Annotated in this window: 57 protein-coding genes (2 of these 57 running past the window's edge); 44 read left to right on the plus strand and 13 right to left on the minus strand. The window is 64.8% G+C overall.

The window, feature by feature from the left end:
- The 8 genes from O4220_RS11035 to O4220_RS11070 all read left to right on the plus strand — a co-directional run.
- A protein-coding gene (locus O4220_RS11035; protein WP_269604583.1) for an FAD-binding and (Fe-S)-binding domain-containing protein crosses the window boundary here: on the plus strand, nt 1–428 show its final stretch. Its footprint begins 2,446 nt before the window's first position; 428 of the gene's 2,874 nt are visible here — the last part of the coding sequence; the start codon falls outside the window, past its left edge; its stop codon occupies nt 426–428.
- Nucleotides 425–1,888, plus strand: coding sequence for an NAD-dependent succinate-semialdehyde dehydrogenase (locus O4220_RS11040; RefSeq protein WP_269604073.1), 1,464 nt, complete (start codon nt 425–427; stop codon nt 1,886–1,888). The genes O4220_RS11035 and O4220_RS11040 overlap by 4 nt, the downstream gene beginning before the upstream one ends.
- 13 nt (nt 1,889–1,901) lie before the next feature.
- Entirely contained in the window at nt 1,902–2,615 is a 714-nt protein-coding gene (locus O4220_RS11045; protein ID WP_269604075.1) for a GntR family transcriptional regulator, read from the plus strand.
- Nucleotides 2,616–2,839: 224 nt separating this feature from the next.
- Complete coding sequence (locus tag O4220_RS11050) at nt 2,840–4,018, plus strand: M24 family metallopeptidase (protein ID WP_420030378.1); 1,179 nt, start codon at nt 2,840–2,842, stop codon at nt 4,016–4,018.
- On the plus strand, nt 4,015–5,346 hold the full coding sequence (locus tag O4220_RS11055; RefSeq protein WP_420030372.1) for a PLP-dependent aminotransferase family protein: 1,332 nt from the start codon (nt 4,015–4,017) through the stop codon (nt 5,344–5,346). Before O4220_RS11050 ends, O4220_RS11055 begins: the two co-directional genes overlap by 4 nt.
- Nucleotides 5,343–6,572: a M20 family metallopeptidase gene (locus tag O4220_RS11060; RefSeq protein WP_269604079.1), complete on the plus strand. Its 1,230-nt coding sequence runs from the start codon at nt 5,343–5,345 to the stop codon at nt 6,570–6,572. Before O4220_RS11055 ends, O4220_RS11060 begins: the two co-directional genes overlap by 4 nt.
- Nucleotides 6,573–6,686: 114 nt before the next feature.
- The gene (locus O4220_RS11065) at nt 6,687–8,114 is read left to right on the plus strand and encodes an MFS transporter (RefSeq protein ID WP_230592416.1); all 1,428 of its coding nucleotides are present in this window, start codon (nt 6,687–6,689) and stop codon (nt 8,112–8,114) included.
- Between the two features lie 2 nt (nt 8,115–8,116).
- Nucleotides 8,117–9,073: a D-2-hydroxyacid dehydrogenase gene (locus O4220_RS11070; protein WP_269604083.1), complete on the plus strand. Its 957-nt coding sequence runs from the start codon at nt 8,117–8,119 to the stop codon at nt 9,071–9,073.
- Between the two features lie 4 nt (nt 9,074–9,077).
- On the opposite strand, the gene O4220_RS11075 is transcribed toward O4220_RS11070, so the two are convergent.
- Nucleotides 9,078–10,196: an NADH:flavin oxidoreductase/NADH oxidase gene (locus tag O4220_RS11075; RefSeq protein WP_269604085.1), complete on the minus strand. Its 1,119-nt coding sequence runs from the start codon at nt 10,194–10,196 to the stop codon at nt 9,078–9,080.
- 113 nt (nt 10,197–10,309) lie between these two features.
- Here O4220_RS11075 and O4220_RS11080 point away from each other — a divergent pair, with 113 nt between their 5' ends.
- The 11 genes from O4220_RS11080 to holA all read left to right on the plus strand — a co-directional run bounded on the left by O4220_RS11080 (nt 10,310) and on the right by holA (nt 21,026).
- Nucleotides 10,310–11,590 (plus strand): glutamate-5-semialdehyde dehydrogenase, encoded by a 1,281-nt coding sequence (locus O4220_RS11080; protein WP_269604088.1) that lies wholly within the window; start codon nt 10,310–10,312, stop codon nt 11,588–11,590.
- A 44-nt stretch (nt 11,591–11,634) separates the two neighbouring features.
- Nucleotides 11,635–12,516, plus strand: coding sequence for an AAA family ATPase (locus tag O4220_RS11085; RefSeq protein WP_269604090.1), 882 nt, complete (start codon nt 11,635–11,637; stop codon nt 12,514–12,516).
- A 1-nt stretch (nt 12,517) separates the two neighbouring features.
- A complete protein-coding gene (locus tag O4220_RS11090) occupies nt 12,518–13,933 on the plus strand; it encodes a vWA domain-containing protein (RefSeq protein WP_269604093.1) in 1,416 nt (471 codons plus the stop codon).
- 107 nt (nt 13,934–14,040) lie between these two features.
- A complete protein-coding gene (gene nadD / locus O4220_RS11095) occupies nt 14,041–14,754 on the plus strand; it encodes a nicotinate-nucleotide adenylyltransferase (protein ID WP_420030379.1) in 714 nt (237 codons plus the stop codon).
- Nucleotides 14,751–15,140 (plus strand): ribosome silencing factor, encoded by a 390-nt coding sequence (gene rsfS / locus O4220_RS11100; protein ID WP_032379193.1) that lies wholly within the window; start codon nt 14,751–14,753, stop codon nt 15,138–15,140. Before nadD ends, rsfS begins: the two co-directional genes overlap by 4 nt.
- Entirely contained in the window at nt 15,137–15,790 is a 654-nt protein-coding gene (locus O4220_RS11105; RefSeq protein ID WP_269604097.1) for a histidine phosphatase family protein, read from the plus strand. Before rsfS ends, O4220_RS11105 begins: the two co-directional genes overlap by 4 nt.
- Nucleotides 15,777–16,547: a diglucosylglycerate octanoyltransferase gene (octT, locus tag O4220_RS11110; protein WP_269604099.1), complete on the plus strand. Its 771-nt coding sequence runs from the start codon at nt 15,777–15,779 to the stop codon at nt 16,545–16,547. The genes O4220_RS11105 and octT overlap by 14 nt, the downstream gene beginning before the upstream one ends.
- Nucleotides 16,544–17,392 carry a DegV family protein gene (locus O4220_RS11115; protein ID WP_269604101.1) on the plus strand — a complete coding sequence of 283 codons (849 nt, stop codon included), beginning with the start codon at nt 16,544–16,546 and terminating at the stop codon, nt 17,390–17,392. The genes octT and O4220_RS11115 overlap by 4 nt, the downstream gene beginning before the upstream one ends.
- Nucleotides 17,393–17,501: 109 nt before the next feature.
- Complete coding sequence (locus O4220_RS11120; RefSeq protein ID WP_269604104.1) at nt 17,502–18,395, plus strand: ComEA family DNA-binding protein; 894 nt, start codon at nt 17,502–17,504, stop codon at nt 18,393–18,395.
- Nucleotides 18,392–19,984 (plus strand): ComEC/Rec2 family competence protein, encoded by a 1,593-nt coding sequence (locus O4220_RS11125; RefSeq protein WP_269604106.1) that lies wholly within the window; start codon nt 18,392–18,394, stop codon nt 19,982–19,984. The genes O4220_RS11120 and O4220_RS11125 overlap by 4 nt, the downstream gene beginning before the upstream one ends.
- Nucleotides 19,985–20,018: 34 nt before the next feature.
- Nucleotides 20,019–21,026: a DNA polymerase III subunit delta gene (gene holA, locus O4220_RS11130; protein WP_420030373.1), complete on the plus strand. Its 1,008-nt coding sequence runs from the start codon at nt 20,019–20,021 to the stop codon at nt 21,024–21,026.
- A 96-nt stretch (nt 21,027–21,122) separates the two neighbouring features.
- Here the strand turns inward: holA and rpsT are convergent, their stop codons facing one another.
- Nucleotides 21,123–21,383 carry a 30S ribosomal protein S20 gene (gene rpsT / locus O4220_RS11135; RefSeq protein ID WP_027497522.1) on the minus strand — a complete coding sequence of 87 codons (261 nt, stop codon included), beginning with the start codon at nt 21,381–21,383 and terminating at the stop codon, nt 21,123–21,125.
- Nucleotides 21,384–21,739: 356 nt separating this feature from the next.
- On the opposite strand from rpsT, the gene O4220_RS11140 reads away from it, so the two are divergent.
- The 3 genes from O4220_RS11140 to O4220_RS11150 are packed head-to-tail and all read left to right on the plus strand — an operon-like array spanning nt 21,740 to nt 25,116.
- The gene (locus tag O4220_RS11140) at nt 21,740–23,302 is read left to right on the plus strand and encodes a circularly permuted type 2 ATP-grasp protein (protein WP_269604589.1); all 1,563 of its coding nucleotides are present in this window, start codon (nt 21,740–21,742) and stop codon (nt 23,300–23,302) included.
- Nucleotides 23,303–24,277, plus strand: a complete 975-nt coding sequence (locus O4220_RS11145) for an alpha-E domain-containing protein (protein ID WP_269604109.1) — start codon at nt 23,303–23,305, stop codon at nt 24,275–24,277.
- 8 nt (nt 24,278–24,285) lie between these two features.
- The gene (locus O4220_RS11150; RefSeq protein WP_032379187.1) at nt 24,286–25,116 is read left to right on the plus strand and encodes a transglutaminase family protein; all 831 of its coding nucleotides are present in this window, start codon (nt 24,286–24,288) and stop codon (nt 25,114–25,116) included.
- Nucleotides 25,117–25,165: 49 nt separating this feature from the next.
- Here the strand turns inward: O4220_RS11150 and O4220_RS11155 are convergent, their stop codons facing one another.
- Nucleotides 25,166–25,735 (minus strand): type II toxin-antitoxin system PemK/MazF family toxin, encoded by a 570-nt coding sequence (locus O4220_RS11155; RefSeq protein WP_032379186.1) that lies wholly within the window; start codon nt 25,733–25,735, stop codon nt 25,166–25,168.
- A gap of 150 nt (nt 25,736–25,885) precedes the next feature.
- Between O4220_RS11155 and lepA the strand changes: the two genes are divergently transcribed.
- Nucleotides 25,886–27,733 carry a translation elongation factor 4 gene (gene lepA, locus O4220_RS11160; RefSeq protein ID WP_371829190.1) on the plus strand — a complete coding sequence of 616 codons (1,848 nt, stop codon included), beginning with the start codon at nt 25,886–25,888 and terminating at the stop codon, nt 27,731–27,733.
- A gap of 136 nt (nt 27,734–27,869) precedes the next feature.
- Nucleotides 27,870–28,877, plus strand: a complete 1,008-nt coding sequence (locus tag O4220_RS11165) for a nitronate monooxygenase (RefSeq protein ID WP_269604112.1) — start codon at nt 27,870–27,872, stop codon at nt 28,875–28,877.
- Between the two features lie 10 nt (nt 28,878–28,887).
- Here O4220_RS11165 and O4220_RS11170 read toward each other — a convergent pair whose 3' ends face one another.
- Nucleotides 28,888–30,933, minus strand: coding sequence for a glycoside hydrolase family 15 protein (locus O4220_RS11170; RefSeq protein WP_269604114.1), 2,046 nt, complete (start codon nt 30,931–30,933; stop codon nt 28,888–28,890).
- 93 nt (nt 30,934–31,026) lie between these two features.
- Here O4220_RS11170 and O4220_RS11175 point away from each other — a divergent pair, with 93 nt between their 5' ends.
- From O4220_RS11175 to O4220_RS11195, 6 genes are all read left to right on the plus strand, one after another.
- Nucleotides 31,027–31,260 carry a hypothetical protein gene (locus tag O4220_RS11175; protein WP_032379182.1) on the plus strand — a complete coding sequence of 78 codons (234 nt, stop codon included), beginning with the start codon at nt 31,027–31,029 and terminating at the stop codon, nt 31,258–31,260.
- 176 nt (nt 31,261–31,436) lie between these two features.
- Nucleotides 31,437–31,526, plus strand: coding sequence for an Ms4533A family Cys-rich leader peptide (locus O4220_RS27830; protein ID WP_310180897.1), 90 nt, complete (start codon nt 31,437–31,439; stop codon nt 31,524–31,526).
- A gap of 187 nt (nt 31,527–31,713) precedes the next feature.
- Nucleotides 31,714–32,736, plus strand: coding sequence for a sulfate ABC transporter substrate-binding protein (locus O4220_RS11180; RefSeq protein ID WP_094704663.1), 1,023 nt, complete (start codon nt 31,714–31,716; stop codon nt 32,734–32,736).
- Nucleotides 32,737–32,742: 6 nt separating this feature from the next.
- Nucleotides 32,743–33,636 (plus strand): sulfate ABC transporter permease subunit CysT, encoded by an 894-nt coding sequence (gene cysT / locus O4220_RS11185; protein WP_080739266.1) that lies wholly within the window; start codon nt 32,743–32,745, stop codon nt 33,634–33,636.
- Nucleotides 33,633–34,433: a sulfate ABC transporter permease subunit CysW gene (cysW, locus tag O4220_RS11190; RefSeq protein WP_032379180.1), complete on the plus strand. Its 801-nt coding sequence runs from the start codon at nt 33,633–33,635 to the stop codon at nt 34,431–34,433. Before cysT ends, cysW begins: the two co-directional genes overlap by 4 nt.
- Complete coding sequence (locus O4220_RS11195) at nt 34,433–35,482, plus strand: sulfate/molybdate ABC transporter ATP-binding protein (RefSeq protein WP_269604120.1); 1,050 nt, start codon at nt 34,433–34,435, stop codon at nt 35,480–35,482. The genes cysW and O4220_RS11195 overlap by 1 nt, the downstream gene beginning before the upstream one ends.
- On the opposite strand, the gene O4220_RS11200 is transcribed toward O4220_RS11195, so the two are convergent.
- Genes O4220_RS11200 through O4220_RS11220 form a run of 5 tightly spaced genes read right to left on the minus strand, consistent with a single transcriptional unit; the run spans nt 35,410 to nt 40,850 of the window.
- Complete coding sequence (locus O4220_RS11200) at nt 35,410–36,183, minus strand: sirohydrochlorin chelatase (protein WP_269604122.1); 774 nt, start codon at nt 36,181–36,183, stop codon at nt 35,410–35,412. The genes O4220_RS11195 and O4220_RS11200 overlap by 73 nt on opposite strands.
- A complete protein-coding gene (locus O4220_RS11205) occupies nt 36,180–37,484 on the minus strand; it encodes a sulfate adenylyltransferase subunit 1 (protein ID WP_269604124.1) in 1,305 nt (434 codons plus the stop codon). The genes O4220_RS11200 and O4220_RS11205 overlap by 4 nt, the downstream gene beginning before the upstream one ends.
- On the minus strand, nt 37,484–38,428 hold the full coding sequence (gene cysD / locus O4220_RS11210; protein WP_269604126.1) for a sulfate adenylyltransferase subunit CysD: 945 nt from the start codon (nt 38,426–38,428) through the stop codon (nt 37,484–37,486). The genes O4220_RS11205 and cysD overlap by 1 nt, the downstream gene beginning before the upstream one ends.
- Nucleotides 38,425–39,135: a phosphoadenylyl-sulfate reductase gene (locus tag O4220_RS11215; protein ID WP_269604128.1), complete on the minus strand. Its 711-nt coding sequence runs from the start codon at nt 39,133–39,135 to the stop codon at nt 38,425–38,427. Before O4220_RS11215 ends, cysD begins: the two co-directional genes overlap by 4 nt.
- Nucleotides 39,132–40,850, minus strand: coding sequence for a nitrite/sulfite reductase (locus O4220_RS11220; RefSeq protein ID WP_269604130.1), 1,719 nt, complete (start codon nt 40,848–40,850; stop codon nt 39,132–39,134). The genes O4220_RS11215 and O4220_RS11220 overlap by 4 nt, the downstream gene beginning before the upstream one ends.
- A gap of 358 nt (nt 40,851–41,208) precedes the next feature.
- Here O4220_RS11220 and hemW point away from each other — a divergent pair, with 358 nt between their 5' ends.
- Entirely contained in the window at nt 41,209–42,420 is a 1,212-nt protein-coding gene (gene hemW / locus O4220_RS11225) for a radical SAM family heme chaperone HemW (RefSeq protein WP_269604132.1), read from the plus strand.
- Between the two features lie 45 nt (nt 42,421–42,465).
- Here the strand turns inward: hemW and O4220_RS11230 are convergent, their stop codons facing one another.
- On the minus strand, nt 42,466–42,771 hold the full coding sequence (locus O4220_RS11230; protein ID WP_008715485.1) for a type II toxin-antitoxin system VapB family antitoxin: 306 nt from the start codon (nt 42,769–42,771) through the stop codon (nt 42,466–42,468).
- Nucleotides 42,772–42,904: 133 nt separating this feature from the next.
- Between O4220_RS11230 and hrcA the strand changes: the two genes are divergently transcribed.
- From hrcA to era, 8 genes are all read left to right on the plus strand, one after another.
- A complete protein-coding gene (hrcA, locus tag O4220_RS11235; protein ID WP_032379171.1) occupies nt 42,905–43,948 on the plus strand; it encodes a heat-inducible transcriptional repressor HrcA in 1,044 nt (347 codons plus the stop codon).
- A 99-nt stretch (nt 43,949–44,047) separates the two neighbouring features.
- Nucleotides 44,048–45,205: a molecular chaperone DnaJ gene (gene dnaJ, locus O4220_RS11240; protein ID WP_269604136.1), complete on the plus strand. Its 1,158-nt coding sequence runs from the start codon at nt 44,048–44,050 to the stop codon at nt 45,203–45,205.
- 3 nt (nt 45,206–45,208) lie between these two features.
- Complete coding sequence (locus O4220_RS11245) at nt 45,209–45,982, plus strand: 16S rRNA (uracil(1498)-N(3))-methyltransferase (protein ID WP_269604139.1); 774 nt, start codon at nt 45,209–45,211, stop codon at nt 45,980–45,982.
- Nucleotides 45,979–46,734, plus strand: coding sequence for an alpha/beta hydrolase family protein (locus O4220_RS11250; RefSeq protein WP_269604141.1), 756 nt, complete (start codon nt 45,979–45,981; stop codon nt 46,732–46,734). The genes O4220_RS11245 and O4220_RS11250 overlap by 4 nt, the downstream gene beginning before the upstream one ends.
- 94 nt (nt 46,735–46,828) lie before the next feature.
- Nucleotides 46,829–47,872, plus strand: coding sequence for a PhoH family protein (locus O4220_RS11255; protein ID WP_269604143.1), 1,044 nt, complete (start codon nt 46,829–46,831; stop codon nt 47,870–47,872).
- Nucleotides 47,873–47,909: 37 nt separating this feature from the next.
- Complete coding sequence (gene ybeY / locus O4220_RS11260; protein WP_057479916.1) at nt 47,910–48,452, plus strand: rRNA maturation RNase YbeY; 543 nt, start codon at nt 47,910–47,912, stop codon at nt 48,450–48,452.
- Between the two features lie 40 nt (nt 48,453–48,492).
- A complete protein-coding gene (locus tag O4220_RS11265; RefSeq protein ID WP_032379165.1) occupies nt 48,493–49,815 on the plus strand; it encodes a hemolysin family protein in 1,323 nt (440 codons plus the stop codon).
- Between the two features lie 17 nt (nt 49,816–49,832).
- The gene (gene era / locus O4220_RS11270) at nt 49,833–50,747 is read left to right on the plus strand and encodes a GTPase Era (protein WP_032379164.1); all 915 of its coding nucleotides are present in this window, start codon (nt 49,833–49,835) and stop codon (nt 50,745–50,747) included.
- 18 nt (nt 50,748–50,765) lie between these two features.
- Here the strand turns inward: era and O4220_RS11275 are convergent, their stop codons facing one another.
- Complete coding sequence (locus O4220_RS11275; protein ID WP_269604144.1) at nt 50,766–52,187, minus strand: amidase; 1,422 nt, start codon at nt 52,185–52,187, stop codon at nt 50,766–50,768.
- Nucleotides 52,188–52,260: 73 nt separating this feature from the next.
- On the opposite strand from O4220_RS11275, the gene recO reads away from it, so the two are divergent.
- From recO to O4220_RS11295, 4 genes are read left to right on the plus strand one after another with little or no spacing between them, the layout of a single operon-like run.
- Entirely contained in the window at nt 52,261–53,094 is an 834-nt protein-coding gene (gene recO, locus O4220_RS11280) for a DNA repair protein RecO (protein WP_008715506.1), read from the plus strand.
- Nucleotides 53,051–53,869, plus strand: a complete 819-nt coding sequence (locus O4220_RS11285) for an isoprenyl transferase (RefSeq protein WP_269604145.1) — start codon at nt 53,051–53,053, stop codon at nt 53,867–53,869. The genes recO and O4220_RS11285 overlap by 44 nt, the downstream gene beginning before the upstream one ends.
- Nucleotides 53,862–54,284, plus strand: a complete 423-nt coding sequence (locus O4220_RS11290; RefSeq protein ID WP_269604147.1) for a hypothetical protein — start codon at nt 53,862–53,864, stop codon at nt 54,282–54,284. The genes O4220_RS11285 and O4220_RS11290 overlap by 8 nt, the downstream gene beginning before the upstream one ends.
- Before the next feature lie 49 nt (nt 54,285–54,333).
- On the plus strand, nt 54,334–55,326 hold the full coding sequence (locus O4220_RS11295) for an iron-siderophore ABC transporter substrate-binding protein (RefSeq protein WP_269604149.1): 993 nt from the start codon (nt 54,334–54,336) through the stop codon (nt 55,324–55,326).
- A gap of 7 nt (nt 55,327–55,333) precedes the next feature.
- Here O4220_RS11295 and O4220_RS11300 read toward each other — a convergent pair whose 3' ends face one another.
- On the minus strand, nt 55,334–55,774 hold the full coding sequence (locus tag O4220_RS11300; RefSeq protein ID WP_269604151.1) for a Fur family transcriptional regulator: 441 nt from the start codon (nt 55,772–55,774) through the stop codon (nt 55,334–55,336).
- Entirely contained in the window at nt 55,771–56,109 is a 339-nt protein-coding gene (locus tag O4220_RS11305) for an ArsR/SmtB family transcription factor (RefSeq protein WP_269604592.1), read from the minus strand. Before O4220_RS11305 ends, O4220_RS11300 begins: the two co-directional genes overlap by 4 nt.
- A gap of 342 nt (nt 56,110–56,451) precedes the next feature.
- Between O4220_RS11305 and O4220_RS11310 the strand changes: the two genes are divergently transcribed.
- A protein-coding gene (locus O4220_RS11310; protein WP_269604153.1) for a glycine--tRNA ligase crosses the window boundary here: on the plus strand, nt 56,452–57,671 show its 5' portion. It continues 166 nt past the right edge of the window; only the first 1,220 of its 1,386 coding nucleotides appear in the window; its start codon is at nt 56,452–56,454; its stop codon lies beyond the right edge, outside the window.

The following is a 57,671-nucleotide window of genomic DNA, read 5'->3' on the forward strand; positions in this document are numbered from 1 at the left end:
CGGCGCGGGTACAGAGCTTCGCGGGAGCGGTGATCGATCAGGCCGCGGCGGGCTGGGTGCCCTCGGCGCAGGTTCCCGCGTCGGTAACGGTCCAGACCCACTGCCACGAATACGCCGTGTTCGGCAACGCGACCCAACGCAACGCTTTGGCCTCCATCGGTGTCGAGGCCGTGCGGGAAGCCACCGGATGCTGCGGAGTGGCAGGTAATTTCGGCTTCGAGAGGAGTCACTACGAGCTCAGCATGAAAGTCGCCGAACAGGCTCTTGCACCGGCTGTTCGTGCCACCGAGCCCGACACTCCGATTCTGACGGACGGATTCAGCTGCCACATGCAGGTGCGACAACTCACCGGTGAGCTGACCAGTGATGCATCCGTGCACCTGGCTCAGATACTCGATCCACGTTCGACGAAAGGACCGCGGCAATGACGACCAGCCTCACTCGACCTTCCATCTCGACGCCCACCGAACTGTTCATCGGAGGTGTCTGGACAGCCGCAGCCTCGGCTGCCCGGTTCGATGTGATCGATCCCGCCAGCGGTGACGTGATTGCCACGGTGGCCGACGGTGGCATCACCGATGCCGAGAATGCGATGGCTTCGGCAGTCGATGCTGCTGCCGAGTGGGCCGCGACTGCGCCCCGTGCCCGCAGTGAAATCCTCCGTAAGGCTTACGAATTGATCATGGCGCGGTCGGAGGAACTCGCCGCGATCATCACCGCCGAAATGGGGAAACCACTGGCCGACGCGCGAGGTGAGGTGGCGTACGGCGCGGAGTTCTTTCGGTGGTTCTCCGAGGAAGCAGTGCGTATCTCGGGTGATCACACCCTCACCGGAGACGGGAAGAACCGCATCGTGGTCACCCGTGCGCCCGTGGGACCGTGCATTCTCGTCACTCCGTGGAACTTCCCGTTGGCCATGGGAACTCGCAAGATCGGCCCGGCGCTGGCCGCAGGCTGCACCGTGGTGTTCAAGCCGGCCGAGCAAACGCCGCTGACAGCACTGGCTCTGGCGGGGATCCTGCACGATGCGGGTGTTCCGGCGGGAGTGGTCAATGTCGTGACCACCACCGATGCGGCGGGTGTTGTGGGCTCGTGGATGAGCAGCGGTGCTGCGCGCAAGATCAGTTTCACCGGATCGACTGCGGTGGGCAAGATTCTGCTCGAGCAAGCTGCATCGACCGTGATGCGCACCTCGATGGAGCTCGGTGGCAACGCGCCCTTCGTCGTCATGGACGACGCGGACCTCGGCCGCGCCGTGGACGGAGCGATGGTTGCGAAGATGCGGAACATGGGCGAGGCTTGTACCGCAGCCAATCGATTCTTCGTACACCGCAGTGTCGCAACGCAGTTCGCACAACAACTCGCCGATCGCATGGGTGCGTTGACGGTGGGGGCAGGTAGTGCGCGCGGCACGGAGGTGGGGCCGCTGATCGACGATGCAGGTCGCGCGAAGGTGCAGAGACTCGTGGACGACGCACTCGGTCGAGGTGCGCACGCGATCGTCGGGGGAGCGGCACCGGACGGACCCGGCTACTTCTACCCGCCGACGGTGCTCACGGACGTCGACTCGAACTCGGATCTGATGTCGCAGGAAATTTTCGGGCCGGTGGCGGCGATCGTGCCGTTCGACACCGAGGACGAGGTGATCGCCCTCGCGAACGATACCGAATGGGGACTCGTCGGATACGTCTTCACTCAGGACATCGATCGGGCGCTACGGATGGGGGAGCGGCTCGAGGTGGGCATGGTCGGTCTCAACACCGGCCTCGTCTCCAACCCCGCGGCACCGTTCGGTGGCGTCAAACAGTCCGGGCTGGGCCGCGAGGGCGGCAAAGTCGGAATCGACGAGTTCCTGGAGTACAAGTACTTTGCCATTCCCCGAGGCTGAGAGGCTTTCGATCATGCCCAGTTCGAGAAGACTGACGCCCATCGACGCACGCAATACGTCGATGGTGATTGCCGACCAGATTCGCGATCGCATCATCGACGGCTCCTATGCCCCGGGGGAGCAGATCAACGAAGCCAACGTTGCGGCCGAACTCAAAATTTCACGGGGGCCGGTGCGGGAGGCACTGCAGCGCCTCAATCAAGAGGGTCTGCTGGTCAGCTACCGCAACCGGGGCGTGTTCGTCGTCGAGCTCAGCAGCGACGACGTCACCGAGATCTACGAGTCCCGCGCGGCGATCGAGGTCGGTGCTGCGTGGACATTGGTACACGGTGATCGCGACCGGCTTGTCACTGCTGCCGACGAGCTCTCGGCCATCGTGATGCAGATGCAGCCGTTCATCGATCGGGCGGATTGGCGTGGTCTGGCCGAACGAGACCTCGCATTTCACACTGCTCTCGTTGCAGCGACGCGCAACAGCCGGATGTCACGGATGTACGCCACCCTCGCCGCGGAAGCGCGTATCTGCATGGCCAACCTCGAAACCGCCTACTACCGGCCGGAGGCGTTGGTGGAGGAACATCAACTGATCGTCGATCTTCTGCTCGGATCCGATTGGGACGCACTGGAAAAGGGTGTACACGAGCACATGGACACCGCCATCCACGACTTGACCCGGGCGATGGTCGAGGAGCACGCCGAACACTCGGTTCTGGCCACTCCGGGATAGATCGTTCGGCGTGCAACACAGCATTTACATCTGAAGTCTTGCGTAGCTCTGGCGTAAGCGCCTAGCCTGATTGTCAACAATCTACTAAATCTCCACGATCGAAGGGGGTGCCCGTGAACGACTCATCAGACTCCGCATACGTCACCGCAATCGGACCCGAAGACACCGAAGGACCGGCCGCTCCCGGTCTGGCGCGGTACCCCGATGTACCGAACAGCACGCCGATCACGTTCACCGACGAGGAGTACGCCGCCCGGCTCGCTGCCGTCCGAGAGCGGATGGCAGCGCAGAACCTCACGGCGCTCATCGTCACCGATCCCGCGAACCTCTACTACCTGCTCGGCTACAACGCGCTCTCCTTCTACACCCCGCAGATGCTGTACGTCCCGCTCTCGGGCGACATGTATTTCTTCGCCCGTGAAATGGACGCCAACGGCGCGTTTCGAACGTCGTGGCTGCCGCAGGATCGGACGTTCGGCTACCCGGAAACGTTCGTGCAGCGCAAAGACACTCACCCCTTCGTCTGGGTCGCCGCGAAGCTGCGCGAACTGGGGCTGGTGAACAACTTCGAGCACGGCCAGGTAGGTCTCGAGATGGACTCGTACTACTTCAGCCCGAAAGCCTTCGAGGCGCTGGTGAAGTCGCTGCCCGAATACCGATTCACCGACTCCTACGAGCTCATCAACTGGGTGCGAGTGGTCAAGTCACCCGCGGAGATTGCCCTGATGCGCGGTGCTGCACAGGTCTGTGAATCGGCGATGTCGGCTGCCTACCAGGCTATCTCGGTGGGTGAGCGGCAGTGCGACGCGGCCGCGGCCATCATGAACGCGCAGGTGCGAGGCACTGCGGACTTCGGCGGGGATCATCCGGCGATCGTGCCGATGTTGCCCACCGGTGCCGGAGCGGACACCCCGCACCTGACCTGGTCGCATCAACCCTTCGTGCGGGGCGAGACCACGGTCGTCGAACTGGCCGGAGTGTTTCGGCGCTACCACGTCCCGATGGCACGCACGATCGTGCTCGGAAAGCCGAGTCCGCGATTGGATTACCTCGCCAAGTCCACCGGGGAAGCACTGAACGACGTGCTCGCAACCGTGCGGGCAGGCGTCACCGCCACCGAGCTGGCGCAGGTGTGGAACACCAGCCTGGCCAAGCACGGACTGCACAAACCGTCGCGCATCGGTTACTCGATCGGCATCGCATATGCACCCGACTGGGGTGAGCGCACCGTGAGCCTGCGCACCGACGACGAGACGGTGCTTGCCGAGAACATGACGTTCCACATCATCGGCGGAATGTGGATGGACGACTACGGATACGAGGTGTCCGAGGCCGTTCGCGTCACCGAGACCGGCCTCGAGACCTTCACCGCATACCCCCGAGAACTACTGACGAAGGAGTGAGCATGACCGCATCCACGAAAGGTCATTCCGCAGGCTCCACTCCTGCCACCCAAGGTCGTTCCGCAGGCTCCACTCCTGCCACACAAGGTCGTTCCGCAGGCTCCACTCCCAGCATTCCCTGGGCCCTGCGAACCGACAAGCTGGTGGGATCGGTGATCGATTCGTCGACATCGCTTCTCGCTGCGCAGAAGCACGACATCGTGCGCTTCGCGATGGGATCTCCTGCTGCCGAGACGGTTCCGGCCGCCGCATTCACCGAGATCGCCGGCAGCGTGCTCACCGCGGACGCATTCGACTACGGTGCCACCGAGGGTGACCCGGGCCTGCTCGACGCGTTGCTCGCATACCTCGAGTCGGTCGGCGAGCCCACGTCCGAAGAGCGAGTGGTGATCACCTCGGGCGGGATGCAAGGCCTCGACATCGCGTGCAAGTTGTTCGTCGATCCGGGCGACCTGGTGATCGTAGAAAGCCCCACGTATACCAACGGAACCGCCACCGTACTCAGTTACGGGGGCGACATCCTCGAGGCCCCGATGGACAGCAACGGTCTCATCGTCGAGGCATTGCCCGAGCTCGTCGAACGCGCGGGACGGTTGCCGAAGATGATCTACGTGATCCCCAACTTTCAGAACCCGTCCGGGGTGACCCTGTCGCTCGAGCGCCGTCGGTTGCTCATCGAATTGGCACACCGCTGGGGATCGGTGATTCTCGACGACGATCCCTACGGTCTGCTCCGTTTCTCGGGTGAGTCGATCCCCAGTTTCGGCGCACTCAGTCCCGACGACCCGTTGATCTTCTCCGTGCGCACGTTCTCGAAGATGATCGCGCCCGGCCTACGGGTGGGATGGGTGGACGCCGCCCCCGAGGCGCGTCAGCTGATCGTCAATGCCAAGCAGGCAATGGACACGTGCACCAACCTGCCTGCCCAGCGGATGGTGGCCGAGTACATCCGGCGCGGACTGCTCGACGAGCACCTTCGGTCGTTGGCGTCGGTGTATCTGCCACGCAAGATCGCGATGCAGAACAGCATCGACAGACACTTCGGCGACTCGATGTCGACGACCGATCCCGAGGGTGGGTTCTTTCTCTGGGCGACGCTGCGCGGCAACGACGTCGACTTCTCTACTCAGGACCTGTTCGAGACGGCGCTGGCCGAAGGAGTGGCCTACATACCGGGACCGGCACTGTCGGTGGGCGGAAAATTTCACGATTCGCTGCGCCTGTGCTTCGCCTCGTCGACTCCCGAACGCATCGACGAGGGAATCAGAAGACTGGCGGTGGCAGTGGAGAAGTCCAAGCACCTGCTCGCCTCCGACCCCACTCGATGACGGTCACGAGTTCCGAACGTGCCCTCCTCGATTCGATCGACGAGAAAGAAATCGTTGGTCTGACAACCGCTTTGATCGATGCGGGCGGTGAGAATCCCGGGGACACCGAGGAGAAGACCGCGAAAGTCCTTGCCGAACACTGTCGCGCACTGGGTTTCGATGTTCGGACCGTCGAGGTCGCTCCCGGTCGGCCGAATGTCTTCGTGTCCATCGGATCCGACGAGCAGCCAGGGGTGCTGTTCGTGGGCCACTCCGATGTGGTCCCCGCTGGTACGGGCTGGACCACCGACCCCTTTTCCGCTGTGGTTCGGGACGGCCGCATCGCCGGCCGCGGGTCCTGCGACATGAAAGGTGGCCTGGCCGCGGTGGTGGCGGCTATGACCGCCGTGCTGCGTTCCGGCCTCGCGGACGAGCACCCCATGACGTTGGCGTGCCTGGTCGACGAGGAGGACACCGGACTCGGTATCCGAGCTTTCGTCGCAGAGCCGCAGCACCGCACGTACAGCTGTTGCGTGGTGGCGGAGCCTACGGATCTGGTCACCATCTACGGCTGCAGAGGAGCGGCGAACCTGGAGATCGAGGTTCGGGGCCGTTCCGCGCATGCGGGGCAGCCGCGCAACGGAGCCAATGCTATTTCTGCTGCAGCACGCATCATCGGAATCATCGAGGGCTCTCAGGCCGAACTGGATGCGAACCCCGACCCCGAACTGGGGCCGGCCACCTGGAACGTGGGGACTATCGCGGGCGGAACGGGCACCTCGATGGTCGCCGACCGGTGTGTCGTCACCGTCGACCGCCGTTTGTTACCCGGCGAGAGCGCCGCCGGAGTCGTCGGCGATCTGCGATCACGCATCGAATCAGCGGGACTCACCGGGTCCGGTATCGATGTCGAGATCGGTATCGCGATGGAAATGCCGGGCTTTCTGACCAGCGTGAACAACGGATTGGTCACTACCGCAGTGCAATCGGTTATCGACAACGGATGTATGCCTTCCGGTGATTCCGCCGGCTCCACTTTTGCCGAATCCACTGACATCTGGACCGCATCGTGCGATGGTGGTTTTGTGGCACAGCAGATGGGAATACCCACCGTCGTGCTCGGTCCGGGGGAGATCGAAAAGCAAGCGCATCGGCCGGACGAGTCCGTTGCCGTGCGGCAATTGACCGACAGCGCAAGGGCGTACGCATTGATCGCCACCAGAATTGCTGCACTACCAGGACTTTAGCGCCGCACGAGGGGGTTGGCCGAAACATATGTTCTGCGTCGCCGTAATGTCGAACGCTGCGAAGTACCACACCGACGCTCCACTTTGTCCACAAAAGCGAGAGGTATTTCGACCGTGACCGAAAATTCAGGGTCGGCAGCATCGCCGACCGGATATCCCCCCAGTACCGACACCCTGAGCCCGGACGAGACCAAGATTCTCCACCGCGCCATCGGCGGATCGGCACTCGGCAACGCAGTCGAGTGGTTCGACTACGCGGTGTACGGCTATCTCGCCGTCTACATCGCCGCTAATTTCTTCCCGTCCGAGGACGGGGGAGCGAGCCTGCTCTCCACCTTCGCCGTGCTGGCCGCGTCGTTCATCATTCGTCCCATCGGTGGCATCGTGCTCGGCCCACTCGGCGACCGGATCGGCCGTCAGAAGGTCCTCGTACTGACCGTCTCGATGATGACGTTGGCCACGGCGGCGATCGGTGTGCTGCCGACATTCGACACCATCGGCATCGCCGCGCCGTTGCTGCTGCTCGTCTGCCGTTTGGTGCAAGGTTTCTCCACCGGTGGTGAGTACGGCGGCGCAGCTGTGTTCATGGCCGAGTACGCGCCCGACAAGCGTCGCGGATTCTTCGGATCGTTCCTCGAATTCGGAACCCTCGCAGGCACGGTGGGCGGTGCCACCCTGTGCACCCTCCTCAACGTCGGGCTCGGCGACGAGACCATGGAGGCCTGGGGCTGGCGAATCCCGTTCCTGGTGACGCTCCCGTTGGGCATCGTTGCACTGTGGCTGCGGACCCGGCTCGAGGATTCTCCGGTGTTCGCCGAAGCGAAGGAAGACGGCGGAACGGTCGAAGAGGGTGCAGGCGGAGCCGTCACCTCACTCAAGGCCACCATGACGTACTGGCAACGGATCCTGATTCTGATGGGATTCGTGCTGCTACTCAACATTGCTTACTACACGGTGCTGACGTTCTTGCCCTCGTACCTGAGCGATACGTTGGGGCACAGCACGACTCAGTCCAACTTCACCCTCGTCGCGATCATGATCATCATGATGGCGATCATCAACCCGATCGGCGCTCTGTCCGACCGGGTGGGCCGAAAGCCGTTGCTGCTGGCGGCCTGCGTCGGGTATTTCGTGTTCAGCGTTCCGCTGTTCCTGCTGATCATCAATACCGGATTGATCGGCCAGAGCATCGGCCTGCTCGGTCTCGGAGTGTTGCTGGTCATCATGTGCTCCTGCGTGTCGTCGACACTGCCCGCACTGTTCCCCACTCAGGTGCGCTACGGAGCATTCGCCATCGGATACAACGTCTCGACGGCGCTCTTCGGTGGTACTGCACCGCTGATTCTGACGTTCCTGATCGACCGAACGGGTTCCAACCTGATTCCGGGTTGGTACATGATGATCGCTGCTGCCATCGCGTTCGTTCCGATTCTGTTGATGCCCGAGACGGCAGGGCGATCACTGCGCGGAACCCAGTGCCCCGGTGACAACGACGACGAGGTCGCTGCGTCCGGCGTCGAGCTCGTCGGCTACAAGAAGTAGAAGTGGCACCGGTTCTCGTCGTTCTGCACGCCGGCGACCTTCCCGACGGACTCGAGTCCGTTGCGGAGGTCGCCGACGTCAGGTACGCCACCGCCGACACCCTGGCGGATGCAGTCGACGGTGCCGACGCGTTGCTGCTGTGGGATTTCTTCTCGCCTGCAGTCGAATCTGCGTGGCCGCGCTGCGGGTCTCTGAAGTGGATCCATATCGCCGCTGCCGGCGTGGACTCGTTGATGTTCGACGAGCTGGTGGAATCCGATGTGGTCGTGACGAATTCGCGTGGTGTCTTCGATCGACCGATCGCGGAGTTCGTGCTGGCTCAGATCCTCGCGTTCGCCAAGGACTCCGAACGTTCACGCGCACTGCAGCAATCGAAGATCTGGCAGCACCGTGAGACCGAACGCATCGACGGTGCACACGCGATGATCGTGGGCACCGGAGCGATCGGTCGTGCCATTGCAACTCTGCTGAGTGCGGTGGGAATGTCGATCTCGGGGGTGGGTCGAACAGCGCGAGAAGGCGACGGAGACTTCGGCACCGTGTACGCCAGTGATGATCTGGTGGACGAAGTAGCGCGGGCCGACTACCTGGTTCTGGTTGCCCCGTTGACCGAACAGACGAGGGGTTTGGTCGACGATTCCGTGTTGGCCGCGATGAAGCCCGGCGCGCGGGTGATCAACGTGGGCCGCGGTGAGCTGCTCGATACCGAGGCACTGTCGAAGCATCTCGGCAGCGGTCACATCACCGGTGCCGCGCTGGACGTGTTCGAGACCGAGCCGCTCCCGGCCGACCATCCGTTGTGGACGGCCGAGAACGTTGTTCTCACTCCGCACATGAGCGGCGACGCGTCGGGCTGGAAGCAGCGACTCGCGGAGGTGTTCGCCGACAACGCACGTCGATACTTCCGGGGCGAACCCCTGCTCAATGTCGTGAACAAGAGACTCGGCTTCGTGGTGTGAGACCTCAGTAGGCCCGCTCGTACTGCGGTGCCACGGCCGGAGTCATCTCCACACCGAGTTCGCGGGCAGCGCGCCGTGGCCAGTACGGATCACGCAGTAGCTCGCGCGCCAGCAGCACGGCGGTCGCCTCGCCCAGCGAGACGATGTCCTCTGCCTGCTTGGGTTCGGTGATCATGCCGACCGCGGCGGCGGGCATCGTGGTTTCGTTCTGGATTCGCCGTGCGAAGGGAACCTGGTAGCCGGGGCCGACCGGAATCTTGGCGTGCACGTTTCCGCCGGTGGAGGTATCGACCAGATCCACCCCGTGTTCGGTGAGGATCTGCGACAACGCGACGGTCTGATCGGAGGTCCAGCTCGGGGCCTCCACGTCGGCTGCACTCTCGCGGTTCTCTGGCTCGTCGAGCCAGTCCGTCGCCGACAGCCGGACGAACACCGGAAGCTCTGCCGGCCACACTTCACGGACCGCGTCGACCACCTCGATCAGTAGCCGCGTACGGCCGGCGAAGTCTCCGCCGTAGGCGTCGGTGCGGGTGTTGCTCGCCGGCGACAGGAACTGGTGCAACAAGTATCCGTGCGCGCCGTGAACTTCGGCCACCTCGAACCCGGCCTTCAGTGCGCGCTGCGCCGCCGAGCGAAAGTCGTCGACGATCTTCGCGATGTCGTCGTCGGTAGCCGCGCGGGGCGTCGCGTAATCACCGAAGGCGACCGCGCTCGGACCGACGGTCTCCCAGCGTCGAGGATCCTCCGCGGGCAGCGACTTGCCGCCGAGCCAGGGAGCAGCTGTGGAACCCTTCCGGCCTGCGTGCGCCAGCTGGATGCCAGGAACGCTTCCGAAGGACGAGATCTCGGCGACGATCTTCGCCAGGGCATCTGTCTGGGTGTCGTTCCAGATACCCAGGTCAGACGGGCTGATGCGACCTTCCGGGCTGACTGCGGTGGCTTCGGTGATGATCAAACCTGCCCCGCCGACCGCGCGGCTCACCAGATGGGTGCGGTGCCAGTCACCCGCAACGCCGACGTACGGGCCCGAGTCGTCGGCCGAGTACTGGCACATCGGTGCCATCCATACCCGGTTGGGAAAGGTGACCTCGCGCAGGGTCAGAGGCTCGAACAAGGCACTCACAGGTGGTTCCTCCGGTCTGTCGGTATCGACGTCTGTGACGTCGGTGATCTCCACGTCGTGCTGCAACGACGCGGCGACACCGCTTCATTCCCGGCCCCATTAGTGTGTAGTTCATGACTGCTTCCGTCTCGGCCGAATCGGTGCCCACCACGCTCGACGAGCGTGAGAACGTGCATGCGGCCGCTCGTCGGGCGCGGATCGCCTCGCGTGCGCTGGCGTTGCTGACGACCACGGAGAAGGACTCGTTGCTGCATACCGCCGCCGATGCCGTGGTTGCTGCTGCGGATTCGGTCCTGGCCGCGAACGCGGCCGACATCGAGATCGCGCGGGCAGCGGGTACCGACGAGGGGCTGCTGGATCGACTGCGTTTGACCGCATCGCGCATCGACGGCACCGCGGCAGGCCTGCGACAGGTCGCCGCGCTGCCGGATCCGATCGGTGGGGTCATCCGCGGTTCCACGCTTCCCAACGGACTGGAGATTCGGCAGGTGCGGGTCCCGCTCGGGGTGGTGGGCATGGTCTACGAGGCGCGCCCCAACGTCACCGTCGACGCGTTCGGTCTCGCGTTCAAGTCCGGCAACGCGGTGCTGCTGCGCGGTTCGTCCTCGGCGGCACAGTCCAACGCAGCATTGGTCGACGCCCTGCAAGGGGCGTTACGTGAACAGGGTCTTCCCGAGGCCGCGGTACAACTGCTGGGCAGTGCGGACCGTGCCACGGTCACCCACCTGATTCAGGCGCGTGGTCTGGTGGACGTGGTCATCCCACGCGGGGGCGCGGGACTGATCACTGCCGTCGTTCGCGATGCCACGGTCCCGACCATCGAGACCGGAGTCGGAAACTGCCACGTGTACGTCCACTCCTCGGCCGATCCTGACATCGCCGAGAAGATCGTGCTCAACGCCAAGACCCGCCGAGTCAGTGTCTGTAACGCAGCCGAGACCGTGCTGGTCGACGCTGCGATCGCCGACACCATGGTGCCGCGGCTGCTGCAGGCGTTCCAGATGCACAGCGTCACGGTGCACGGCGACCTGCCCGGGCTGGTACCCGCTCACGACGAGGACTGGTCGCAGGAGTACCTCTCGCTCGACATCGCGCTGAAGGTCGTGGGCGGCATCGACGAGGCGATCGAGCACATCGATCGATACGGAACCGGACACACCGAGGCGATCGTCGCGTCCGATATCGGTGTGGCGCGTGAGTTCACCCAACGTGTCGACGCGGCTGCCGTGATGGTCAATGCTTCCACCGCATTCACCGACGGCGAGCAATTCGGCTTCGGTGCCGAGATCGGTATCTCCACCCAGAAGCTGCACGCCCGAGGGCCCATGGGATTGCCCGAACTGACCTCGACCAAGTGGACCGTGTGGGGCGACGGACACATCCGAGATGTCTGACGCCCCTGCCGTACCGGCCAAATCCGATCATCAGGAGTTGTGACGTGGATCGTGCCCTACCGACGACACCCCCGCTGTTCGCAAGTGTGAACGACGTCCTCGAGCGTCTGGCCGAAACGGGCTATCTGGCCGACAAAGCCACGGCCACCTCGGTCTTCCTTGCCGACCGCCTCGGCAAGCCGCTGCTGATCGAGGGTCCGGCGGGTGTGGGCAAGACCGAACTCGCTCGCGCCGTGGCCCAGACGACGGGTGCCGAGCTGGTGCGGTTGCAGTGCTACGAGGGCGTCGACGAGGCCCGCGCCCTGTACGAGTGGAACCACGCCAAGCAGATCCTGCGGATCCAGTCGGGAACCAGCGCCGATTGGGATTCGACCAAGCTGGACGTCTTCTCCGAGGAGTTCCTGCTGGCGCGGCCGCTGCTGCAGGCAATTCGGCGTACCGACCCCACAGTGCTGCTCATCGACGAGACCGACAAGGCCGACGTCGAGATCGAAGGACTGCTGCTCGAGGTGCTCAGCGACTTCGCGATCACCATTCCCGAGCTCGGCACCATCACGGCGGAGCGCACTCCATTTGTGGTGCTGACATCCAACGCGACTCGCGAACTGTCGGAGGCCCTCAAGCGCCGCTGCCTCTTCCTGCACCTCGACTTCCCCGACGCGGACCTCGAACGTCGCATCCTGGCCAGTCGGGTTCCGGAACTGCCCGAGGCGATCGCCGAGCAGATGATCAAGACCGTCCGGGTACTTCGGGGAATGCAGCTCAAGAAGTTGCCCTCCGTCGCCGAGACGATCGACTGGGGTCGCACGCTGCTGGCCCTCGGAATGGACACCCTCGACGAGGATGCGGTGCGGACGACGCTGGGAGTGGTGCTCAAGCATCAGTCCGATCAGGTGCGTGCGGCGGCCGAACTGCGGCTGAACTGACATGTTGGCCCCGCACGGAATTCCCGGGCATCTTGTCGGCTTCGTCGAGGCATTGCGAAAACGCGGAATCTCGGTGGGGCCGTCGGAAACCGTCGATGCCGGACGCGTCCTGTCGGTCCTGGATCTACTCGACCGGGAAGCGGTGCGAGAAGGGCTGGCCTGTTCGTTGTTGCGACGACCGACGCACCGCGGGGTGTTCGACGCGCTGTTCGACCTGTGGTTTCCGGTGGCGTCGGGCACGAGGGACTCGGGACAGATCGACACTGCACTGCCCCGCACGGACGGCGGCGATGTCGACATCGATGCGCTCCGCGAGTTGCTGGTCGATCTGCTGTCCGACGATTCGGCCGAGGCCGCGGAGTTGACCCAGATGCTGGCGGCGCAGATGGTGGAGGAACTCGGTCAGTACAAATCCTCGAACGGGCCGTCGTTCTCGGCCTATCAGGCCCTGCGCGACGTCGCCCCGGATACGTTGTTGCGCAAGATCCTCGACGGGCTGCTCGGCCGCGCCGACGATGCACCGGATCGGCCCACCGACGACTACGAATCGGAAGTAGCCAAACGTACTGCAGCGCAACGTATCGCAGACCTTCGCAAGATGGTCGAGAGCGAGACGAGACGGCGGTCGGCCGAGAAGCTCGGCCGCGAGCGGGTGGCGAGTTACGGTGTGCCCAAGCTGGCCGAGGAGGTCGACTTCCTGCGGGCCTCGGACACGGAGATGGCGGCGCTGCGACGCAACGTCACCCCGCTGGCTCGACTGCTCGCCTCACGACTTGCGGTGCGGCGCAGCAGAAGCAGGCACGGTTCGATCGATCTGCGACGCACCCTGCGCAAGTCGATGTCCACCGGCGGCATTCCGATCGACTTGGTGGAGCGCAAGCCGCGTCGAGCACGCCCCGAATTGGTTGTGCTGTGCGATGTCTCGGGCTCGGTCGCGGGATTCAGTAACTTCACCCTGCTGTTGGTGCATGCACTGCGAGAGCAGTTCTCGCGTGTTCGGATCTTTGCCTTCATCGACTCCACCGACGAGGTGACGCGATTCTTCGACTCCGGCTCCGACCTCGGGGCCGCGATGAGCCGCATCATCCGGGAGTCCGATCTGGTGACGTACGACGGCCACTCGGACTACGGCCACGCGCTGACGACGTTCGACGAGAAGTATGCGCATGCGGTCACCAGTCGCAGTTCGGTGTTGATTCTCGGCGACGCCCGCACCAATTACCGCGAACCCAAGCTGCCCGCGTTGGCACATATCGTCTCGGTGGCCAAGCACGCGTACTGGCTCAATCCAGAACCGAAATCGCAGTGGGGATCCGGCGATTCGGCGGCCAAGGTGTACGCCGACGTGATCGCCATGCACGAGTGCCGATCCGCCCAGCAGCTCGCCACCGTGGTCTCACGTCTGCTGCCGGTGTGAGGGGTGTGACGCCCGGCAGCGCCGCGGACGTAGAATCGACGGTTGTGCAGCACGAATACGACCCCGGTGACGACACAGGGAAGCAGTCCGTTCGCCGTTTGGGCGTGATGGGCGGCACCTTCGACCCGATACACCACGGGCACCTCGTCGCGGCCAGCGAAGTGGCGAACAAGTTCGGTCTGGACGAGGTCATCTTCGTCCCCACCGGAAACCCCTGGCAGAAGGAAGGCACAACGGTCAGCCCGGCGGAAGACCGCTACCTGATGACCGTGATCGCGACGGCGTCCAACCCCCGATTCTCCGTCAGTCGCGTGGACGTCGATCGCGAGAAGTCGACGTACACCGTCGACACCCTGCGCGATCTGCGGGCGCAGCACCCCAATGCCGAGCTGTTCTTCATCACCGGCGCGGATGCCCTCGAGTCGATCCTGACGTGGCAGAACTGGGAGGAGCTGTTCGAGCTCGCCAGATTCGTCGGAGTCTCGCGTCCGGGGTTCGAGCTCGGAGTCGAACATCTGGCCAACCACCTCCGGTCGTTGCCTGCCGGCACCCTCACATTGATGGAAATCCCGGCACTCGCGATATCGTCGACGGACTGTCGACTTCGAGCCGGTGAGAATCGGCCGGTCTGGTACCTCGTACCGGACGGCGTCGTGCAATACATCTCGAAGAGAAATCTCTACAGACCACGAGGCGCGCTGCGCCTCGACGGATCCGTCACCATGTCGGAGCCGGCACCCCAGAAGAAGCAACCGGAAGGGCCGGTCACCAGCGCAATGACCGCGAACCCGAACCATACGAGTGGGAGTACACCCAAGTGACTGCAACAGCCGAAGCCGCCGAGATGGCGCGTATCGCCGCGCTCGCAGCCGACGACAAACTGGCCAGCGACGTGGTGATCCTCGACGTCTCCGACCAGCTCTACATCACCGATTGCTTCGTGATCGCCTCTGCGCCCAACGAGCGTCAGGTCAACTCGATCGTGGACAACATCGAGGATCAGCTGCGTGAAGCCGGACACAAGCCGGTGCGCCGTGAGGGCACCAAGGAAGGTCGCTGGGCGCTGTTGGACTACTCCGACATCGTCGTCCACGTCCAACACAACGAAGAGCGCAACTTCTATGCCCTCGAGCGGTTGTGGAAGGACTGCCCGACCATCGAGGTCCCCGGTCTCGGACAGCACCCGGCTGCGGAATCGGAGCAATGATCCGACGGCTCATCCTGCTTCGGCACGGTCAGACGGAATACAACGCCACCGACCGCATGCAGGGTCAGCTCGATACCGATCTGTCCGAGCTCGGTCGCACCCAAGCCAAGACGGCCGCTGCCGAGCTGGCGACGCGTGAGCCGATTCGGATCGTCTCGTCCGACCTGCGGCGGGCTCTCGACACTGCCGTCGCTCTGGGGGACGCTGCCGGGGTTTCGGTGACGCAGGACGAGCGCCTGCGCGAAACCCATCTCGGCGAGTGGCAGGGTCTCACCCACACCGAGGTCGACGACATCGCACCCGGCGCTCGGCCGGCGTGGCGAGCCGATGCCACCATCGCTCCACCGGGCGGGGAGAGCCGTATCGACGTCGCCCGTCGCAGTGTTCCCCTGGTTCGCGAGCTTCTGAGCGGCGTCCCCGAGTGGGGTGCCGATGGCGACCAGCGGCCACTGGTGCTCGTGGCGCACGGGGGCCTGATCGCAGCACTGACGGCGGCGTTGCTCGATTTGCCGCCGGACCGGTGGCCGGTGCTCGGTGGGCTCGCCAACACCAGCTGGGTACAGCTCGGCGCGCACGGAGCGGGCGCTCAGCCGTCCTGGCGTTTGGACGTGTGGAACGCCTCGGCGCGAGTGGCCAGTGACGTCCTCTGACGAGACGGCGGTGCGCCCCACGCTGCTCGTGCTCGCGGACTCGCTGAGTTACTACGGACCCGAGGGCGGGCTGCCGGTCGACGATCCGCGGCTCTGGCCCAATCTGGTTGCAGCCGAGCTCGGTTGGACAGTGGATTTGGTTGCGCGCATCGGCTGGACGAGTCGTGACGCGTGGTGGGCTCTGACTCAGGATCCGCGAGTGTGGGCCGCGATTCCCCGTGCCGGTGCCGTCGTGTTCGCCATCGGCGGCATGGATTCGCTTCCGTCGCCGTTGCCTACTGCGTTGCGGGAGCAGATCCGGTACATCAGACCGCCGGCTCTGCGACGCGTGGTTCGTGCGGGATATCAAGCGGTGCAACCAGTTCTGTCACATCTGGGTTGGCCCGTTGCGCTGCCGCCGCGGCTCAGCGTCGACTACCTGGAGCAGGCCCGCGCCGCATTGGCCTACGTACGTCCCGAGCTTCCCGTCGTCGGCACCTATCCCTCGGTGCACCGCTGCGATGCCTACGGGCAGGTGCACTCGGGCCGCGAGCCCGCCGTGCGTGCGTTGCGGGCGTGGAGTGCGGACAAGAACGTTCCGATGGTCGATCTCGCGGACGCGGTGCGCCCGAACATCGAATCCGAGAACGCGAACCCCGACGGCATCCACTGGGGGTGGGACGCGCACAGTGCGGTGGCAGAGGCGATGCTCGAGGCGTTGCGACCGGTGGCTGCCTCGGCGTCGACCGCGAACCCTGCAGTGACCCCGAAGCCATGACCGTCGCCGTCGTCACCGACTCCTCGTCCTGCCTGCCTGCCCCGCTTGCGGCCGAGCGGGGAATCTCGGTGGTGCCGTTGCACGTGCTGGTGGACGGAATCGACCATCGTGAGGGTGTGGACGAGATCCCCGAGCACTCCGCCGCGGGAAGTCCGGTGACCACCGCCGGCGCGTCACCGGGCGAGCTGACCGAGGTGTACGCCGCGGCTCTCGAACGCAGTCGAGGTGACGGTGTGGTGGCTCTGCACATCTCCCGGGGGCTCTCGAGTACGTGGGAAGCAGCGCGTCAGGCCGCAGACAAGGTTGGTCCTGCCGTTCGAGTGGTCGATTCCGGTTCTGCAGGAATGGGATTGGGCTTTGCTGTGCTGGCGGCTGCTGGTTCGGCGGCCGGGGGAGCGGTCCTGGATACGGTTTACCACTGCGCCGTCGCTGCGTCGACGACCTCGAGGTGCTTCATCGTCGTCGATCGTCTCGACCATCTGCGACGCGGAGGTCGAATCGGCACTGCCGCAGCCCTCCTCGGTACTGCACTGGCCATGAAGCCGGTGTTGCACATCAGCGGCGGCTCACTCGTGCTGCGGGAGAAGACGCGGACCTCGTCCAAGGCGCTGAACAAGCTGGTCGACGCAGCCGTCGCCGCCGCATCCGATGTCGGTGACGATTCGGGGGTTGCGCTTGCCGTGCACCATATGTTGTGTGCGGAGCGTGCCGACGATGTCGCGGCAATGCTGGCCTCTCGAATTTCGGGCTTCACCAGCATCGACGTATATCCCTTCGGTGCCGTGCTCGGAGCGCACGTCGGCCCCGGTGCCGTCGGCGTCGTCGTGTCACCGGGACGCCGATAGTCGCGCCGATCCCACCGATTATCCACAGGTATCGAGTTGTGCACAGGGCAATTCGCGACCAGCGTCTCGTTGCGAGTGAGCCTGGCCGCCGGAACTAGCGTCCTGATGCATGGGTGGTGACGACGATCGGGCGCGCACGGTGGCGCGACTCAATGCCGTGCGCAGACAACCTGACTCCGCACGCCCGGACGGGATACCCGCGCGCGTCGAGATGGAGGAATCCAGCCCGGACGTGACGACCCCGGAACCGGATTGGCTGATCTCGAGTTCACCGCGGCTCGGTTCCCCGTGGTCGTCCTTGCTTCCGCGGCGATGGCGTTCCGCTCGGGTGGACCCGGGAAGGCAGGGTGCCATCGCCCTGGCAGCAGCCGGCGTTTTCGTCGTGCTCGTCGCGGCATTCGCGGTGTTTCGAGATGCGCCGACGCCTGCACCTGCTCCACCGCTGGCCGTGGTTGCATCCGATGCGAAGGATTCGGACGTACTCGCCGAACCGGTACCGGCAGTGGAGGCCGAACTGGTCGTGAGCGTCGTCGGTCTGGTGATACAGCCCGGACTGGTTCGGCTGCAACCGGGTTCGCGAATCGCCGACGCGGTCGCCGCGGCGGGAGGGCCTGTGGAGGGTGCCGATCTGTTGGCGCTCAACATGGCCGCGCGGGTGGCCGACGGTGATCAGATAGTCCTCGGTGTCGTGCCACCACAGGCACCCCCGCCGGTGAGTGGCACTTCCTCGACGCAGGGCGTGGCAGCGGGCGGTGGGATGGTGGACGGTGGGGTCCCGGCCGATCTGCCTTCGGGTTCGCCGGTCGGCGGGACGGTGGACCTCAATGCCGCCACGGTGGCCGAGTTGGACGCGTTACCCGGGGTCGGTCCGGTGACCGCGACGTCGATCGTGAGTTGGCGAGAGACCAACGGCCGCTTCATCTCTGTCGATCAGCTCGCCGAAGTGGACGGGATCGGGCCCGGGAGGCTGGCGAAGATCCGCGATCTCGTGCACATCGGATGAGCACCGACGCCGTATCGACCGCCACTGCGCAGGCCGAGGAGTTTCTGCCCTTCGACATACGTCTGGTTCCGGCTGTGGTGGTGTGCTGGTCTATCACCGCGGTCGGAATTCTCGGCGGCCCCGGCGCGGCGGTAGCGGCCACGGCGTCGACCTCTGTGGTGGTGCTGCTCGGTTGGCTGGTGCTGCGACGGCTGGCGACACGATGCGCCGCCTCCGGTCCCAGCTGGGCGGGAGTGGCCACGGTGATCGCACTCGCGCTGTGCTTCGGCGGAGCGATCTGGCTTCAGATGTGCGCTGTAGCAGATAATCCCGTGGCTGCGGCCGCGGAGAAACGTGCGTGGATCACCGCGTCGGTGCGGCTGGAGGAGGATCCACGCCGACTGACGTCCGCAGGACCTTCGATGGTGATGACGAAGGCCGAGTTGACTCGCGTGGACGTCGGAGGTGAGGCGCTGTACGTCGGCGGACGCGTATCGATCATCGCCCCGGAGTCGAGCTGGTCGGCGCTGCTGCCGGGTCAACAAATCACCGTCCGGGGCAGGCTCGGCGAACCGATTCGACCGGACATGACTGTGGCGGTGATCCGCGTATCGGGACCACCCGTCATCGTCGGTGAGCCCGGGGCGATCTCTGCCGCAGCCGGCACCTTCCGGTCGAATTTGGCTGCCGTGACGCAGAATTCGATGCCACCCGATCGTGCAGGTCTACTGCCCGGTCTCGTGGTCGGGGATGTGTCCCGATTGGACGAGACTGTGGCCGAGAACTTTCGGGCAGCGGGCCTGACGCACCTGACGGCGGTGTCGGGTGCCAATTTCTCCATTCTGATCGGTGCGGTTCTGCTGGTGTTGCGCAGCATCGGGATCGGCCCCCGAGCAACGGTGGCGGTGGCATTCGTCGTGCTCGTCGCGTTCGTGATCGTGGCTCGCCCGTCGCCGAGTGTGCTTCGTGCGGCGGTGATGGGTTCGATCGGGTTGTTGGCCCTCGTCACCGGCAGGCGGCGACAGGCCGTTCCGGCCCTGTGCGGCGCGGTGCTGGGCTTGCTCGCATGGTGGCCGAGGCTGGCGGTGGACGTCGGGTTCGTCCTGTCGGTGTTCGCCACCGCCGGACTCGTCCTGGTCGCACCTATCTGGGTCGACTGGCTCCGAGCCCGCGGCTGGCCTCGGGCAGCCGCGGAGGTGTCGGCCGTCGCTACAGCGGCGCACGCGGTGACGGCCCCGGTGGTCGCGGCGATGACGGGAACGATCAGTGTGGTGGGCGTTGTTGCCAACGTGTTGGTGGCACCGGTCGTCGCCCCGATAACGGTGGTGGGCATCGTGACGGCCGTGATCGCCACCGTCAGCGCATCTCTCGCCGAGCTGACGGCGCAGCTGGCGTCGGCCCCGTTGTGGTGGTTGATCACGGTGGCGCAGCGGGCCGCATCGGTGCCGGTTGCGGGCATCGTCGTCCCCGACGGTCTCCTGGGTGCAGCGCTGGCGGCCTTCGGTACGGCCACGCTGCTCGTGGCGTTGCGGTTGCGGGTGCTGCGGTGGGTTGCCGCGGTGGTGGCGATTGTGGCACTGGCCATGTGGACTGCGCATGTGCTGTGGTGAGTGCTGGCTGGGGTGATTGCTCGAAAGGAAGCGGATGCTCGAGCTGTCGGCTCCACATGGCACGATCACAGGTGTGACTTCGAGTGTGGCTCCTCTGCATCTGGTTCTCGGCGACGAGGAACTTCTGATGGATCGCGCGGTAGCGTCGATCGTCGCGCAGGTGCGTGCCAATGCGGCGATTCCGGGGGAGGACCTGCCGGTCACGCGGTTGCGCACGGGCGACGCCAGTGCCCCGGAACTTGCCGAACTGCTCAGTCCGTCACTGTTCGCGGAGGATCGCGTGGTTGTGCTCGAGGCAGCGGCCGAGGCAGGCAAGGATGCCGCAGCTCTCGTGCTCGATGCCGCAACCGATCCGCCCGAGGGCGCGGTCGTGGTGGTCATGCATTCCGGCGGCGGTCGGGCCAAGGCCATGGTCGGTGCTCTGCAGAAGTGCGGCGCTCAGGTCCACGAGTGCGTCAAGCTCACCAAGCCCGCCGAACGCATCGATTTCGTACGCGGTGAATTCCGTGCGGCCGACGTTCGAGTGAGCGGCGAGGTGATCGAGGCTGTCGTCGAATCGGTCGGCAACGAACTCCGCGAATTGGCCTCGGCCTGTTCTCAGTTGGTCTCCGATACCGGCGGCAAGGTCGACCTGGCCGCAGTGCGCCGGTACTACTCGGGCAAGGCGGAAGTCTCCGGATTCGACGTCGCCGACAAAGCGGTTATCGGAGACCGAGCCGGCGCGCTCGAGGCTGTTCGCTGGGCGATGCATCGAGGAGTGGCGCACGTGCTGTTGGCCGACGCCTTGGCCGATGCCGTCCGCACCATTGCGCTCGTGGGTTCGGCCGGTCGCGGCGACCCGTTCCGAATGGCAGGCGAATTGGGCATGCCGCCGTGGAAGATCAAGAAGGCGCAGGGTCAAGCCCGAGGCTGGAACGGTCGATCCATCGCGCAGGCGCTACGCGTTGTGGCGCAACTCAACGCCGACGTGAAGGGGCAGGCAGCGGACGCGGACTACGCCGTGGAAAAAGCGGTGTCAGAGGTCGCGGGGCTGGGCCGGTAGCACCCGCGGTCCCATTCACGCGAGAAGGCCCAGCGCACGAGAAAGCCCGCTGCCTCCGTGTCGGATGCAGCGGGCTCGGTCGAGCTCAGTGGTGAATCAGAGCTTGTTGACTGCGAGAGCCAGTGCCGACTTCTTGTTGGCAGCCTGGTTCTTGTGGATGACGCCCTTGCTGGCGGCCTTGTCGAGCTTGCGGCCTGCGTCGAGGAGAATCTCGGAAGCCTTGTCCTTGTCGCCCGCAGCCTGCGCCTCGCGGAACGAGCGGATGACGGTACGAAGGGAAGACTTCACCGACTGGTTGCGCAGGCGTGCACGCTCGTTGGTGAGAATCCGCTTCTTCTGGGACTTGATATTGGCCACGCGTAAAATCCTTCTTGTCTTCGTCGGTATTCCGGTCAGGGCGATCCATGCTGGAATGCCCGAAGTCTGCTGCAGAGCTTTGGAGCCCTGCGCCGAAGATCGAGAATACCAGCACGGCGGAGCAGAACCCAATTGGGTGCATCCGTGACGATGCGTTTCAAGAATTTAACGCTTCTACCGCGCCTAACTCCAGTCTCTGTAGCAACATGACCAGGATGAGTCCGCGATCGGCAACGCATGCCGCCACCAAGGCCAAAGCGACCAAAACCAAGTCAGCGGATCGCGTCGAACCCGAGGTCGACGGGGTGTTCGGGGGTTACTCCGACGTCGGAAAGTACAGTCTCGCCTTCGACGAGATGTTCGACGCGGACGGAAGAACCAGGACTCCCTACAAGGGCATTCACACAGCCCTTGCCCCGGCGAACGCATCCGACCTGGACGCGAGATCCGACGCACTGGGACGCGCATTCGTCGACCAGGGCATCACGTTCTCCCTGTCCGGCCAGGAGCGCCCGTTCCCGCTCGACCAGGTTCCTCGCGTCATCGCCGCAGGGGAGTGGTCGCGGCTGGAGCGCGGCATCAAGCAGCGCGTCAAAGCGCTCGAGATGTTCCTCGCCGATATCTACGGCGATCAGGAGATCCTCCGCGACGGCGTGGTGCCGAAGCGACTGATCACCTCCTGCGAGCACTTCCACCGCGAGGCCGTCGGCATCACACCGCCCAACGGTGTGCGCATCCATGTCGCCGGAATCGACCTGGTCCGTGATGCACAGGGCACGTTCCGCGTCCTCGAGGACAACCTGCGTTCGCCCTCCGGTGTGTCGTATGTCATGGAGAACCGCCGCACCATGGCCCGGGTGTTCCCGGATCTGTTCGCCAGCCACCGCGTGCGTGCCGTCGGCGATTATGCCTCGCACCTGTTGCGAGCATTGCGTTCTGCCGCGGCCCTGAACGAGGCCGACCCCACCGTGGTGGTGCTGACCCCCGGTGTGGCCAACTCCGCGTACTTCGAGCACTCGTTGCTCGCCCGGCTGATGGGCGTCGAACTCGTCGAGGGACGCGATCTGTTCTGCCGGGACAACATCGTCTACATGCGCACCACCGAGGGTGAGCGCCAGGTCGACGTCATCTACCGACGCATCGACGACGACTACCTCGACCCCATGCAGTTCCGGCCGGATTCGGTCCTGGGCGTGGCAGGCCTGGTCAACGCCGCCCGCGCAGGCAACGTCGTGATCTCCAGCGCCGTCGGAAACGGCGTCGGCGACGACAAGCTGGTCTACACGTACGTACCCACGATCATCGACTACTACATGGGTGAGAAGCCGTTGCTCGCCAACGTCGACACGTTCCGGTGCTGGTTGGACGACGAGTGCGAGGAAGTCCTCGACCGCATCGACGAACTGGTGATCAAGCCGGTCGAAGGGTCCGGTGGATACGGCATCGTCTTCGGGCCCGACGCCTCGCCGAAGGAATTGGCGACCATCAGCAAGAAGGTTCGCGCGGATCCGCGCGGCTGGATTGCGCAGCCCGTCGTGCAGCTCTCGACGGTGCCCACCAAGATCGGTGACCGGTTGGTTCCCCGGCACGTGGACCTGCGGCCGTTCGCGGTCAACGACGGAGACGACGTCTGGGTGTTGCCCGGGGGCTTGACCCGAGTCGCACTGCCGGAGGGTTCCTTGGTGGTCAACTCGAGCCAGGGCGGCGGCAGTAAGGACACCTGGGTGCTCGCCACCCGAACCTCGCAGGAGGAGCAGGAACTGGCAGGCGAGGAGATCGTCAGCGTTCCGCCGGAGTCGCCCATGGTCGAACAGGGCCCGGAGCTGACGATGGACCAGCAGATGAATCAGCAGCAGCAGCAGCAACAGCAACAACAGCAACAGGCAACGGACTCGGACTCGAACGGCGGTGGACAGTAAATGCTCGCGCGCAACGCAGAGTCGCTCTACTGGATCGGACGGTACGTCGAGAGAGCGGACGATACGGCCCGCATTCTCGACGTCACCGTCCACCAGCTTCTCGAAGACGCCACGGTCGATCCCGACCACATCTCGCGAGTGTTGTTGCGGGTACTCGGGTTCAAGCACGAGCCGGACGTCTCGCTCGACGTGTGGTCGCTCACGGAGTTGGTGGCATTCAGCCGTGACGGACTCGGCTCCATCGTGGACTCGCTGTCGAGCGCACGCGAAAATGCCCGTGGCGCTCGCGAAGTCACGTCGAGTGAGATGTGGGAGTGCCTCAACACCACGTACAACGGACTGAACGAGCGCATCAGAGCATCCAAGCGCACCGGCCCGGCCGAGTTCTTCAGTTACATCGAGGAACGAGCCGCGATGTTCGCCGGCCTCGCGGACTCCACTCTCAGTCACGACGACGGCTATAGGTTCCTGTTGCTCGGCCGCTCGGTGGAGCGCATCGACATGATCGTTCGGCTGCTGCTCTCGCGTGCAGGCGATCGACCGTCGTCGCCGGCCTGGGTCACCGTTCTGCGATCCGCAGGTGCTCACGACACCTACCTGCGTACCTACCGCGGCGCTCTCGATGCCCAGCGAGTTCTGGAATTCATGTTGTTGGACAGGCTCTTTCCGCGTTCGGTGTTCTATGCACTGAACGAGGCAGAACGTTCGCTCGATCAGCTCGACCACCAGCCGAACAGTCGTGTCGGTGCTCGCGCCGAAGCGCAGCGGCTACTCGGTCGCGCTCGTAGCGAACTCGAATTCCTCCGTCCCGGTGAGATTCTCGACGACCTACAGGAACGTCTGTTGGCGCTGCAGGAAACCTGCCGCGAACTGGGTGAGGCCATCTCCAAGCAGTACTTCCATGCCGCGCCCTGGGTGGCGTGGACGGACGCCGGATCCGGCACATACGAAGATCAATTGGAAGGTGAACTGTGAGCTGGCGTATGCGTGTGGTGCACACCACCGGCTATCAGTACGACGCACCGGTGACGTCGTCGTACAACGAAGCTCGGTTGACGCCGCGAAGTGACAACCGGCAGAACGTCATTCTGAACCGGGTCGAGACCAACCCGGTGACGCGGTCCTACCGCTACACCGACTACTGGGGTACGGCGGTGACGGCATTCGACCTGCACGCACCGCACACCGAACTCGAGGTCACCGGTTCGTCTGTCGTCGAGACCGATCCCTTCGTCTACCCCGACGAGAACGCGTCCTGGGAAGAACTGGCCAGCGATCCGGTCACCGACCGCTTCAACGAGGTGCTCGACAACACGGTCTACGTGCCGAAAAATCGTCAGCTCGCCTCAGTGGCGAAGAAGCTCTCGAAGGGACTACCGCCGCAGGAATCGGTGGTCGAGATCTCGAACTGGGTGAACCAGGAGATGTCGTACGTGCCGGGAACCACCGGGGTGCACACCTCGGCCGTCGAGGCGTGGTCGGAGAAGAAGGGCGTCTGCCAGGACTACGCACACCTGACTCTGTTGATGCTGCGCAGCATCGGTATCCCCAGCCGGTACGTCTCGGGATACCTGCACCCGAAGAAGCAGGCGGCGATCGGCGCGACCGTCGAGGGGCAGAGCCACGCCTGGATCGAGGCCTGGACCGGTGCCTGGTGGGGCTACGACCCGACCAACGCCATCGCCGTCAACGAGCAGCACGTCTCGGTGGGACTGGGCCGCGACTACGCCGACGTGCCCCCGCTCAAGGGCATCTTCTCCGGCGGCGGCTCGACGGCTCTCGATGTCGTCGTGGAAATCACGCGACTGGCCTAGCCTTGTGCGCGTTGTGCGTATCCGTGGGTACGCACAACGCGCACGTGGTTCAGTTCCAGCCGAAGTCTCGACGCAATCGAGCTGCGACGGAATCGAATTGGGGCTTGCTCAGAATCGCGCCCTCGCGGCGGATGCCGTCCTCGGGGACGTCGAGAACGCGATCCAAACGAATCCAGCTCGGTCGTCCCTCGGCGTCCCAGGAACCGGATCCGATCGACTGCCAGTCGCGGTCGCCGTCGCGGCTGCTCTGGCTCGACAGCATCAGACCGAGTAGATCGTTGCCCTCGCGCCCGATAACCAACACCGGGCGGTCCTTGCCCTGACTGGCGTCTTCTTCGTAGGTCACCCAGGTCCAGACGATCTCACCCGGATCGGCCTTGCCGTCCAGATCGGGGGAGTACTCGATGGTGCGGGCGCGCTGGGCGGTCGGCCTTGTCTGTGACGCCACCGGGCGGCCGGGACGCGGAGCCGGAGCGGACGTGTTCCCTGTAGTTCCACTGATCGCGTCCTTGCCCTTCTGCAGGGCACCGGACTTCTGCAGTTGGCGCAGCAATCGCGGGCCTTCACGCATCGCGATCTTGCCCAGTTCTTTGCCGAATCTGCTCCAATTGCCAGCCATGCCGCGAGTGTAGCCACCCTGACGTTGCTGCTCACAGCCCAGAGTGTGGCGACGTAGAACGTGGAGTCGGACAGCCGGGGACGGCGCATCGTTCTCGGCGTGGGACGATGGACACACCCGTTCGCTCATTTCGAACACGCCAGCCGAAGGATACGAGTGCCCAGCTTCGCCGACACGACGTTCACCGATCCGTCCAGGATCAGGAACTTCTGCATCATTGCCCACATCGACCACGGTAAGTCGACGTTGGCAGACCGGATGTTGCAGCTCACGGGCGTCGTCGACGACCGGTCGATGCGCGCGCAGTACCTGGACCGGATGGATATCGAGCGCGAGCGCGGAATCACCATCAAGGCGCAGAACGTGCGGCTGCCGTGGGTGGTCGACGGTGAAGAATTCGTTCTGCACCTCATCGACACTCCCGGCCACGTCGACTTCACCTACGAGGTCTCCCGCGCCCTCGAGGCCTGCGAAGGAGCAGTGTTGCTCGTCGACGCCGCGCAGGGCATCGAGGCGCAGACGCTGGCCAACCTCTATCTGGCTCTCGACAAAGAGCTCACCATCATCCCAGTGCTGAACAAGATCGATCTCCCCGCTGCCGACCCTGATCGCTATGCCGCCGAGATCGCCCACATCATCGGGTGCGAGGCCGACGACGTACTGCGCGTGTCCGGTAAGACCGGTGTGGGCGTGGAAGAACTGCTCAACGAGGTCGTCAAGCTGGTCCCGGCTCCGGTCGGCAACCCGGACGGCCCGGCCCGCGCGATGATCTTCGACTCGGTCTACGACACGTACCGCGGCGTCGTCACCTACGTGCGAGTGGTCGACGGCGCGCTCAACCCGCGCGAGAAGGTCACGATGATGTCGACCGGCTCGACGCACGAGTTGCTCGAGGTCGGCATCGTCTCGCCCGATCCCAAGGCCACCAAGGGCTTGGGCGTCGGCGAGGTCGGCTACCTCATCACCGGAGTCAAGGACGTCCGTCAGTCGAAGGTGGGCGACACCGTCACGACCTTCCGCAAGGGCGCAACCGAGCCGCTGACCGGCTACCGCGAGCCTCGGCCGATGGTGTACTCCGGTCTCTACCCGCTCGACGGCTCGGACTACCCGGACCTGCGTGATGCTCTCGAAAAGCTGCAACTCAACGACGCGGCCCTGACCTACGAACCGGAGACCTCCGTTGCTCTCGGCTTCGGATTCCGCTGCGGCTTCCTCGGGCTGCTGCACATGGAGATCACCCGCGAGCGGCTCGAGCGTGAGTTCAACCTCGACCTGATCTCGACCTCGCCGAACGTGGTCTACCGCGTCGAAATGGAAGACGGTGCCGAGCACATCGTCACCAATCCGTCGTACTGGCCCGAGGGCAAGGCTAGGGAAGTGTTCGAGCCGATGGTCAAGTGCACCATCATCTCTCCCAGTGAGTTCATCGGTTCCATCATGGAGCTGTGCCAGGGGCGACGTGGCGAGCTCGGCGGCATGGACTATCTGTCCGAGACCCGCGTGGAGCTGCGGTACACGATTCCGATGGCCGAGATCATCTTCGACTTCTTCGACATCCTCAAATCCCGCACTCGCGGATACGCCAGCCTCGATTACGAGGAGATCGGCGAGCAAGCCGGTGCGCTGGTCAAGGTCGACATCCTGCTGCAGGGTGAGGCCGTGGACGCGTTCTCGGCAATCGTGCACAAGGACAATGCCGCGGCCTACGGCAACAAGATGACGACCAAGCTCAAGGAATTGATTCCGCGTCAGCAGTTCGAGGTGCCGATCCAGGCCGCCATCGGATCGCGCATCATCGCCCGCGAGAACATCCGTGCGATCCGAAAAGATGTGTTGGCCAAGTGCTACGGCGGCGACATCAGCCGTAAGCGCAAGCTGCTCGAGAAGCAGAAAGAGGGCAAGAAGCGGATGAAGACGATCGGTCGCGTCGAGGTGCCGCAGGAAGCTTTCGTCGCCGCACTGTCCTCGGAATCTTCGTCGGACAAGCCCAAGAAGTAGCCGTAAACAACCTCACACCTTTTTTACCGACCGCGCGCCCCCGCTCGCATCGGAACGGGGGCGCGCAGTCGTCAACAGGGGCGCGCGGTCCCCACCGAAGGTTGTCGCGAACGACGGGCGAGTACATTTCGAACCTGTGACTACGCCGATTTTGAAGCAGCTGCGTGTGCCCGTCGTCGGTGCTCCCATGGCGGGTGGCCCGAGTACTCCCGAGCTCGCTCGCGCTGTCTCGAAAGCTGGCGGTCTCGGCATGATCGCGGGCGCATTGCTGACCCCTGATGCCTTTGCAGCGCAGATCGATTCGGCCCGAGGACTGCCGTTCGGTGTCAACCTCTTCCTGCCGGAGGAGCCGTCCGGTGCCGACGTCGACAGCTACGCCGAACACCTGGCACCGTGGTTCGAGCGGTTCGATGCCGAACCAGGGGAGCTGCTGCGACGAGACGACTTCTACGCCGTGAAGTTCGCGTGGCTGCTCGAGCACCCGGTACCGCTGGTCTCGAGTACGTTCGCGACGTTCGATGCGGACGAGGTAGCCCAACTGCATGCCGTCGGGACCGAGGTGTGGGCCACCGTCGCCACCGCGTCCGACGCGTCGGTGGCCACCGCCAACGGCGTCGACGCGCTGGTTGTGCAGGGGCCCGAAGCCGGTGGGCATCGAGGTACGTTCGACGGGTCGGCCCCGGATGAGCCGTTGGCCGAACTGCTCGTTGCGGTCCGCGAGATCTCGGAGCTCCCTCGCATCGCAGCCGGCGGATTGATGGACGGCAACGACATTGCGCCCCTGCTGGATTCGGGTGCCGCACATGCCGCGCAGCTCGGGACGGCCTTCCTGAACACGCCGGAGGCCGGCACAAAACCAGTACACCGCGAACAGCTGACACTGGCTCCGAACACCGCAGTGACGAGAGCGTTCTCCGGCCGACCCGCGCGGGGTCTGGTGAACGAGTTCATGCACGCGAACTCCGATGCCGCTCCGCTGGCGTACCCCGATCTGCACTACCTGACCGCGCCGATGCGCGCGAAGGCCGCAGCAGCGGGCGACCCGTCGGGACTGTCGATGTGGGCCGGCACCGGTCATCGACGCGCGCAGGCAAAGCCCGCGGCCGAGCTGATCGCTGAATGGGCGAGACAACTCGGCCGCTGAGCTCGTCGGCTCAGGGGTTGGCGTGCGCGGGCTGGAAGTGTCCGGACGCCTGGGCTTCCTCGGCCCGGATGACGTGCACCACCGCGTTGATGAGGGCAAGATGGGTGAACGCCTGCGGAAAGTTTCCGAGGTGACGGCCGGTTCGGTGGTCGATCTCCTCGGCGTAGAGCTTGAGCGGGCTCGCGTAGCCGAGTAGCCGTTCGCAGAGGTGTTTCGCGCGAGGGAGCTCGCCGATTTCCACCAGGGCGGATACCAGCCAGAACGAGCAGATCGTGAACGTTCCTTCCTCACCGGCCAAGCCGTCGTCGGTGGTGTCGGTTCGGTAGCGCAGAACCAATCCGTCCTCGGTCAACTCGTCGGCGATGGCGAGCACTGTGGCGCGGATTCGCTCGTCGTCGGCCGGCAGGAATCGCAGCAGTGGTGCCAGCAGCAACGACGCGTCGAGCGACGGGTCGCCGTAGCGCTGGGTCAGCACTCCGCGTGCGTCGGTGCCGTGTTCGAGAATGTCGGCCTTGATCTCGTCCGCGATCTCGTTCCACTGGTCCGAGTAGTCCTTCTCGCCGTGGATATCGGCGAGCTTGGCACCGCGATCGAGCGCGACCCAACACATGAGCTTCGAAGACGTGAAGTGCTGCGGTTCGCCGCGTACCTCCCAGATGCCACGGTCCGGTTTGCGCCAGTTGGCAATCGCTTCCTCGACCTGACGTTTGAGCAGCGGCCACAGGAATTCGGGGACGTGCTCACGGGACTTGACGTGCAGGTACACCGAGTCGAGCATGGTGCCCCAGATGTCGTGCTGCTCTTGGTCGTAGGCCCCGTTGCCGATGCGCACCGGCCTCGCTCCGTCGTATCCGGACAGGTGCGGTAGCTCGCTCTCGTCGAGGGTCTTCTCGCCGCCGATGCCGTACATCACCTGCAGCGGATTGACCTCGCCGTTCGCCGTCGTCGCCACGTCGGACATGAACGCGAAGAAGTCGTTGGCTTCACGGTCCAGTCCGAGCGTGTAGAGGCCCCACAGAGCGAACGTCGAATCGCGCACCCAGGTGTAGCGGTAGTCCCAGTTGCGTTCTCCGCCCGGTGTTTCCGGGAGCGACGTGGTCGATGCCGCCAGCAGGGCACCGGTGGGCGCGTAGGTCAGGCCCTTGAGCGTCAACGCGCTGCGCTGCAGGTATCCCCGCCACGGGTGGTCGGGGAACCGGCCGATGGTGATCCACTGCCGCCAACACTCGGAGGTGCGCCACATCTTCTCCGCGGCTTCCTCGAAGGTTTGCGGCGAAGGAAGATCGGACCAGGACAGAGCGACGAACACATTGTCGCCCTCCGTCATTCGCGTTCGGGCCCGAGCCTCACGGCCCTCGATGCCGATCCGAAGATTGGTGGTCAACTTCAGCGTGGGCTGGTCACCGTCCGCGCTCGCCTCGCAGGTTGCGGTGGTCTCCTCGTACACCTTGCCGGTGTACTCCCAGTTCGCGGGTGCCCGGTGGTAGTCGAAGGCGGGCTCGCAGCTCATCTCCAATTCGACTGTGCCGCTGACGCATTTGATGGTGCGTAGCAGTATGTGTTCGGCATCCCAGTCGCTCGGTGCGCGCTTGTGGGTGCGAGAGCGTTGATCTGTGTTGTGCCACGGCCCCATGACGAGGGCGTCGCGCACGATCAACCAGCCGGTCTCGGTCTGCCACGTGGTCTCGACGATCAGACCGCCGGGCAGGTAGCGCCGCGCCGCGGGGACCGACTGGCCGTAGGGGCCGACGCGAAAGTGGCCGGCGCTGCGATCGAGAATCGCTCCGAAGATGCTGGGGGAGTCCGGTCGGGGCACGCACATCCACTCGACGGATCCGTTCCGAGCGATCAGACAGGTGGTCTCGCAGTCCGAGAGGAACGCGTAGTCGTCGATCGGCGGAAATGCGCTGCGGTAGGACGTCAGGGTGGACACCGGTGCGTCGGTACTGCCCAATGCTCCCTGAACTTCGATCCCGCCCAACTCTGGGTGCCCAGATCCCATCGCGGGCTCGTCGGCCACCGGAGGCACGGGCGAAACATCTTCGAATGCCGTCATGGCGTAATCATCGACGTATCGGTGGCAGTCGTCCACTGCTGGTCGTCGATCGGCGTGGCGTGGGCACCGGACGCACTGGTTTAAGCTGCGAGGGTGGAACCGGTTGCGCGATGGTGGGACGGCGTCGAACTGTGGGTGACGGGCCTGCCGTTCGTACCGCAGGCGATCGTCGTGCTGCTGGTCATCGTGCCGACGGCGTTCCTGCTGGCACGGGTGTTCGATCGCCTCCTCGCGGTGGTCCTGCGCCTGCTCGGTCGCGACGCCCGCGCTGCTCGCGAGGCGGAGTCGACGGCTGCCGCCTCCACCACGACGAAGGATGGACAGTAATGCCACGGTCTCGGGTAACGCTGGCGCTCATCGCGCTGCTGGTGCTGGTTGTCATCGCCTGGCTGCTCACTCGGTAGGGCCTCGTCTCGGCGGCCAGGCCGACGGCTGAGCCGTCGAGTCACCGGGCGCGTCCGCTGAATTAGAGTCCGTCCGAAACCTCTGCTAGATTCCTGACCGTGTCTTCTGCCGCCGAGTACCGCGTCCGCCATCAGTTGGCGTTGATTGCTGTCGGCATGTTGGCAGTCGCCGATATCGACTGTTGTTGATTCGCTCCTCCGTCGAATCGGTTTTCTCGATCCGTGCGTCCGCCTCGCGTGACGGGGGTCGTTGACGTTCCCGCTGCCACACACGGTGATCTCACGCTGCCGATGTGGTGTCCGGTTCGACTCGGGGAGTGACGACTTCTGCCCAGTTCGTTCTCAGTACACGCCATTCATGAAAGGCCATCTTTCGATGAGTCATAGCTCTCGTTACCTGCTGACAACGTTCGCCGCCGTGGGAGCACTTCTCCTCACCGCGTGCGGCGGTGGATCGAGCGACGTCGTCGGCGGCGGATCGGACACCGCCAGCGGTCCCGCATTGACCCTGGTGGGATACGCCGTCCCCAAGAACGGTTGGGACGCAATCGGTCCCGCTTTCGCAGCCACCGAGGATGGTGAGGGTACTGCCATCAACGCCGACTACGGCGCATCGGGCAATCAGTCACGCAAGGTGGCCGACGGCGCACCCGCGGACATCGTCAATTTCTCGGTCGAACCGGATATCACCCGACTGGTCAAGGCCGGCAAGGTCGACGAGGACTGGAACCAGAATGCTTACGGCGGAGTGCCGTTCGGTTCCGTCGTGACCATCGTCGTGCGCGAGGGCAACCCGAAGAACATCCGTACCTGGGACGACCTGATCAAGCCCGACGTTCAGGTCATCAGCCCCAGTCCCCTCAGCTCCGGCTCGGCCAAGTGGAATCTCCTTGCTCCGTACGCGGCGAAGAGCAATGGTGGCCAGGACAAGCAAGCCGGCCTCGATTTCGTTCGTACCCTCGTCTCAGACCATTTCCCGGTTCAGCCCGAATCGGGCCGCGCGGCAACCGAAGCCTTCCTGCAGGGGCAGGGCGATGCGCTGCTCAGCTACGAGAACGAGGCACTTCTCATCGAGCAGCAGGGTCAGCAGGTGGAGCACGTGGACGTTCCCGTCACGTTCCGCATCGACAATCCGGTGGCAGTGATCAACAGCAGTGCCAACCTCGATCGAGCCAATGCTCTGAACGATTTCATCTACACCGACGAGGGCCAGAAGATCTGGGCCGAGGCGGGCTTCCGGCCGGCGAACCCGGATATCGCCTCGGAGTACTCCGACAAGTTCTTCACCCCCGAAAAGCTCTACACCATCGACGATCTCGGCGGCTGGACGCAAGTCGACGCCGATCTGTTCGGCGACAACGGCGCAATCACGACGATCTATCAGGAAAGTACTCGGTAGAGATCGATGCCATCTTCGACCACCGAAACCGCAACTGCGGGTTCGCCAGTCCCGCCCGGTACGAGACCTCGGTTTCGTGCCGGGCGGGAAGGCCGAAAGTTCAGGGGCCCCGGGTCGGTGGGGCCACTGGGTCTCGGGGTCGCCGTGTTGTGGCTCAGCGTCATCGTGCTGCTTCCGTTGGCCGCGTTGACCGTCCAGTCGTTCGACGCCGGCCTCTCCGGATTCTGGGACGCGATCACCGAATCCCGCGCCATCGCCACGTTCAAGGTGACGCTTGTCGTCTCCATCGCAGCCGCGGTGATCAACCTCTTTCTCGGCACACTCATTGCTTGGGTACTGGTGCGGGACGAGTTTCCCGGTAAGAGATTCGTCAACGCTTTGATCGATCTGCCCTTCGCATTGCCGACCATCGTCGCCAGTTTGGTACTGCTCTCGCTCTACGGCCCGGCGAGTCCGATCGGCCTGGTGTTCAACGCAACCAAGCCCGCCGTGATCGTCGCCCTGCTGTTCGTCACATTGCCGTTCGTGGTGCGTGCGGTGCAGCCGGTGCTGATCGAGCTCGACCAGGACGTCGAGGAGGCGGCAGCCTCGCTCGGAGCGAACAACTGGACCATCTTCCGGCGCATCGTTCTGCCCGTGCTGCTCCCCGCGGTGCTGTCGGGCGGGGGCCTCGCGTTCGCCCGCGCCATCGGTGAATTCGGCTCCGTGGTGCTCATCGGCGGAAATATCCCTGACGACACTCAGGTCGCCTCGCAATACATTCGCGAGCTGATCGAGTACGACCGGCCGATCGACGCCGCGGCGATCTCGGTGGTTCTGTTGGCTATTGCGTTTGCAGTGCTCTTCGTGCTTCGCATCATCGGAAACCGGCTGGCCCGACGTGAGGAGCAGCTCTCGTGAAGATCAGCCTTCCGGTAAAACTTTCCCTGCGCACGATTGCGTTGATCTATCTCGCGGTACTCGTCCTCTTTCCGCTCGCAGCCATCCTGTACCGAACGTTCGAAGACGGCGTCGTGTCTTTCTTCGAGCAGATCACCACTCCTGCGGCGCAATCGGCATTGCAACTGTCGCTGTTGATCGTTGCCATCGTGGTACCGATCAACGTCGTCTTCGGTGTGGTCACCGCGCTGGCGTTGGTACGAGGGCGGTTCCGCGGTAAGGGCGTACTCGAGGCAATAGTCGATCTGCCGTTCGCAGTGTCGCCGATCATCACCGGTGTCGCGCTGATTCTGCTCTGGGGTGCCAACGGGTGGTTCGGAGGCGTCGAAAGCCTCGGCTTCAAGGTGATTTTCGCACTTCCCGGCATGGTCATAGCGACCATCTTCGTGACGCTGCCGTTCGTCGTACGCGAAGTCGAACCGGTCCTGTACGAGATCGGCGAAGAGCAGGAAGAAGCGGCATCGACCTTGGGCGCAAGCTCCTGGCAGACGTTCTGGCGCATCACCCTTCCGGCCATCCGGTGGGGCCTGACCTACGGCGTCGTACTCACCGTCGCGCGTTCGCTCGGCGAGTTCGGTGCGGTCATCATGGTCTCGACCAACCTGCCCGGCATTTCGCAAACACTGACGTTGCTGGTCAATTCACGCTATGAGGACTTCAATCAACAGGGCGCGTACGCCGCGTCCACGCTGCTGATGGCGATCGCCGTCATCGTGCTGCTACTGATGACGGTTCTCGACAAGAAGAGGACGAAGTAATGACCGAGAAATCCTCCGAGATCGAGATCTCCGTCGTCGGTGCCAACAAGCACTACGGCGATTTCGCTGCTCTCGACAACGTCAGCATCGACATCCCCAAGGGATCGTTGACGGCGCTGCTCGGCCCCAGCGGCTCGGGCAAGTCCACTCTGCTGCGCTCGATCGCCGGCCTCGAACAACTGGACTCCGGTCGGGTGGTGCTCGCCGGCCAGGACGTGACGTGGGTCAGCCCGCAGCGCCGCGAGATCGGCTTCGTCTTTCAGCACTATGCGGCGTTCAAGCACCTCACAGTGCGAGACAACGTTGCGTTCGGTCTGCAGATCCGCAAACGGCCCAAGGCCGAGATCGCCAAGAAGGTCGACGAGCTGCTCGAGATCGTCGGGCTGGCCGGCTTCCAGAGTCGCTACCCGGCGCAGCTCTCCGGTGGCCAGCGCCAGCGCATGGCGCTGGCTCGCGCCCTCGCCGTCGACCCGCAGGTGCTTCTCCTCGACGAGCCCTTCGGTGCGCTCGATGCCAAGGTGCGCGCCGATCTACGGACATGGCTGCGTCGACTGCACGACGAGGTGCACGTCACGACGGTTCTGGTGACGCACGACCAGGAGGAGGCGCTCGACGTCGCGGATCGGATCGCGGTGCTCAACAAGGGCCGGATAGAGCAGGTCGGCACCCCAGAGGACCTGTACGACCGTCCGGCGAACAACTTCGTGATGTCGTTCCTGGGCCAGGTGGCCAAGTTGAACGGACTTCTGGTGCGCCCGCACGACATTCGCGTCGGGCGTGATCCGTCGCTGGCGCAGGCACAGGCCAGCGGTACTGCGGAATCGGCCGGTGTGACGCGTGCCGTCGTCGAGCGCGTGGTGCATCTCGGCTTCGAGGTGAAGGTCGAACTCAAGAATGCGGCAACCGGTGAACTGTTTGCCGCGCAGATCACCCGAGGCGACAGCGAGGCACTCGGACTCCGCGAGGGCGAGACCGTCTACGTGCGCGCGACTCGGGTACCGACCATCGCCGACGCCACCGATGCGGAACGTGCAACTGCCGAGTCGTAGCGGCGCGATACCAGTTCGGCCAGAGCTGGGTGAGCTCCGATCACGTCGGCGTGCAACACGTCCGGTCGGTCCGATAGTGCTGCTTCGATCCGATCGGTGAGCAGTCCCGGAGCCAGGAACCACGGTGCCACGACGATGCGAGTGGCACCCATCGCGCGCAAGTGCGCGACGGCGTCGTCGGGGGACGGCTCGACGGACGTAGCGAAACAGGTCACGGCTCCGGCCCAGCCTGTCCCGGCGAGCAGTTTCTGGGCTACCACTCGGGTGCGCTGATTCGCCTGGGACACCGAGGATCCGACCGCACCCAATGCGATGCCCACAGTCGGATCATCGAGTGCGACACCGGTATCGAGGATGCGGTCACGGACTGCCTCGATCAGGAGGCGGTCGTCGCCCAGCACGTCGGCCTGCACGATCGACACGTGCCGATGTCGGGTGCGGGCACCGGCCAGCAGCTCCGGCAGGTCGACCTTGGCGTGAAAGGCCTTGCCCAGCAACAACGGGACGCTGACGATGTGAGTGTGTCCGTCGCCGACGACGGCGTCGACGACGTGCCCGACGCCGGGCTCGGTGAGGTCCAGGAACGCGACGCGTACGTCCAGATCCGGTCGCCGTCGACGCAGAACGTCGACGGCGCGCAGGACCGTTGCGCTCGAGCGCGGGTCACGACTGCCGTGGGCAACCGCGATGAGCGCGGTCACGCCGGAACTGCCGACCCCAGCTCGACTGCAGCCAGAGCGTTGCCGACGAGCCCGGCGGCCAGTGTGTTGCCGCCTGCAGGATCGATGAGCAGGAAGCTGCCGGTGTGCCGATTGACGGCGTAGTCGTCCGCCACGATGGGCTCGGCGACCCGTACCGAGATGCGGCCGATCTCGTTGAGCTCCAACGACTCCGGGCTCTCCTGTGCGGTGAGCTCCTGCTCGTCGAAGCGCTCGATCAGCGTCCCGACTATTGCCTGGGTGGTGCGAGTGCCGTGCTTGAGCAACAGGCGCGCGCCCGGGCGAAGCGGCTTCTCCGCCAGCCAGCACACCGTGGCCTCGAAATCACCGATCGGCTCCGGTGCGTCCTGCGGGGAGGCGATGGTGTCGCCGCGCGAGACGTCGACATCGTCGGCGAGGACGAGGGTGACGCTGCGTCCGGCGTGAGCGGTTCGCAATTCGCCGTCGGCGGTGTCGATGCGCTCGACCGTGGTTCTGGTACCGGAGGGCAGGATGACGACCTCGTCGCCGACGTCCACGGAGCCGGCTGCGACCTGCCCGGCGTACCCGCGATAGTCGGGGAAGTCGGCTGTGCGAGGACGGATCACGTACTGCACGGGGAAACGCAGACCGACGCGGTGCGGTTCGGCGTCGACCGGTACCGACTCGAGGTGCTCGATGAGGGTGGGTCCGTCGTAGTACGGGGTCTTGTCGGACTTCACCGCGACGTTGTCGCCGTGCAGTGCGGACACCGGAATTTCGATGACGTCCTCGGTGGACCAGCCGAGCGAGGAGGTCAGCGAATTGAACTCTGCCGAGATCTCGGCGAAGACGGTCGCGGGGTCCTCGACCAGATCGATCTTGTTGACGGCGAGCACCAGCCGCGGAACGCCCAGGAGGGCCAGAACCGCTGCATGCCTGCGGGTCTGAGTGATCACGCCTTTGCGGGCATCGACGAGCAGGATGACGAGCTGCGCCGTCGAGGCACCGGAGACGGTGTTGCGGGTGTACTGCACGTGGCCGGGAGTATCGGCCAGTACGAACGAGCGGTGCGGCGTCGCGAAGTAGCGGTAGGCGACGTCGATGGTGATGCCCTGTTCACGCTCGGCGCGTAGGCCGTCGACCAATAGGGACAGGTCCGGTGTCGCCAGTCCCTTGTCCACCGAAGCCCGCGTGACGGCATCGATCTGGTCTGCCAGAACGGATTTCGTGTCGTACAGCAGCCGACCGACGAGCGTCGACTTACCGTCGTCGACGCTACCCGCGGTGGCGAGGCGAAGAAGCTGCGTTCCTGTGCTGCTCATCAGAAGTATCCTTCTCGTTTGCGATCTTCCATGGCAGCCTCGGAGACGCGGTCGTCGCCGCGAGTGGCTCCGCGTTCGGTCAGTCGAGATGCGGCGACCTCGGCGAGGATCGCTTGGTTGTCGGCGGCTTCGGACAGCACGGCTCCGGTGGTGGATCCGTCGCCGACGGTGCGGTAGCGCACCGAGAGGGTCTGCAGCTCCTCGTTCTCGGCCGGCCCGCCCCATACACCGGGCGTCATCCACATGCCGTCGCGCTGGTACACGGGGCGCTGGTGGGCGTAGTAGATGCTCGCCAATTCCACGTCGTCGCGGGCGATGTAGCGCCAGATGTCGAGTTCGGTGAAGTTGCTGAGCGGGAACACCCGCACCTGCTCGCCCGGTGAATGCCTGCCGTTGTACAGGTTCCACAATTCGGGACGCTGCTTCTTGGGCTCCCACTGGCCGAATGCGTTGCGCAGCGAGAAGATTCGCTCCTTGGCGCGGGCGCGCTCCTCGTCGCGTCGCGCTCCGCCGAAGACGGCGTCGAATCGATTCTCGGAGATCGCGTCGAGAAGAGGCACGGTCTGCAGCGGGTTGCGGATGCCGTCGGGACGCTCGGTGAGGCGACCGTCGGCGAGGTACTCCTCGACGCTGGCCACGTGCAGGCGCAGGTTGTACTTGGCGACCACGTGGTCGCGGAAGTCCAGCACCTCCTGCAGGTTGTGCCCGGTGTCGACGTGGAGCAGCGCGAACGGCAGGGGAGCGGGCCAGAACGCTTTGATCGCCAGGTGCAGCAGGACGGTCGAGTCCTTGCCGCCGGAAAACAGGATGACGGGGCGCTCGAACTCGCCCGCCACCTCGCGGAAGATGTGGATGGCCTCGGATTCGAGTGCGTCGAGGGTGTCGAACCGATCTGCGTCGAGATGGGTTCGACCGACGGCGGCCGAGGTGAGATCGAGTGTCATGAGGCGTGCAACCCACATTCGGTCTTGGCCTTGCCGGCCCATCGACCGCTACGTGGGTCGGCGCCGGGGGCTGGTTTGACGGTGCACGGTGCGCACCCGATGGACGGATATCCCTCGTCGACGAGGGGATTGACCAGAATCGAATGTTCGTCGATGTAGGCCTGCATCTGCTCGTCCGACCACGGTGCGATCGGGTTGATCTTCACCAGGCCGAAAGCGTCGTCGAAGGAGATGAGCGGGGCGTTGGCCCGGGTGGGGGCCTCGACCCGACGGATGCCGGTGACCCACGCGCTGTAGTTCGCCAGTTCCTTCTTCAAGGGCGCGACCTTGCGCATCGCGCAGCAGCGATTGGGCTCGCGGGCGAACAGGTCCTTGCCCTCGATCGAATCTTGTTCTGCGACAGTTTTCTCGGCGCGGGCGTTGACGACGTGAACGCCGTAGACGGCCTCGACGGCGTCGCGCGTTCCGATGGTCTCGGCGAAGTGGTAGCCGGTATCGAGGAACAACACGTCCACACCCGGATGAACCTGTGCAGCGAGGTGAACGAGAACCCCGTCCTGCATGTTGGAGGCAACGATGAAGTCGCTACCGAAGTTGTCCTCGGTCCACTGCAGCAACTCCAGTGGGCTGGCACCGTCGAGTTCGCGGGCACCGCGCTCGGCGATGTCCTTCAATTCCTCTACCGTCAAATTCAGCCTGGTACTCATCGCAAATCCGCCTCGTCTGCTCGCACGGCCCACTGAGCGAACCGTTCGCCGTCCTCGCGGTGCTTGTCGAAATTGCGCACCACTCTGTCGATGTAATCTCCCAGCTCGGAGCTGTTGACCTTGTGCTGGCGCAACTTCCGGCCGAACGCACTGTCCAGACCGAGGCTGCCTCCGAGATGAACCTGGAAACCCTCGATCTGATTCCCGTCCCCATCGTCAACCAACTGCCCCTTGAAGCCGATGTCTGCGATCTGCGACCGCGCGCACGAATTGGGGCAGCCGTTGATGTTGATCGTGATCGGAACGTCGAGTCGACTGTTGATGTCGGACAAGCGCTCTTCGAGCTCGGGAACGAGAACCTGTGAGCGCTTGCGGGTTTCGGCGAACGAGAGCTTGCAGAATTCGATGCCGCTGCACGCCATCAGGTTCTTGCGCCAGTGCGAGGGCCGGGCAGGCAGGCCCAGCGCATCGAGGTCGGAAATCAGCTGCTCGAGCGTCTCGTCCGGAACATCGAGGACGATCAGCTTTTGGTACGGCGTGAACCGGACGCGATCCGACCCGGCCTTCTCGGCGGCGTCGGCGACGGCGGCGAGGATGGTGCCGGAGACGCGGCCCGCGATGGGGGCAACACCGACGGCGTTGAGACCGTTCTTGAGCTTCTGGATCCCGACATGATCGCGGGGCCGTGCGGGCTTCTCGGGAGCCGGGCCGTCGACGAGCTTGCGGTGCAGATACTCGTCCTCGAGGACCTGGCGGAACTTCTCGATGCCCCAGTCCTTGATGAGGAACTTCAGGCGCGCCTTGGTGCGAAGCCGGCGGTAGCCGTAGTCGCGGAAGATCGAGACGACGCCTTCCCAGACATCCGGGACGTCCTCGAGGGGAACCCATACGCCGACGCGCTGCGCGAGCATGGGGTTGGTGGACAGTCCGCCGCCGACCCACAGGTCGAGTCCAGGCCCGTGTTCGGGGTGTACGACGCCGACGAATGCGCAGTCGTTGATCTCGTGCACCACGTCCTGGAGGCCCGAGATCGCCGTCTTGAACTTGCGCGGCAGGTTCGAGTACTCGGGCTTGCCGATGTAGCGCTCGACGATCTCGTCGATGGCCGAGGTGGGGTCGAGGATCTCGTCGACGGCCTCGCCCGCCAGTGGGGAACCGAGCACCACGCGTGGGCAGTCGCCGCACGCCTCGGTGGTCTTCAACCCGACTGCTTCGATCCGACGCCAGATCTCGGGGACGTTCTCGACCTCGACCCAGTGGAACTGCACGTTCTCCCGGTCGGACAGGTCGGCGGTGTCTCGACCGAACTCCTGCGAGATCTGCGCCAGAGTGCGTAGCTGCTCGAGATTCAACGCGCCGGCATCGCAGCGGATGCGCATCATGAAGTACTTGGCCTCGAGCAGGTCGATGTTGTCGTCACCGGTGAAGGTGCCGTCGTAGCCTTGCTCTCGCTGGGTGTAGAGGCCCCACCAGCGGAAGCGGCCGCGAAGGTCGCCCTTGTCGATGCTGTCGAAGCCCTGCTTCGAGTAGATGTTCTCGATGCGGGCACGCACGTTGAGCGGGTTGTCGTCCTTCTTGGACTGCTCGTTGGCGTTCAGTGGCTCCCGGTAACCCAGTGCCCACTGTCCCTCGGCACGACGCTTGGTCGGCCGCGGCGTGCGCTCCCGTGGTGTGACGGAGGCAGCGTCGGTGGTCGCGTCGCTGGTCGACGACATGCATTGCTCCTGCATCTGTGTGCTGGCCGGCACCCGGGACGAAAACGCAGACAATTGCGCACTCGATTGAAGCGGGAAGCCGGTGGATCGAATGGACGTGCTCGAAGGAGGCTGGGTCAGCAGCCGGTCGTGGGTCGACACGACGCGCTGCAGACACGGCCGAGATCGACGTGGCGGCGCGCCACGAGTCGAATTCCTGAGTCGGTCACGGGTGCCATTGTGCCACGTCATCGGGGCGACGGAAGACCGCGGCGGCTATTTACCCCGATTTCGGGGTAAATAGGCTGGCAGGGCTGCTGCGATTGCGCTCGGCGGCGGGTGGGGAGAAGGGCCTGCACTCTCTGGGAGACTGGAGACCGTGAATACCGTCGTACCCGTCCCGTCCACCTTCGAGTTGCCGATCGAGGCGTTCGACGGCTTGGGGGACCGGGCGTTCGGGATCTACGTACACGTTCCGTTCTGCGCCACGCGATGCGGCTACTGCGACTTCAACACCTACACGGCTGGTGAGCTCGGCACGTCGGCGTCGCCGCAGTCGTGGTTGGAGGGCTTGCGCCGTGAACTCGACATCGCCGCGGATCTGATCGAAGCGGGAACGGGTCGCGTTCCGACGGCCGATACCGTCTTCGTCGGCGGCGGCACACCGTCGCTGCTCGGGGGCGACGGTCTGGCCGACGTCCTGGGTGCGGTCCGGTCGAGTTTCGGCATCACCGACGGCGGCGAGGTGACCACCGAATCGAACCCGGAATCGACGTCTCCCGAGTTCTTCGACCGACTCCGCACCGCAGGCTTCACCCGGGTCTCACTCGGAATGCAGTCTGCCGCACCGCATGTGCTCGCAGTTCTCGATCGCACCCACACACCGGGTCGAGCGGTCGCTGCGGCGAAGGAGGCTCGCGCGGCCGGATTCGAGCACGTCAACCTCGACCTCATCTACGGCACTCCGGGCGAGCGAGACAGCGACCTCGATCAGTCGCTTGCCGCCGTGCTCGAGGCCGGCGTGGACCATGTCTCGGCGTACGCGCTGATCGTCGAGGACGGCACGGCCATGGCCCGGAAAGTGCGCCGCGGTGAGCTGCCCGCCCCCGACGACGACGTGCTGGCGAGCCGATACGAACGCATCGATTCAGCATTGAACGCAGCCGGTCTTTCCTGGTACGAGGTGTCGAACTGGGCCACCGACGAGGCCGCGCAGTGCCGCCACAACATCGGTTACTGGGACGGCGGCGACTGGTGGGGAGCGGGTCCGGGCGCACACAGCCACATCGGCGGCACCCGGTTCTGGAACGTCAAACACCCGGCGGCATACGCCGATCGCCTGTCCACCGGGATATTGCCGGTGCACGGCAGCGAATTACTCAGCGCCGAGGATCGACACCTGGAGGAGCTGATGTTGACCGTCCGACTCCGCACGGGAGTGCCGGTGAGTGTGCTCGCGCCGGCCGAGCGCGCCGCTGCCGATCAGGCGGTCGCAGACGGTCTGATGTCGGCGCGGGGTGACCATCTCGTGCTGACCGACCGGGGGCGATTGCTCGCCGATGCGGTAGTGCGCAGCATCGCAGCGGCGTAGCGCAGACCTACTCAGGCACTCAGCGTTTCCAGGACCTTCGTACCCTCAGGCACCCAGGGCGTCGTAGTCGAACACTCTGGCATGCAACACCGTTCGGTTCCGCAGTGCTGCACGCACGGCTCGGTGCAAGCCGTCTTCGAGATAGATGACGCCGCGGAACTGCACGGCGTGGGGGAAGAGATCGCCGTAGAAGGTGGAGTCCTCGGACAGCAATCGGTCGAGCTCGAGCACCTTCGTGGTGGTGACGATTTCGTCCAAACGGAGCTGACGTGGCGGGATTCTCGACCAGTCCCGGATGGACAGGCCGTGCTCGGGGTACGGCTTACCGTCTCGAACACCCTTGAAGATCATCGCGAGCCCTGAGCCGCTGGACCGAATCGAAAGAACGTTTCCACTCGGACCACAGTAAGGCCTTGCACGAGCATGCGTACCTCGGCTACTAGACTCGAGCGACGATTGGAAACGAGAACGGAGGTGGGCACCGATGTCGAGCACCGACGACAGGCGGTTCGAGGTTCTACGAGCGATCGTGGCGGACTACGTGTCCACCCAGGAACCCGTCGGTTCACGGGCGTTGGTCGAGCGTCACAACCTGGGCGTGTCGAGTGCCACCGTGCGCAACGACATGGCTGTGCTCGAGGCCGAGGGGTACATCGCTCAACCGCACACCAGCTCCGGTCGGGTACCGACCGACAAGGGGTATCGCCAGTTCGTCGATCGGATCGCCGACGTCAAGCCGCTGTCGGCTGCCGAACGCCGCGCCATTCTGGAATTCCTCGAGAACGGCGTCGACCTGGACGACGTACTGCGGCGCGGTGTCCGACTGCTGGCTCAGTTGACCCGTCAGGTTGCCGTGGTGCAGTACCCCACACTGTCGGCGTCATCGGTTCGGCATCTCGAAGTGGTGGCGCTGACCCCGGCTCGGTTGCTGCTGGTGCTCATCACCGACTCGGGACGAGTCGATCAGCGCATCGTCGAGCTCGGTGACGTTCTCGACGACGAGAATCTGTCGCAGCTGCGTCGCCTGCTCGGCAGCGCGCTGGAAGGGAAGCGGCTGGCAGCCGCGTCTGTCGCGGTGGCCGAGCTCGCCGAGAACGCTCCGGCCGGGCTCCGGGACGCCATGATCCGCTCGGCCACGGTGCTGGTGGAATCGCTGGTCGAGCACCCCGAGGAACGCCTGGTACTCGGCGGAACGGCGAACCTGACGCGCAACGCCGCGGACTTCGCCGGCGACGCGGGGTTTCCCGGATCGCTCCGAGCGGTACTCGAGGCGTTGGAAGAGCAAGTTGTGGTGCTCAAACTGCTCGCAGTGACGCAGGACACCCGCACCGTGACCGTGCGGATCGGTGAGGAAACGCAGGTCGAGGAGATGCGTGGAACGTCGGTGATTTCCACCGGCTACGGGTCGGCTGGCATGGTCCTCGGAGGAATGGGTGTTCTGGGGCCGACCCGGATGGATTACCCAGGAACAATCGCGTCGGTCGCCGCGGTTGCCAGGTACATCGGCGAGGTCCTGGCCGAGCGCTGAGACGAGCGAGAACCGATCGAAGACCGGCGGCGGGGGCACGGGCCGCCGGCACGCAGCAATCAACGAACGAGATTCATCTTCTAGGACGAAAGAGACGACGTGGCACGGGATTATTACGGGACTTTGGGCGTCGGCCAGCAGGCGACTGACCAGGAGATCAAGCGCGCCTACCGAAAACTGGCGCGAGAACTGCACCCGGACGTCAACCCGGACGAGGCCGCACAGGCCCGGTTCAAGGACATCTCCACCGCCTACGAGGTGCTCTCCGATCCGGAGAAGCGTCGCATCGTCGACCTCGGCGGCGACCCGCTGCAGCAGGGCGGCGGAGGCGGCGGCGGTGGGTTCGGCGGAGCCGGATTCGGCGGTGGCCTGGGGGATGTGTTCGAGGCATTCTTCGGCGGCGGTGCCGGTGGGGCCCAGCGCGGGCCCAAGGGGCGTGTGCAGCCGGGAGCGGATTCGCTGCTTCGGACCAAGCTGACCCTCGACGAGTGCGCCACCGGCGTGACCAAGCACATCACCGTCGACACCGCGATTCTGTGCGACCTGTGCACGGGCTCGGGCACCAACGGTGACTCCAAGCCGGTTCGGTGCGAAACCTGCGGCGGTGCCGGTGAGGTGCAGTCGGTGCAGCGCTCGTTCCTCGGCCAGGTCATGACCAGCCGGCCGTGCCCCACCTGCCGCGGTGCAGGCGAGACCATTCCCGATCCGTGCCGCAAGTGTGGCGGCGACGGGCGGGTGCGCTCGCGTCGCGACATCTCGGTCAAGGTTCCCGTCGGCGTGAGCAACGGCATGCGAATCCGTCTTGCCTCGCAGGGTGAGGTGGGCCCGGGCGGTGGCCCCGCGGGCGATCTGTACGTGGAAATCGTCGAACAGCAGCACGAGGTGTTCGTGCGCGACGGCGACGATCTGCACTGCACCGTCCGCGTTCCGATGGTCGACGCCGCACTCGGCACCTCGGTGAACATCGATGCGATCATCGATGGGCCTACCGAGATTTCGATAGAACAAGGCACACAACCGAATTCGACGACCGTATTGCGCGGGCACGGTATGCCCAAGCTACGTTCGGGTATTCGCGGTGACCTGCATGCCCACCTCGAGGTCATCGTGCCGACCAAGCTGGACAGCAAGCAGACCCACCTGCTCGAACAGCTCAAGTCGATGCGAGATCGCGACTCGGCCGAGGTCGTCACCACCGGTTCGGCCCACAGCGGTGGACTGTTCTCGCGGTTGCGGGAAGCGTTCAGCGGTCGTTGATCCATGGCCCCCACGGTCTTCTATCTCTCGCCGCTACCGAAGGTCGGCGACATCGCCGTGCTCGACGGTAAGGAGGGGCATCACGCCGCGACGGTGCGACGCATTCGCGTCGGAGAGCGGGTGCTTCTCGGTGACGGCGCGGGCGGCTTGGCCGATACGGTCGTTGTCGCCGTGGAGAAGAACCGACTCGAACTGACCGTGCAGTCGCGCAGCGAGATGCAGCCGCCCAGCCCGGTGGTGACTCTGGTGCAGGCGTTGCCCAAGGCGGATCGTTCGGAACTGGCTGTCGAGCTGGCCACCGAGGCCGGCGTCGACGCTGTGGTGCCCTGGCAGTCCGTGCGCTGCGTGGCGCGCTGGGAAGGACCCAAGGCGATCAAGGGCGTCGCGAAGTGGCGCAGTACTGCGGCTGAGGCGGCCAAGCAGTCGCGCCGGGCATACATCCCGGACGTTGCGGAGCTGCACGATTCGCGTGCCGTGTACGCCCTGGTCGGCTCGATCGTTGCGCGTGGCGGAATCGTTGCCGTGCTGCACGAGGGTGCCACCTCGGCGTTTCGGGACCTGCCGTTCGACTCGGTTCCCGAGGTCGCGCTCGTCGTCGGGCCCGAAGGTGGCCTGGACGACCGCGAAGTCGCTGCTCTGACCGAGGCAGGGGCAACCCCGGTGGTGCTGGGACCCACGGTGCTCAGGACGTCGACGGCAGGAGCAGTGGCACTCGGTGCGCTAGGGGTGCTCACCTCTCGCTGGACGCAACTGCCCCCGGATTTTCGGGACGCATGAGCGCACGGATCAAGATTGCGTACGGCGATCACGCGGAGCAATTCGGCCACCTCTACCTGCCGCCCGAGCCGGTCGATGCGTCGACGCCGGTCGTCGTGGTGATACACGGTGGATTCTGGAGCGGGCAGTACGGATCGAACCTGGGCACCCAATTCGCGCGCGCGGTCGCGGGGGCCGGTGCGGTGGCGTGGAACATCGAATATCGACGTGTCGGCGCCGGCGGGCATTGGCCGGAGATGCGGTCCGACGTCCTCGCAGCTCTCGACGTCGTTGCCGGTGCGGTGCAACACCACGCCCCGGCCGGCATCGACGACGTTCGCGTCATCGGACACTCCGCGGGCGGGCACCTGGCAGTGTGGCTCGGCGGCGAAACCGGCTCGAAGGTCCGCCCGTCGCGCATCGTCTCGCAGGCCGGCGTCCTCGACCTCGAGCCGCGCGGTGCGTCGGGACGGACCAATCCGGCGGTCGAGGCGTTGCTGCAGGCTCGATACGAGGACGACCCCGCGCTGTACCGATCGGCCTCGCCTGCCGCCCGTGCACCCATCGGTATCCCGACGATCTGCCTGCACGGGTCCGAGGACGTCCAGGTCCCGGTGGCGCAGAGCGAGCGGTACGTCGAGACGGCGAGAGCGGCCGGAGACGACGCGCAGCTGACGACAGTCCCGGGCGAGGACCACTTCGCGTTCCTGAATCCGGATTCGCGGTGTTGGGCACTCTCGCTCGACGCCGTGCTGGGCGGGAGCGGCGGGTAATAGGAATGCGCATCGATGCTGCGGCGTTAAACTTCATTCGAACACCGATCCATGTCTCCACAACCGAAACAAGAGAGCAGGCCATAGCCACCACGTGAGTGAACACAGCGAATTTCCCGCCGAGCGTGACGTTCGGTCCACCTTGGAGCTCGCCCCCGAAGCAGTGATGCCACTGCTGGGACAGTCCGACGAGAACCTGCGGGCGCTCGAGCAGATGCTGACGGCAGACATCCACGTACGAGGAAACGCCGTGACGCTCACCGGAAAAGTGGCCGACGTGGCGCTGGCCGAACGGGTGATATCCGAGTTGGCCGCGCTCGCCAAGCGCGCCCAGCCGCTGACTCCCGACGCCGTCCGCCGCTCGATCGCCATGCTCACCGAGGGCGTGGCGGATTCGCCGGCCGAGGTCCTGAGCTTGGACATCCTCTCGCGTCGCGGCAAGACGATCCGGCCCAAAACGCTGAACCAGAAGCGGTACGTGGACGCGATCGACGCCAACACCATCGTGTTCGGCATCGGACCTGCCGGTACCGGCAAGACGTACCTGGCAATGGCCAAGGCCGTTCAGGCATTGCAGACCAAGCAGGTCAGCCGCATCATCCTGACGCGTCCGGCAGTGGAAGCGGGGGAGCGCCTCGGCTTTCTGCCCGGTACCTTGCACGAGAAGATCGACCCGTACCTGCGTCCGCTGCACGATGCGCTGCACGACATGATGGACGACGAGGCAATCCCCAAGCTGATGCAAGCAGGGGTCATCGAGGTCGCTCCGCTCGCATACATGCGCGGCCGCACGCTCAACGACGCATTCATCATTCTCGACGAGGCGCAGAACACCACCGCCGAGCAGATGAAGATGTTCCTGACGCGTCTCGGGTTCGGCTCGAAGATCGTCGTCACCGGCGACGTCACCCAGGTCGACCTTCCGGGTGGCGCAAAATCGGGATTGCGTGCCGCATCCGAGATTCTCACCGACCTCGACGACATCCACTTCGCGCAGCTCACCAGCAGCGACGTGGTGCGGCACCGATTGGTCTCGGAGATCGTCGACGCGTACGAGCGGTTCGAGTCGGCATCGGAAAGTGTGATTTCCAACCGCGAGCAACGCCGTACCGGCGGACCGCGTTCGGCAAGAAGATGATTCAGACGCAGGCAACGAGAGCATGGGTAGTGGCTAGATGAGTATCGAAGTGTCCAACGAGTCGGGGATGGACATCTCCGAACCCGAGCTGGTCTCGGTCGCACGATTCGCGATCGCCGGTATGGACGTGCATCCCGCAGCGGAACTGTCGATGGTGCTGGTGGATTCGGCGACGATGGCGGACCTGCACATGCGATGGATGGATCTACCCGGCCCCACCGACGTGATGTCGTTCCCGATGGACGAGCTCGAGCCGGGTGGCCGTCCCGATGCTCCCGATCCAGGACCGGCGATGCTCGGAGACATCGTGCTGTGCCCGTCGTTCGCTGCGGATCAGGCTGCCGCTGCGGGCCATTCGCTCGAGCACGAGCTCGCATTGCTGACGGTGCACGGTGTGCTGCACCTACTCGGTTACGACCACGCCGAGCCGGACGAAGAAAAAGAAATGTTCGAGCTGCAGAACCGTCTGCTCGCCGAATGGTACGAGGATGCCAGGCGGGCCGAGCAGGCCGCAGAACAGGCTGCCCGCGATGCACGGTTGCTCGGCAAAGCCGGTTTCGTCGACGGTGTCGATCGGTGATGTGGGTGGCCGGACCGGTCGAAGTGCGGGGTTCTGACGCGTGAGCAGTGCTGTTGCACTCATCGTTTTCGCTGTCCTTCTGGTGCCTCTCGGTGGGCTGTTCGCCGCCGTCGATTCCGCGTTGAACACGGTGTCGCGCGCGCGGATCGACGACATGGTCAAGGACGAGCGACCGGGTGCCACCGGACTCGTCGTCGTGGTGGCCGACCGCCCGCGCTACGTCAACTTGATGGTGCTGCTGCGCATCCTCTGCGAAATCGGCGGCACCGTCCTGCTCGCGGGCGGCCTGACTCAGCTGATCGATTCCACGACGGCCCTGGTCATCACCGCCGTGGTCATGGTGCTGGTCAGCTACGTCGTGATCGGTGTCGGACCGCGAACCCTCGGCCGGCAGAACGCGTACTCGATAGCCCTGGCGGCAGCGTTTCCGCTGCGCGCGCTCGGGTGGCTCCTCGGACCGATCAGCAGGCTGCTCATTCTCATCGGTAATGCGATCACCCCGGGTAAGGGATTTCGCAACGGCCCGTTCGCATCCGAGATCGAACTGCGCGAGTTGGTGGACATGGCCCGCGAGCGCGGCGTCGTAGCCGACGACGAGCGGCGGATGATTCAATCCGTGTTCGAGTTGGGGGACACTTCCGCCCGCGAGGTCATGGTGCCGCGGCCCGAGATGGTGTGGATCGAGTCGGACAAGTCGGCCGGCCAGGCCACGTCGTTGGCCGTACGCAGTGGACACTCGCGCATCCCGGTGATCGGCGAGAACGTGGACGACGTCGTCGGTGTCGTGTACCTCAAAGACCTTGTGCAGCAGACGTATTACTCCACCGATGGTGGCCGCGGGGTGCAGGTGTCCGAGCTGATGCGTCCGGCCGTGTTCGTTCCCGACTCCAAAGCGCTGGACAGTCTGCTCGCCGAGATGCAGCGCGATCGAAACCACATGGCCCTGCTGGTCGACGAATACGGAGGCATCGCAGGCCTGGTGACCATCGAAGACGTCATCGAGGAAATCGTCGGTGAGATCGCCGATGAATACGACTCCGACGAAGTAGCGCCCATCGAGGAGCTCGATGACGGACGCTATCGGGTGTCCTCCCGAGTGCCGCTCGAAGACCTCGGTGAGATCTTCGGGATCGAAATCGAATCCGAGGAGGTCGACACCGTCGGCGGACTGCTCGGACACGAGCTGGGCCGCGTGCCACTGCCCGGCGCTCAGGTGATGACCCACGGACTGCTGCTGCGCGGTGAAGGTGGGGCCGACCCCAAGGGCCGCGTCCGCATCACCACCGTGCTGGTCGAAAAGATCGAACCCGACGAAGAATCCACCGAGGACGACGACTCGTCGGACGTCACTCACCAACACTGAAATCTGGAGGTGCTCTTTTGTCCGAGCAGAACAACGGGGAGTTCCGATCCGGATTCGTCTGTTTCGTAGGCCGACCCAACACCGGCAAGTCCACCCTGACCAATGCGTTGGTGGGGTCGAAGATCGCCATCACGTCGTCGCGTCCTCAGACGACGCGGCACACCATTCGCGGCATCGTGCACCGCGAGCACGCACAACTGATCCTTGTCGACACCCCCGGATTGCACCGACCCAGAACGCTTCTGGGGCAGCGGCTCAACGATCTGGTGCAAGATACGTACTCCGAGGTCGACGTCATCGGCCTGTGCATCCCGGCCGACGAGAAGATCGGACCGGGGGACCGATGGATTCTCGAGCAGGTTCGCCACATCGCCCCCAAGACCACCTTGATCGGCATCGTCACCAAGATCGACAAGGTCAAGAAGGAACGCGTCGTGCAGCAGTTGATGGCGCTGTCGAAGCTCCTCGGCGACTCCAGTCACGTGATTCCGGTATCGGCCGAATCCGGTGAGCAGGTGGAGAAGCTGGTCGATCTGCTGGCGTCGGAACTCCCACCGGGACCGGCGTTCTACCCCGACGGTGAGCTGACCGACGAGCCCGAGGAAATCCTCATGGCCGAGCTCATCCGTGAGGCCGCGCTCGAAGGCGTCCGTGACGAGCTACCGCACTCGCTTGCCGTCGTCATCGAAGAGGTCGTGCCCCGCGAGGGTCATGACAACATGCTCGACGTGCACGCGATTCTCTACGTCGAGCGGTCGAGTCAAAAGGCGATCATCATCGGCAAGGGCGGCTCGCGACTCAAAGAGGTCGGCACGGCGTCGCGATTGCAGATCGAGAAGTTGCTCGGCACCAGGATCTATCTGGACCTGCACGTGAAAATCGCCAAGGACTGGCAAACCGACCCCAAGCAGATGGGCAAGCTCGGCTTCTGACCCGCCCGGGTGAGCAGACTACGAAGTTTCGCTCACCTGGGTCCACCACGGTTCGGGGCGCTTGCGGTGCCACTGCAGCACGTTCTCGAGTTGAGCGGCAACCGACACCAACAGTGGCTCCGATGATTCGTGCCCCATCAACTGCAGTCCGATGGGTAGTCCGCTCTTCGTCAGCCCCGCAGGGACGTTCACGCTAGGCCAGCCCAGGACGTTCCACGGCCACGTGTAGGGGCAGTGCTCGGTGATGACCCGATCGGTGTCGGCGTTGGAGATGCCGTCGATGGCGTCCACACGCGGCGGGGGAGTTGCCGTCGTCGGGGCGAGCACGATGTCGTAGTCGTCGAAGAACCGGCCGATGCGGCGCCCGATGCGAGGTTCGGCCGCGCGGGCTGCGCGCAACGGTGCTCCAGCGAGGGCCCGGCCGCTCTTGGCGTTGGCTCGGGTGCGCGGGTCGGCGAGGGCCGGATCGGGAAGGCGATCGAGCCACGTGGCGACGCCTGCCAGCGAGCGCGGTAAGAAGTTGAGCCCCAGCAACATTCCGTATGCGGGATCGTCGACGACCACTTGGTGTCCGAGCAATCTCAGCACCGCGGCCATCTCGTACGCCGCGGCCGCGATCTCCGGGTTCAGCGGGGCAGGCGTCGGGATGAACGGCTTGCGCAGGCTCAGCGCTATTCGCAGCGAGCCGGGGTTGCGTCCGACAGCGTCCGAGACGGTCAACGGAGCCGGGCGATGCAGATCACCGTCGTGGCCACCGGAGACCACGTCGAGGAGAAGTGCCGCGTCGGCCACCGTGCGCGCGAGCGGGCCGATGACGGTGATGCCGTTGAAGGCCTCGGCGTCCGGCCACGTCGATATCCGTCCCCGTTGCGGCTTGATTCCCACGAGATTCGTCCACGACGCCGGGATCCGAACAGAGCCGGCACCGTCGGAACCCAGTGCAGCCGAGACCAATTCGGCAGCCACCGCTGCCGAACTGCCGCCCGAGGAGCCACCGGGGGTGCGCTCACGGTCCCACGGATTGCGGGTGTGCCCGAAGGTGCCGCCGGTGAACGGCCATTGGCCCAGCTCGGGGCTGTTGGTCTTGCCCACGATCACAGCTCCGGCCGCGCGCAGTCTGCGCACCACCTCCGAGTCTGCGGTGGCAGGCGGAAAGTGCCCGGCGCAGCCGAAGGCTGTCGGCTCCCCGGTGATATCCACATCGTCCTTGACGGCGATCGGAACGCCGAGCAGGGGCGCGGTTCCACCGGCGGCGCGCAGTCGATCCGCCTCGGCGGCCTCGGTGAGTGCGGCATCGCGGCGCACGACTCGAAAGGCGTTGAGAGTGGGTTGGCTCTTCTCGATCCGGTCGAGTGATTCGCTGACCGCCTGTACCGAGGTGATGCGACCCGACGCGAGTGCGGCGGCCTGGGCAACGAGAGTCGACCGATGAAAATCCACGTTGGCACAGTATCGACTTCTCTCCAGCGCGGGAAGCGGCCACCGACCCGGCACCCGTGGGAGACTGGAAGCCGTGAGGCCATACCGTGACAACGCAGTCGTCCTGCGCCAGCACAAGCTGGGTGAGGCCGACCGCATCGTCACGTTGTTGACCAGGGAGAACGGTATCGTACGGGCCGTCGCCAAAGGGGTGCGTCGTACCAAGTCCAAGTTCGGCGCGCGGCTGGAACCGTTCGCTCACATCGACGTACTGCTCTATCCGGGACGCAACCTCGACATCGTCACCCAAGTGCACACCGTCGACGCGTTCGGCGGAGACATCGTCGCCGATTACGGCCGATACACCACCGGCTGTGCAGTCCTCGAAACCGCCGAGCGTCTGGCCGGCGAAGAACACGCACCTGCGCAGCGCCTGCACCAGCTGACCGTCGGCGCGCTGCGTGCCCTTGCGCAGCACGTACGGCCGCCCGAGTTGGTACTCGACGCGTATCTACTGCGCGCGATGGGTTTCGCCGGATGGGCTCCCGCACTGACGGACTGCGCTCGATGCGCTGCGGTGGGGCCGCATCGTGCGTTCCACGTCGCCGCAGGTGGCGCTGTGTGCGTGCATTGCCGACCTCCGGGATCTGCCACGCCATCGACCGGTGTGCTGGATTTGATGGTGGCCCTGGAGCGAGGGGAGTGGGACTACACCGTCACCACCTCCGATGCGGTCCGGAAGCAGGCCAGTGGCCTGGTTGCGGCTCATCTGCAGTGGCATCTGGAACGTCAGTTGCGCACACTTCCACTCATCGAACGCTCGCACCCGCATCAGGTGCCGCTGGCGCAACCTGACTCCGTGTTCGCCGATACCGTCGGGCAGGATGGGGACCGTGATTCGACGACGAGAGCCGCAACCCCGGCCTGACGGACAGTCGGCAGTGCGCCCTCCCGATCCGCACCCGTCGGGCGCACGGCCGCCGATTCTGCAGCCGGAACTGATACCTCGCCACGTCGCTTTGGTGATGGACGGCAACGGTCGGTGGGCGCAGGATCGCGGTCTACCGCGCACCGCAGGGCACGAGCAGGGCGAAGCTGTACTGATGGATGCCGTCTGTGGCTGCATCGAAATCGGTGTGCAGTGGTTGTCTGCGTATGCCTTCTCGACCGAGAACTGGAAGCGCAGTCCGGACGAGGTCAAGTTCTTGATGGGCTTCAATCGCGACGTGATCCGGCGTCGACGCGACGAGATGAACGAAATGGGTGTGCGGGTGCGCTGGGCCGGTCGGCGACCGCGACTGTGGGGCAGCGTCATCAAGGAACTCGAAGTGGCCGAGGAGCTGACGAAGCGCAACACGGTGATGACGCTGACGATGTGCGTCAACTACGGCGGGCGGGCCGAAATTGCCGATGCCACAAGGGAAATAGCGCGTCAAGTTGCCGCAGGGAAGATCAACCCGGAGAAGATCACCGAGGCGACCGTCGCGAAATATCTCGACGAGGCGGATATGCCGGACGTGGACCTGTTCCTGCGACCGTCGGGGGAGCAGCGAACGTCGAATTTTCTGCTGTGGCAATCCGCGTATGCAGAGTTCGTGTTTCAGAAGAAGCTCTTCCCGGATTTCGACCGCCGGGACCTGTGGGAGGCGTGTATCGAATTCGCTTCGCGTGACCGACGATTCGGCGGAGTGAAATATGAGTGACGAAGTACAGGGTATCGACAACCCCGATGAGTTGACGTTGCAGACGCGTGCTCGGCTGGCGCTGTCGCAGTTCGCCACGGTGACCGTCGGGGAGGAGGGGTCACTCGGTTTCGACTACGCCGGTGCGTTGTGCTCGTTGCGGGCCGTACAGCTGTCGCCCGAACTCGAGGTGCTCTCGCTCACCGCGGTGTTGGCGTGGGACAGGCCGCTCAAGGCTGCCCTGCACAAGAAGGTCTCGGACCGCAATGCCGATTCGCAGTTCGGCGCGATCTCTGTCAATACTCACGACAAGCTCGCAGATGTGCTGCTGCGCTACACCTTTCCGGCGAACGGGTTGGACGACGAGGCCATGTTGACGATGTTGATCCTGGTGCTCGCCGGAGTCGAGAAGGCGCGTGAAGGACTGCTGCCCTGATCGGTCAGCTAAGGTTTGCCTGTACTTACTTCTAGTAGAGGCGGATGCGATGACAGCACGGTTGGCCAGAACAGCGACGGCAGTGGTGGCGGTGATCGTCCTCGGTGTGTCCCTGATGGCCTGTTCGGCAGAGAGCTCGGACGACTCGGCGGCACCATCTTCCGCCGGTGCGTTCCCGGTCGTCATCGACCACATCTACGGCAGCACGACCGTTCCGGAGAAGCCCACCCGCATAGTCACACTCGGAGTGTCCGACGCCGACGCCGTCATTGCCCTCGGCACTGTGCCGGTCGGGAACACCGGGTACACGTTCTACGAGACCGGACTCGGTCCGTGGACAGAGGAATTGGTGGGCGACGCACCACTGACGCTGCTGGGCTCGGAGTCCGAACCGAACTTCGAGCTGATCGCCTCCCTGGCACCGGATTTGATCACCGGGCTCAACGCTGGCTTCGACGAGGCCACCTACGCGCAACTCAGTGACATCGCCCCGACGATCGCTCGACCGGCGGGATCGGCGGCCTACGCCGTCGACCGCGAGGTGGCCACCGACACCATCTCGCGCGCGATGGGCGAATCCGAACGTGGCAAGGAGCTGAATGCGCAGACCACCGCTGCGCTCGAACAGGTGCGAGCCGCACATCCGGAGTTCGCGGGTAAGACTGCAGCGGTGGTGCTTCCGTACGACGGCCAGTTCGGCGCATTTCTGCCCGGTGATGCCCGCGGTACATTCGTCACCTCGCTGGGATTGAAGGTTCCGGAGCCCATTCTCGCTCAGGACGACGGTACGAACTTCTTCGTACCGGTCTCGTTGGAGAACATCTCGATGCTCGACGCCGATGTGGTGCTGTACCTCGGCACGGGCGAGCCCATCGACGTCGTGGCGGAAAATCCGATCTTCGGGACTTTGAAGGCAGCGCGTAACGATGCGATCCTTCCGCTGTCCACCGATCAGCGCGGCGCGATCACGTACAACTCGGTTCTGTCGATACCGTTCGCCATCGACGCGGTGGTGCCTCGCGTGGCAGACGCCCTGACGTGAGCGAGGTTCAGCGACCCGCCGTGCTGCACTGACTGCAGGTGCCGAATATTTCGATGGTGTGGCTCACGTCGGTGAAGCCATTGGACTCGGCGACACTCTGCGACCACTTCTCGACGGTGGGCCCCTCGACCTCGACGGTGAATCCGCATGCTCGGCACACCAGGTGGTGATGATGGCCCGAGGAGCAACGTCGGTAGACCGACTCGCCGTTGTCGGTGCGGAGCACATCCACCGTGCCCGCGTCGGCCAGCGTCTGGAGCGTGCGATAGACGGTTGTCAGGCCGATTCCCTCACCGCGCTTACGCAATTCATCGTGCAAGTCTTGCGCGGATTTGAATTCTTCGATGGTGTCGAGCAAGTCCGAGATCGCACTGCGTTGCTTCGTGGCTCGTACTCCGACTACGACGGGTCGTCTCGGCGTTGCGGTATCGGTGGACTTCTCGGTCACAGGTTCCGGCCTTCCTCGGCGTGGGCCACGGCGTCGACGACGATGTGGGAGAGGTGATCGTCGACCAGTCGGTACAGGACCTCGCGGCCGTTGCGTTCACCGCGCACAACACCCGCAGCCTTGAGCACCCGGAGGTGTTGACTGATCAACGGCTGCGTGACACCGAGAGCGACCACGAGTTCGTGAACGCATCGCTCGGACTCGCGCAACTGCAGCACGATCGCGATCCGCACCGGGGCCGCAAGCGCGCGCAGAATGTCGCCCGCCGCGGCCAGGGTCTCCTTCGGCGGAATGTGGGCCGGGGGAGCAGCGGCGAACGGATCGTCCTCGTGCATCGGATGCTCGGGGTCCTGCCGATCCGGCGAATCTGTGTGAACGGCCTGCTCGGTTGACACGGTTGCGGCTCCTTCGGTTGCCGACTCGTTCTCGGCGAACTCTCCCTGCACGATCTTTCGTCTTGGCATCAGGTTAGTGCAGTTATCGCTATTGCAAATCGTATTCATTGTGATATGCACAGGTACGCATGTCAATTCCGAACTCGACCGGTGTTCGGATTCGACCGCCGAGCCAGATAGTCTGATCAGGGCGAAAACCGCCCGCGTCATCCCCTCGTGCGATGTAACCGACAATCACGATGAACCCGAGCACGATGTAACCGAAGATGGAGAGCTCCGCCAGTGGCACCCAAGTCCAAAGTCGAAACCGTCGCTAACCTTGCCAAGCGCAGAGGACTCGTCTACCCGTGCGGCGAGATCTACGGCGGTACCAAGTCGGCCTGGGATTACGGCCCGTTGGGCGTCGAGCTCAAGGAGAACATCAAGAAGCAGTGGTGGCGCAACATGATCACCAGCCGCGACGACACCGTCGGACTCGACTCGTCGGTGATCCTGCCCCGTCAGGTGTGGGAGGCGTCCGGCCACGTCGAGACGTTCTCCGACCCGCTGGTGGAGTCGCTGCACACGCACAAGCGTTACCGCGCCGATCACCTCATCGAGGCCTACGAAGAGAAGCACGGCCATCCGCCGGAGAACGGCCTGGCCGATATCCGCGACCCCGAGACCGGTGAGCCCGGTTCGTGGACCGAGCCGCGTGCGTTCTCGGGCCTGCTCAAGACCTTCCTCGGCCCGGTCGACAACGAAGAGGGCCTGCACTACTTGCGTCCCGAGACTGCGCAGGGCATCTTCGTCAACTTCGCCAACGTGTTGACCACCTCGCGCAAGAAGCCGCCGTTCGGTATCGGCCAGATCGGCAAGAGCTTCCGTAACGAGATCACTCCCGGAAACTTCATCTTCCGCACCCGCGAGTTCGAGCAGATGGAGATGGAATTCTTCGTCAAGCCCGGCGAGGACGACGAGTGGCATCAGTACTGGATCGACTACCGCATGAAGTGGTACACCGACCTGGGCATCGACCCGGAGAACCTGCGCCTCTACGAGCACGCCGAAGAGAAGCTGTCGCACTACTCCAAGCGCACCGTGGACATCGAGTACAAGTTCGGCTTCCAGGGCAGTGCGTGGGGCGAGCTCGAAGGCGTCGCGAACCGTACCGATTACGACCTCTCGGTGCACTCGAAGGCGTCGGGTCAGGACCTGAGCTACTACGAGCAGGCCACCGACACCCGGTACACCCCGTATGTCATCGAGCCGGCGGCAGGCCTGACGCGTTCGCTGATGGCGTTCCTCGTCGACGCGTACACCGAGGACGAGGCTCCCAACGCCAAGGGCGGCGTAGACAAGCGTGTCGTGCTCAAGCTCGATCGCCGTCTTGCCCCGGTGAAGGTTGCGGTGCTCCCGCTCTCGCGTAACGCCGATCTGACGCCGAAGGCGAAAGATCTTGCGCAGCAATTGCGTCAGTACTGGAACGTCGAATTCGACGACGCCGGAGCCATCGGTCGTCG

Origin of the sequence: Rhodococcus ruber, assembly GCF_027270735.1 — a bacterium.
Classification (GTDB): domain Bacteria; phylum Actinomycetota; class Actinomycetes; order Mycobacteriales; family Mycobacteriaceae; genus Rhodococcoides; species Rhodococcoides rubrum_A.

Coding starts and splice junctions, on each gene's coding strand:
- O4220_RS11060 (WP_269604079.1), top strand. CDS start 5,343: ATGACGGTCACGAGTTCCGAACGTGCCCTCCTCGATTCGATCGACGAG.
- O4220_RS11090 (WP_269604093.1), top strand. CDS start 12,518: ATGTTGGCCCCGCACGGAATTCCCGGGCATCTTGTCGGCTTCGTCGAG.
- O4220_RS11230 (WP_008715485.1), bottom strand. CDS start 42,771: ATGATCTTCAAGGGTGTTCGAGACGGTAAGCCGTACCCCGAGCACGGC.
- O4220_RS11205 (WP_269604124.1), bottom strand. CDS start 37,484: ATGAGCAGCACAGGAACGCAGCTTCTTCGCCTCGCCACCGCGGGTAGC.
- O4220_RS11045 (WP_269604075.1), top strand. CDS start 1,902: ATGCCCAGTTCGAGAAGACTGACGCCCATCGACGCACGCAATACGTCG.
- O4220_RS11295 (WP_269604149.1), top strand. CDS start 54,334: ATGACAGCACGGTTGGCCAGAACAGCGACGGCAGTGGTGGCGGTGATC.
- ybeY (WP_057479916.1), top strand. CDS start 47,910: ATGAGTATCGAAGTGTCCAACGAGTCGGGGATGGACATCTCCGAACCC.
- O4220_RS11290 (WP_269604147.1), top strand. CDS start 53,862: ATGAGTGACGAAGTACAGGGTATCGACAACCCCGATGAGTTGACGTTG.
- nadD (WP_420030379.1), top strand. CDS start 14,041: ATGGGCGGCACCTTCGACCCGATACACCACGGGCACCTCGTCGCGGCC.
- cysD (WP_269604126.1), bottom strand. CDS start 38,428: ATGACACTCGATCTCACCTCGGCCGCCGTCGGTCGAACCCATCTCGAC.
- O4220_RS11145 (WP_269604109.1), top strand. CDS start 23,303: ATGCTCGCGCGCAACGCAGAGTCGCTCTACTGGATCGGACGGTACGTC.
- O4220_RS11180 (WP_094704663.1), top strand. CDS start 31,714: ATGAGTCATAGCTCTCGTTACCTGCTGACAACGTTCGCCGCCGTGGGA.
- hrcA (WP_032379171.1), top strand. CDS start 42,905: ATGTCGAGCACCGACGACAGGCGGTTCGAGGTTCTACGAGCGATCGTG.
- O4220_RS11115 (WP_269604101.1), top strand. CDS start 16,544: ATGACCGTCGCCGTCGTCACCGACTCCTCGTCCTGCCTGCCTGCCCCG.
- O4220_RS11125 (WP_269604106.1), top strand. CDS start 18,392: ATGAGCACCGACGCCGTATCGACCGCCACTGCGCAGGCCGAGGAGTTT.
- holA (WP_420030373.1), top strand. CDS start 20,019: ATGCTCGAGCTGTCGGCTCCACATGGCACGATCACAGGTGTGACTTCG.
- cysT (WP_080739266.1), top strand. CDS start 32,743: ATGCCATCTTCGACCACCGAAACCGCAACTGCGGGTTCGCCAGTCCCG.
- O4220_RS11220 (WP_269604130.1), bottom strand. CDS start 40,850: ATGTCGTCGACCAGCGACGCGACCACCGACGCTGCCTCCGTCACACCA.
- O4220_RS11305 (WP_269604592.1), bottom strand. CDS start 56,109: ATGCACGAGGACGATCCGTTCGCCGCTGCTCCCCCGGCCCACATTCCG.
- O4220_RS11150 (WP_032379187.1), top strand. CDS start 24,286: ATGCGTGTGGTGCACACCACCGGCTATCAGTACGACGCACCGGTGACG.
- O4220_RS11040 (WP_269604073.1), top strand. CDS start 425: ATGACGACCAGCCTCACTCGACCTTCCATCTCGACGCCCACCGAACTG.
- O4220_RS11250 (WP_269604141.1), top strand. CDS start 45,979: ATGAGCGCACGGATCAAGATTGCGTACGGCGATCACGCGGAGCAATTC.
- O4220_RS11170 (WP_269604114.1), bottom strand. CDS start 30,933: ATGACGGCATTCGAAGATGTTTCGCCCGTGCCTCCGGTGGCCGACGAG.
- O4220_RS11080 (WP_269604088.1), top strand. CDS start 10,310: ATGACTGCTTCCGTCTCGGCCGAATCGGTGCCCACCACGCTCGACGAG.
- O4220_RS11285 (WP_269604145.1), top strand. CDS start 53,051: ATGGGGACCGTGATTCGACGACGAGAGCCGCAACCCCGGCCTGACGGA.
- O4220_RS11215 (WP_269604128.1), bottom strand. CDS start 39,135: ATGAGTACCAGGCTGAATTTGACGGTAGAGGAATTGAAGGACATCGCC.
- O4220_RS11140 (WP_269604589.1), top strand. CDS start 21,740: ATGTTCGACGCGGACGGAAGAACCAGGACTCCCTACAAGGGCATTCAC.
- O4220_RS11105 (WP_269604097.1), top strand. CDS start 15,137: ATGATCCGACGGCTCATCCTGCTTCGGCACGGTCAGACGGAATACAAC.
- O4220_RS11120 (WP_269604104.1), top strand. CDS start 17,502: ATGGGTGGTGACGACGATCGGGCGCGCACGGTGGCGCGACTCAATGCC.
- O4220_RS11195 (WP_269604120.1), top strand. CDS start 34,433: ATGACCGAGAAATCCTCCGAGATCGAGATCTCCGTCGTCGGTGCCAAC.
- O4220_RS11245 (WP_269604139.1), top strand. CDS start 45,209: ATGGCCCCCACGGTCTTCTATCTCTCGCCGCTACCGAAGGTCGGCGAC.
- O4220_RS11155 (WP_032379186.1), bottom strand. CDS start 25,735: ATGGCTGGCAATTGGAGCAGATTCGGCAAAGAACTGGGCAAGATCGCG.